Consider the following 55,579-nt stretch of genomic DNA (forward strand, 5'->3'; position numbering starts at 1 on the left):
GGCGTGCCCCAGACCACCGGCCCGGTCTGCCACTCCACCGGGTTCCCGTCCCGGTCCACGGACTTGCCGTTGGACTCCATGTCGAGCTGCTGGAGATAGGCGGTGAACTTCGACAGGTAGTGCGAGTACGGCAGGACCGCGTGCGACTGCGCGTGAAGGAAGTCGCCGTACCAGACGCCCAGCAGACCGAGGATCAGCGGCGCGTTGGCCGGGGCCTCGGCGTTGCGGAAGTGCTCGTCGACGATGCGGAAGCCGTCGAGCATCTCCCGGAAGCGGTCCGGGCCGATGGCGATCATCAGCGAGAGCCCGATCGCCGAGTCGAAGGAGTACCGGCCGCCGACCCAGTCCCAGAACTCGAACATGTTGGCCGTGTCGATGCCGAAGTCCGCGACCTTCTCGGCGTTGGTCGACAGCGCCACGAAGTGCTTGGCGACCGCCTTCTCGTCGCCCCCGAGGCCGGCCAGCAGCCAGGAGCGCGCCGAGGTGGCGTTGGTGATCGTCTCGATGGTGGTGAAGGTCTTGGAGGCGATGACGAACAGCGTCTCGGCCGGGTCCAGGTCCCGGACCGCCTCGTGCAGGTCGGCGCCGTCCACGTTGGACACGAAGCGGACGGTGAGCGAGCGGTCGGTGAAGGCCCGCAGCGCCTCGTAGGCCATCGCCGGACCGAGGTCGGAGCCGCCGATGCCGACGTTGACGACATTGCGGATGCGCTTGCCGGTGTGACCGGTCCACTCGCCGGAGCGGACCCGGTCGGCGAAGCCGGCCATCCTGTCGAGCACCGCGTGGACCTTGGGGACCACGTTCTCGCCGTCGACCTCGACCACCGCGTCCCGCGGGGCACGCAGCGCCGTGTGCAGCACGGCCCGGTCCTCGGTGATGTTGATCCGCTCACCGCGGAACATCGCATCGCGCAGCCCGAACACGTCGGTGGCGGCGGCCAGATCGCGCAGCAGCCGCAGGGTCTCGTCGGTGACCAGGTGCTTCGAGTAGTCGATGTACAGGTCTCCCACGCGGAGCGTCCAGCCGGTGCCGCGCTCCGGGTCCGCGGCGAACAGCTCGCGCAGCCGCACCTCGCCGAGCTGCTCGCGGTGCTTGGCCAGCGCGGCCCATTCGGGCGTCTGGTGGAGCCTGGTACGACCGTCTGCGTTCATGTCGGACGTCAGCCTTCTTCCTTGGGTGTCCCAGCTGTCCCGGCTGTTCCCACCTTAATGATCAGGAGTGAAGGCGTCCGACGGAGAGGGAACTAGATCTCGCCGCGCAGTTTCGCGAGCGCCTCGGCGAGGATCGCCTCGCCGTCCGCGTCACTGCGGCGCTCGCGCACGTACGCGAGGTGGGTCTTGTAGGGCTCGGTGCGCGGCGGGTCCGGCGGATTGTCCCGGTCCTGTCCGGCGGGGAAGCCGCAGCGCGGGCAGTCCCAGGTCTCCGGGACCTGGGCGTCGCTCGCGAAGCTCGGCTGTGTCTCGTGTCCGTTGGAGCACCAGAAGGAGATGCGCAGACGCGGCGCGGACTCGCCACGCTCGGCCTCGCCCATCGGCCCCGCCCCGACCCGGCTTCCCCGGATCGCGTTGCCACTTGCCACGGTCGTAACTCCCTGCGTGATGGTGCCGCGAAGCGAGTCGGCGTTTCGCTACGCTGCGAGCGCCTCAGTCTACGTAAGGCCCAACGCGCGTCCAGTATTTGGAGTTACAAGCTCCAGTGCACAGACGCAAGCCCCATGATAGGCGGCGCGCCGAGGCGCGTACCGGACATGGGGCTTTACGTGCACAAGTGTGTGACGGGGCGACGGGACCCCTCAGTTGTTGGCCTTCATGATCAGGCCGAGCACCATGATGCACGCGAACCAGCACAGACCGACCACGACGGTGATCCGGTCGAGGTTGCGTTCGGCGACCGAGGAGCCGCCGACGGACGACTGCATGCCGCCACCGAACATGTCGGAGAGGCCGCCGCCCTTCCCCTTGTGCATCAGCACCAGCAGCATCAGCAGCAGGCTGAAGACGATCAGGGCGATCGAGAACCCCAAAACCACGGCTGGACCAACTTCCTCGGATTCGGATGAACGACGGGGGCACGGTGACAGCAGGCCACCATGCCCCCGCAAGGGTACGACGTATCGCCGCTAGCGCATACTCACTGGTCGATCTGCCTCTCGACCGGGCGCCGGCTACTGGTCGCGGAAGCGGACGATCTTGACGAACTCGTCCGAGTCCAGCGAGGCGCCGCCGACCAGGGCGCCGTCGATGTCGGGCTTCGCCATGATCTCGGCGACGTTGCCGGACTTGACGGAGCCGCCGTACTGGATGCGGACCTTGTCGGCCAGCTCCTGGGAGTACAGCCCGGCGAGCTTGCCGCGGATCGCCGCGCAGACCTCCTGGGCGTCGTCGGCGCCGCAGACCTTGCCGGTGCCGATGGCCCACACGGGCTCGTAGGCGATCACGACGGACTCGGCCTGCTCGGCCGGGAGGTCCTTCAGACCGCCCTCGACCTGGGCGAGGGTGTGCTCGACGTGGTTGTCGGCCTCGCGGACGTCCAGCTCCTCGCCGACGCACAGGATCGGGGTCAGGCCGTGCTTGTAGGCGGCCTTGACCTTGGCGTTCACGATCTCGTCGGTCTCGGCGTGGTACTGCCGGCGCTCGGAGTGGCCGACAGCCACGTACGTGCACTTCAGCTTGGCCAGCATGGGGCCGGAGATCTCGCCGGTGTAGGCGCCGCCGTCGTGCGCGGAGATGTCCTGGGCGCCGTACTTGATCTTGAGCTTGTCCCCGTCGACCAGGGTCTGCACGGAGCGCAGGTCGGTGAAGGGGGCGAGGACGGCGACCTCGACGGCGTCGTAGTCCTTGTCCGCGAGGGCGAAGGCGAGCTTCTGGACGTGGGCGATGGCCTCCAGGTGGTTGAGGTTCATCTTCCAGTTGCCCGCCATCAGCGGCGTGCGGGTGGTCATCGGGGTCAGTCCTCCAGTGCGGCGAGGCCGGGGAGCGTCTTGCCCTCGAGGTATTCGAGGGAGGCGCCGCCGCCGGTCGAGATGTGGCCGAATGCGTTCTCGTCGAAGCCGAGCGTGCGCACGGCCGCGGCGGAGTCGCCGCCGCCGACCACGGTGAAGCCCGGGGCCTCGACGAGGGCCTGGGCGACCGCTTTGGTGCCCTCGGCGTAGTCGGGGTGCTCGAAGACGCCCATGGGGCCGTTCCAGAAGACGGTGGCGGCGTCGGCGAGCTTCGATGCGTACAGCTTGCGGGTCTCGGGACCGATGTCCAGACCCTCCTGGTCGGCCGGGATGGCGTCCGCGGCGACGGTGGTGGGGTGGGCCGGGGCCTTCGTCTTGAGGTCGGGGAACTCGGGCGCGACCAGGACCTCGACCGGCAGGACCAGCTCGACGCCGTTCTTCTCGGCGCGCTCGATGTACTCCTGGACCGCCGGGATCTGGTCCTCCTGGAGCAGGGAGATGCCGACCTCGTACCCCTTGGCCTTGAGGAAGGTGTACGCCATGCCGCCGCCGATGAGCAGCCGGTCGGCCTTGCCGAGCAGCTGGTCGATGACGGCGAGCTTGTCGGAGACCTTGGCGCCGCCGAGGGCGACCACGTAAGGGCGCTTGACGTCGTCGGTGAGCTTCTTGAGCACGCCGACCTCGGTGGCGATGAGGTACCCGGCGTAGTGGGGGAGCCGCTTGGGCAGGTCGAAGACCGAGGCGTGCCCGCGGTGCACCGCGCCGAAGCCGTCGCCGACGTAGACGTCCGCAAGGCCGGCCAGCTTGTCGGCGAAGGCGGCGCGCTCGGCGTCGTCCTTGCTGGTCTCGCCCGCGTTGAAGCGCAGGTTCTCGATGACGGCGACCTGGCCGTCGGCGAGGCCGGAGACGACGGCCTCGGCGGAGGTGCCGACCGTGTCCTCGGCGAAGGCGACGTCGGCGCCGAGCAGTTCACCGAGGCGGGCGGCGGCCGGGGCGAGGGAGAAGGCGGGGTCCGGGGCGCCCTTGGGGCGGCCCAGGTGCGAGGCGACGATCACGCGGGCGCCCGCGTCGGCCAGCGCCTTGACGGTGGGCACTACGGCGCGGATGCGGCCGTCGTCGGTGATGGTCGTGCCGTCCAGCGGGACGTTCAGGTCGGCGCGGACGAAGACGCGCTTGCCCGCGACGCCTTCGGAGAGCAGTTCGTCGATCGTCTTCAAGAGGGCTCCTGGGTTCTCGGATCGCTCGTGATCCTACGAGGACTGGTCGCGGCGGACGCGACGCAGGGCCCGGGCAGCGCGACCTTGCGCTGTCCGAGCCCTGCTACCGCATCGAGGTGCCTTGCTGAAGTCGATCAGAGCTGGTTGCCGACGAAGACCGTGAGGTCGACGAGGCGGTTCGAGTAGCCCCACTCGTTGTCGTACCAGCCGAGGATCTTCACCGACTTGCCGTCCTGGACCATGGTCAGGGACGAGTCGAAGGTGCAGGAGGCCGGGTCGCCGACGATGTCCGAGGAGACGATCTCGTCCTCGGTGTAGAACAGGATGCCCTTGAGGTCGCCGCCGTCCGCGGCCTTCTTGAACGCGGCGTTGACCTCGTCCTTGGTGACCTCGCGCTGGAGCTCCACGACCAGGTCGGTGGCCGAGCCGGTCGGGACCGGGACGCGCATCGCGATGCCGTCGAGCTTGCCCTTGAGCTGCGGCAGGACCAGCGCGGTGGCCTTGGCGGCACCCGTGGTGGTCGGGATGATGTTCTCCGCGGCGGCACGGGCGCGGCGCAGGTCCTTGTGCGGGAAGTCCAGGATGCGCTGGTCGTTCGTGTACGCGTGCACCGTCGTCATCAGGCCCTTGACGATGCCGAAGTTCTCGTCGAGGACCTTGGCCATCGGCGCCACACAGTTGGTGGTGCAGGAGGCGTTGGAGATGACGTGGTGGTTCGCCGGGTCGTACTTGTCCTGGTTGACGCCCATCACGATGGTGATGTCCTCGTCCTTGGCCGGAGCCGAGATGAGGACCTTCTTGGCGCCGCCGGCGATGTGCTTCTCCGCGTCCGCCTTCTTCGTGAAGATGCCGGTCGACTCGATCACGATGTCGACGCCCAGCTCGCCCCACGGGATGTCGGCCGGGTTGCGCTCGGAGAGGACCTTGATGGTCTTGCCGCCGACGGTGATGGTGTCCTCGGTGTGCGTGACCTCGTGCTTGAGGCGGCCGAGGATGGTGTCGTACTTCAGCAGATGGGCGGTGGTCGCGGTGTCACCCAGGTCGTTGACAGCCACGATCTCGATGTCCGCACCCTGCTCCAGCAGCGCGCGGAAGTAGTTGCGACCGATGCGGCCAAAGCCGTTGATGCCTACGCGGATCGTCACGAACCGATCTCCTCGTTGGTACGCCGGCCCGATGTGCCGGCGAGCTGTATTTGGGATGTCCCCGACCACCTCCGACCCTACCTCCCTACGGCGTCGGGGGTGACATCGAGACGGCCCATACCCGGCAGGGCGGTCCGTACCCGCCAGTAGGGGTACGGACCGCCCTTGGCGACGGGGACCGATCACCCGATTTGGCTACACCGGGCCAGTCCCCCGCTCACCGGAATTCACTCGTCCAGGGCATGCAGCGCCTGCCGGACCAGTGCCGCGCGGGCGGCCGGTTCGGCGAGGTGCTCCAGTCCGAAGCCGAGCAGCACGGTGTCGTCCGTGGTGATCGCGCCGTAGGTCTGGAACAGCGTCCCGGTGCGGGCCCAGTCCTTCAGGACGGCGGGGCTGCCGGTGGGCGGTCCGGAGACCTGCCAGGCGCCCAGCGAGGTCTCGAAGCCCTCGGTCTGGGTCGCCGTGCCCCCGACGACCAGGGAGGCCTCGTCGGCGAGGACGCCGCGGCCGCCGCTGCCGGGGTCGGTGACGTAGGCGACCGACAGCTCGACGGACTTCCCGGCGTAGGCGCTCAGGTCGAACTCGACCTGCTTCCAGCCGCCGGAGGAGCCGGTGAGGCTGTTCCACTGCCCGGTGGTGCCGGTGGCGGTGCAGCCGTCGTCGGAGAGGGTCAGGTAGTGCCCGAGCCAGGGGTGCTCGCCCATGTAGAACCCGGCCGCGCACTCCGCGGGCACGGCCGTGCCGGTGGCGCCGTTCGCCTCGGGCAGGGTCGTCCAGTCGTCGCCGCCGGTGGTGTGGGCCTCGACCAGGGCGTGGTCGTAGCCGCGCTCGGTGTCCCACAGCAGCTGGGTGCGGAGCGTGGGGCGGTCGGCGGCGGTGACACCGGTGAGGTCGACGGTGCGGGTCAGGCGCTTGTAGGAGTCGTCGGTGTGGACGGCGGCGGCCATCCACTCCCCCGCGTACGGCCCGTACGGGTTGACCGTCCCGGCGAACTTCCCGGCGCCCTCGCTCGCGAACTGCGGGTAGGTGCCGGGGTCCAGCTCGTCGGAGGTCACGCTGTAGGTCCCGGCGGCGTCCAGCGGGTTGCCGGGCGCGTCGCCGAGGGTGCCGCCGGTCTTGTCGAGCTTGCCGGAGCCGGTGAAGCCGGTGGCGCCGGAGGTGGAGGTGCGGGTGTAGGCGCCGAGGTAGTACTGGCTGAAGTCGTCGGAGAGGGTGCCGCCGCCGAGGTCGACGTCGCCGCCGGCCTGCTCGCCGGCCTCGATCAGCTTGCCGCCCTCGTTGAGGAAGGCGCGCAGCTGGAGCTGGGTGGCGTTGCCGGGCACCGCGGCGCCCGTGTAGTGGACGACGGTGCCGAAGTGTCCGAGGACGCCGAGCGCGTCGGGAGCGCCCTGCGTGGCGACGTCCCAGACGGCCGCGCGGTGGCCGTTGGCCCTCAGCGCGTCCACGTATGTCTGTGTCCGGGTGGCCTTCGCGCCCTCCTCGGCGACGACGAGGACGTCGGCGCGGGGCCGGTCGGCGACCGTGTACGTGAAGTGCTCGCTCTCGGTGCGCTTGCCGTGCCGGTCGTGCCCTCCCCGCGGCGTCTCGCCGGTGAACCAGACCTCGACGCGGTCGCCGGGGTCGGCGCCCCGGACCTCGGCCCGGTACTCGTCGAAGTAGAGGTTGTCCTCACCGCCGTACGTCTCGCCGCCCCGCCAGGGCCGCAGCGCCACGTCGTGGGTGCGTCCGCCGTTGACGCGGTACTTCAGCTCCTTGTCGCGCACGGACTTGCGGACGACGACGGAGACCTCCTGGCCGGCGCCGCGCGCGTAGGAGGTGGTGAAGGGGGCGGGGGTGAAGTCGGCGGCGTCCAGGCCGACCGAGGAGGACGGCCGGTCGGGGTGGGCGGCGGTCTCGGCGACGGAGAGCGCGAAGGGGACGTTCTTGGCGAACTCCTGCTGGATCAGCTTCTCGTCGTCGGGGAAGTTGAAGCCCGACTGGCAGTCGCGCGCGTTCCACTGGTCGTCGGGGTCCACGTCGGAGGCCGTCTGGCAGGTCGACATTTCGGGGGTGAACATCGCCATGCCGTTGACGTTGGCCGCGTGTCCGTCGGCCTCGCCGTTGGTGGTGTACAGCTCCGAGGAGACCTGCGGGTGGTAGCCGGGGATCGCGGAGTTGTCGGGGGTGCCGGCCAGCGCCTTGTAGAGGACGTCGTCCGGAGTGTCGGTGGCCACCTGCCAGCCGACGCCGTAGAGGAGGAGTTCGGCGGCGGAGTGGTAGTTGATGCCGTACGTGAAGCCGATCCGCTTCTGGAAGGCGTCCAGCGCCTTGGTCTCGGGCTCGGAGCCGGGACTCGCGCCGCGGTAGGTCTCGCTGGTGGGGTTGGGGGACGAGCCCTCGTCGTCGTAGCCCCACTTGTAGGCGAAGTTGCGGTTGAGGTCGACGCCGTCGCCGGTGCTGATGGTGCCGTCGCCGTTGACGTCGCGCAGATTCTTGCGCCAGAGGCGGTGGTCGGTGTCCTCGAAGGTGTAGTCGTAGCCGTCGGGGTTGGCCGACAGGACGAACCACAGTTCGGTGGAGTCGACGATCTCCCTGATCCGCCGGTCCTTCTTGTAGTTGTCCAGGTAGTGGTGCATCAGCCGCCGGGTCATCTCCGGGGTGATCCACTCGCGCGCGTGCTGGTTGGACATGTAGAGGACGGAGGGCTTGGAGCCGTCCTTCGACTTCTTCGCGTGCTGGGTGAGCTTGAGCGCCAGGATGTCCTGGCCGTTGACCGTCTTGCCGATGGAGACGACCTTGGTGAGGCCGGGGTTCTCCTGGGCGGTCCGCAGGATCTCCTCGCGCAGACCGCCGCTGCCGCTGTAGGGACGGAAGACGCCGTCGGCGGCGCTCTCGACGCGCTCGGCGGCCTTGGCGGACAGGGTGTGCTCGACGAGGTCGACGCCTTGTCTCTCCAGCGTGCCGGCCTGCTTCTCGGTGAGGTACAGCTCGACGGCGGCGGTTCCCCGGTCGGGTACCTGCTCGCCGAGTTCGTGGCCGTCCTGTCCGGCGGCCAGCAGCAGGGGTACCTGCTCCTTGGTGACGTCGGCGCGGAAGACCTTCACTTCGTTCGCGTCCGGGGTCCCCGGGTCCGCGGGTTGTGCCTGGGCAATGGGCGCGAAGCTCGCTCCGCCGATCAGGAGCGCGCCGACGGCGAGGATCGATCTCGCTCTTCGTCTCATGAACCCCCCTAGATGGGGCCTGTCCGACAGGCCTGCGTTCGCCACAGCGGCGAACAGATGCCAGGCTCATGACAGCTCATGATCGAGTCAAGAGCACGGCAAGGACACGCGAAAGCCGGTGCCGGTCACCCAAGCGGGCTCCGGCACCGGCTCGTTGGCGGACCTGCCGGCCCGGTCAGCCGACCAGGTTGTCGGCCAGTTCCTCGCCGAGGTTGGCGTCCGTACCGGCGATGCCGAGGTCCGAGGCCCGCTTGTCGGCCATGGCCAGCAGGCGGCGGATGCGTCCGGCGACGGCGTCCTTGGTCAGCGGCGGGTCGGCGAGCGCGCCCAGCTCCTCCAGGGAGGCCTGCTTGTGCTCCATGCGCAGGCGCCCCGCCGCGGCGAGGTGCTCGGGCACGTCGTCGGCGAGGATCTCCAGGGCGCGCTGCACCCGGGCGCCGGCGGCGACGGCCGCGCGGGCCGAACGGCGAAGGTTGGCGTCGTCGAAGTTGGCGAGCCGGTTGGCGGTGGCGCGGACCTCGCGCCGCAGCCTGCGCTCCTCCCAGGCCAGCACGGAGTCGTGGGCGCCGAGCCGGGTGAGCAGGGCGCCGATCGCGTCCCCGTCGCGGACCACGACCCGGTCCACGCCGCGCACCTCGCGGGCCTTGGCCGGGATCGACAGCCGGCGGGCGGCGCCGACCAGGGCGAGGGCCGCCTCGGGGCCCGGGCAGGTCACCTCCAGGGAGGAGGAGCGGCCGGGCTCGGTGAGCGAGCCGTGCGCCAGGAAGGCCCCGCGCCAGGCGGCCTCGGCATCGCAGGTGGCCCCCGAGACCACCTGCGGGGGCAGGCCCCGGATCGGGCGGCCCCGGCCGTCCACCAGACCGGTCTGCCGGGCCAGCTGGTCACCGCCCGCGACCACCCGGACCACGAAACGCGAACCGCGGCGCAGCCCGCCCGGAGCCATCACGATCAGCTCCGAGCTGTGCCCGAAGATCTCCAGGATGTCCCGCTTGAGCCGACGGGCCGCGTTCCCGGTGTCCAGCTCCGCCTCGATCACGATGCGTCCGCTCACCAGGTGGAGGCCGCCGGCGAACCGCAGGACGGCGGAGACCTCCGCCTTTCTGCAGCAGGTCCGGGTGACGGGGAGCTGGGAGATCTCGCTCTTCACCGCTGCCGTCATCGCCATGGGCCGATCCTTCCATGCATCCGAAAAATACGGTCGTACGCGGCGGCCAGCAGCTCCGGGTCGTGCCTCGGGGTCCCGTCGGTCCGGGCGACCGGAGCCAGCTCGACCGCGGCGCCGAACCGTTTCGCGGCGTCGGTGAGCGAGTCACGGTCGGGCACGGCGGCCTCGTCGGCCAGCACCACGTCCAGGGCGAGTTTAGGGGCGTGTCGTCCCAAAACCTCCAAATGACGCTGCGGGGAGAAGCCCTCAGTTTCTCCGGGTTGCGGGGCGAGGTTCAGCGAGAGCACCCGGCGCGCCTTCGTCTCGACCAGCGCGTCCAGCAGATCCGGCACGAGCAGGTGCGGAATCACCGAGGAGAACCAGGAGCCGGGGCCCAGTACCACCCAGTCGGCGTCCAGGACGGCGTCGACCGCCTCGTGGACGGCCGGCGGGTCGCTGGGCACCAGGTGCACGGACTGCACCTCGCCGGGCGTGAGCGCCACGGTCGCCTGTCCCCGTACGGTGTCCACCTCGTCGGGCCGCTCCGGGTCGTGGCCCCTGACCAGCGCCTGGAGCTCCAGCGGGACGGCGGACATGGGCAGCACCCGCCCGTGCGCGCCGAGCAGCTTGCCCACCAGGTCCAGCGCCTGGACGTGGTCGCCGAGCTGCTCCCACAGGGCGACGATCAGCAGATTGCCGACCGCGTGTTCGTGCAGGTCGCCCTGGGACTGGAAGCGGTGCTGGATGACGCGGGCCCAGGTCTGGCCCCAGTCGTCGTCGCCGCACAGCGCGGCCAGCGCCTTGCGCAGGTCGCCGGGCGGCAGGACGCCCAGCTCGTCGCGCAGGCGCCCGCTGGAGCCGCCGTCGTCGGCGACGGTGACGACGGCGGTGAGGTCGCCGGTGATCCGGCGCAGCGCGGCGAGCGAGGCGGACAGGCCCATGCCGCCGCCCAGCGCGACGACCTTGGGCTGGGCGCCCCGGCGGCGCGGCTTGCCGCCGCGCGCCTGTTCGGGCCGGGCGGCACGGGCGTCGGCCGGTCTGCCGCCGCGTCCCTCGGGCACCACCCGGCGCAGCCTGCTCAGCCGCGGAGTACGTCCTGTCATTCCCGTGTCATTCCCGTCCCATGTCCCGGTGGACGACCACCGTCTCCACGCCCTCGGCGGCGAGCCGGGCGGCGAGCTTCTCCGACATGGCCACGGACCGGTGCTTGCCGCCGGTGCAGCCGACGGCGACGGTCACATAGCGCTTGCCCTCCCGACGGTAGCCCGCGGCGATCAGCTGGAGCAGCTCGGCGTAGCGGTCCAGGAACTCCTTGGCCCCGGGCTGGTTGAGGACGTAGCTCGACACCTCCTCGTTGAGGCCGGTGAAGGGGCGCAGCTCCGGGACCCAGTGCGGGTTGGGCAGGAAGCGCATGTCGACGACGAGGTCGGCGTCGACCGGGAGGCCGTACTTGAAGCCGAAGGACATCACCGTGGCCCGCAGTTCGGGCTCCTCCTCGCCGGCGAACTGGGCGTCCATCTTGGCCCGCAGCTCGTGGACGTTGAGGCTGGAGGTGTCGATCACCAGGTCGGCGTCGCCTCGCAGCTCGCGCAGGAGGGCGCGCTCGGCGGCGATGCCGTCGACGATCCGGCCGTCGCCCTGGAGGGGGTGCGGGCGGCGCACCGACTCGAAGCGGCGCACCAGGGCGTCGTCGGAGGACTCCAGGAAGACGATCCGGCGGGTGACGCCGCGGGCGTCGAGGTCCGCGAGGGACTCGCGCAGATTGTCGAAGAAGCGCCGGCCGCGGACGTCGACGACCACCGCGATGCGGGCCACGTTGCCCTGGGAACGGGCGCCGAGCTCCACCATGGTGGGGATCAGCGCGGGCGGGAGGTTGTCGACGACGAACCAGCCCAGGTCCTCCAGACACTTGGCGGCGGTCGAGCGGCCGGCTCCGGACATGCCGGAGATGATCACCAGCTCGGGGATGGCCGCCTCGTGCGCCCCGGCTGTTTCCTTGCCCGTACTCACCTGTGCTCCGTCGTCGCGGGTCTGTTCCCGTCCGGCTGTGCGCTGTGCCTGTTCCCGTCCGGCCGCGGACTGTGCCTGTTCCCGTCCGGCTGCGGGCTGTGCCTCGTGCTCGGTCATCTCTCCTGCCCCCGTCGTTCGTCCGGGGTGCCCGCGGTCACGGGCTCCCCCGGGGCATCCGCCGTCGTCTCGGGTGCCCCGTCGTCGTCATCCATGATCTCTCCGGTCGCCGTGTTCACGGCGGGCGCGGCCGGGGTGGCCTTGGCGAGGGCCACGGCGACGGTCTCGGCCGTCTTGCGGCCTATGCCGGGCACCTCGCAGATCTGGTCGATCGTCGCCGACCGCAGCTTCTTCACTGAACCGAAGTGCTTGATCAGCGCCTGTTTGCGGGTCTCCCCCAGGCCGGGCACGTCGTCCAGCGGACTGGAGCGGAAGCGCTTGGCGCGCTTGGCGCGCTGGTAGGTGATCGCGAAGCGGTGGGCCTCGTCGCGGACCCGCTGCAGCAGGTAGAGGCCCTCGCTGGTGCGGGGCAGGACGACCGGGTCGTCGTCGCGGGGCAGCCAGACCTCCTCCAGGCGCTTGGCGAGACCGCACACGGCGATGTCGTCGATGCCCAGCTCGTCCAGCGCCCGCTGGGCGGCCGCGACCTGCGGCTGTCCGCCGTCGACGACGACGAGCTGGGGCGGGTAGGCGAAGCGCTTGGGCCGGCCGTCGTCGTCCTTGAGCGCGGGGCCGTCCGTGAGCTCCTGCCCGTCGGTGAGTGCCGCGCCGTCGTCCGCGGCGCCCCCGCCGGTCGCCTGCCGGTCGCCGTCGGTCGGTGCCTCGCCGTCCGCCCATTCACCGGTCCTCTCCTTCTCGGCGAGGTAGCGGCGGAAGCGGCGGGTGATGACCTCGTGCATGGAACGGACGTCGTCCTGTCCCTCGAAGCCCTTGATCTGGAACCGGCGGTATTCGCTCTTCCGGGCCAGCCCGTCCTCGAAGACGACCATGGAGGCCACGACGTCGTCGCCCTGGAGGTGTGAGATGTCGTAGCACTCGATCCGCAGCGGGGCGCTGTCCAGGTCGAGGGCCTCGGCGATCTCCTCCAGCGCGCGCGAGCGCGTCGTCAGGTCGGAGGCGCGCTTGGTCTTGTGCAGGACGAGGGCCTGCTGGGCGTTGCGCTGGACGGTCTCCATCAGCGCCTTCTTGTCGCCCCGCTGCGGGATGCGCAGCGACACTCCCGACCCGCGGCGCTCGGTCAGCCACTGCTGGACGGGCTCCACCGGGTCGGGCAGCGCGGGGACCAGGACCTCCTTGGGGACGGCGTCGCCGCTCTCCTCGCCGTACAGCTGCTGGAGGGCGTGCTCGACGAGGGCGCCGGTGGTGATCTCCTCGACCTTGTCGGTGACCCAGCCGCGCTGACCGCGCACGCGTCCGCCGCGTACGTGGAAGATCTGGACGGCGGCCTCCAGCTCGTCCTCGGCGACCGCGATCAGGTCGGCGTCGGTGGCGTCGGCGAGGACGACCGCGCTCTTCTCCATGGCCTTCTTGAGGGCCCCGATGTCGTCCCGCAGGCGCGCCGCCCGCTCGTACTCCATGTCCTCCGCCGCCTCGGCCATCTGCCGCTCCAGGCGGCGCAGGTAGGTACCGGTGCGGCCGGCCATGAAGTCGCAGAACTCGTCGGCCAGGTCCCAGTGGTCGTCGGGGGTGATGCGGCCGACGCAGGGCGCCGAGCACTTGCCGATGTAGCCGAGCAGGCAGGGGCGGCCGGTGCGGGCGGCGTTCTTGAAGACGCCCGCGGAGCAGGTGCGCACCGGGAAGACGCGCAGCAGGAGGTCGACCGTGTCGCGGATCGCCCAGGCGTGCCCGTACGGCCCGAAGTAACGCACGCCCTTCTTCTTCTGGCCGCGCATCACCTGGACGCGCGGGAATTCCTCGTTCATCGTGACCGCGAGGTACGGGTAGCTCTTGTCGTCGCGGTACTTGACGTTGAACCGGGGGTCGTACTCCTTGATCCAGGAGTACTCCAGCTGCAGCGCCTCGACCTCCGTGGACACCACCGTCCATTCCACGGACGCGGCCGTCGTGACCATGGTGCGGGTGCGCGGGTGCAGGTGCGCCAGGTCCTGGAAGTAGTTCGCCAGGCGCTGGCGCAGGCTCTTCGCCTTTCCGACGTAGATCACCCGGCGGTGCTCGTCACGGAACCTGTACACCCCCGGGGAGTCCGGGATCTCTCCCGGCCTGGGGCGGTAGCTGGAGGGGTCGGCCATGACTCACACCCTACTGGCGCGGACCGACACTTCGGCGGGGCTGTGGACGACGGACCGGGCCCCTGTGGACAGCCCGCGGAGAAGGCCGGGGAGAACGGTACGGGGCCGTCCGGTCACGCCGGGTGGCCTCCGGGACGGCGGGCCCGTGCGTTCTCGGCCAGGAGCGTACGACGGTCGGGCGCCAGGTGTTGTCCGGACTAGGTCAACACGCTTCAATGCGGGGGGACTCGGGGTCCTGAAGCACGGCGTACGGATGTGAAGACCTCTGCGCCGCGACCGGGGGACGGGCGGCCCCGGCCGATCCGTGTCGACGGCCTGACCAGCCGCCGTGAACTTCACAGAAGGGCCCCTGCATGCCGCACGCCACACAGCACGCGGACGTCGCCACCGCGCAACTCGACTCGGCCCTGCGCGGTGGCCCCTTCCACGTCGCCCTGCGCGCAGCGATCGCCGCTCGCGGACTGCCGCTGCAGCGTGTGCAGCACCACCTGTCGCGCCACGGGGTGAAGGTGGGCGTCACGAGTCTGAGCTACTGGCAGCAGGGCGCCCGGCGTCCGCAGCGTCCGGAGTCCCTGCGGGCCGTGCGGGCGCTGGAGGAGATACTCCAGCTGCCCGAGGAGTCGCTGATCCGCCTGCTCTCCGAGGCCGACGCGGAGACCTCGGAGCGACGTCCCGCGGGCCGCTCCTACCGCGCCCACCTGGCGGCCTCGGGCGTCCTGGACCGGCTGCTGGCCGAACTGGGATGCCCGGCACCTGACGGCGGGGTGCACACCCTCGGGCACCACGAGCGGATCCGGATCGGGGCCGGCCGGGAGCTGGCCGGACGCGAGTCGCACCTCATCGTCCGCGCCCACCGCGACGGCGTCGACCGCTTCCTGGCCGTCCATCACGGCGATCCGGGATGCGTCCCCGCGCGGATGAGCGTCCACGCGCTGGAGAACTGCCGTACGGGGCGGGTCCGCACCCACGACGAGACCGGTGTCCTGGTGACGGAGCTGCTCTTCGACACGCGGTTGCGGGCGGGTGACACCCACCTCTTCCGCTACGGCGTCGAGGACGGCACCGCCGGTGTCTCGCGCGAGTACGTCCGCGGGTTCGGTACGGCGGGCGGGCAGTACGCGCTCCAGGTGCGGTTCGACGTCGCGGCGCTTCCGGTGCGGTGCCACCGGTTCACGCAGCACTCTCCGGCGGCACCGCGCGGCGGCCGGCAGGAGCTGGCGCTCAGCGGACGGCACCACTCGGTGCACCTCGTGGAGCCGCGGGTCAGGTCGGGGATGCTCGGGATCGGCTGGGACTGGGAGTAGGACGCCCGCCGCGCCCGCACCGTCGGCCCCTTGCCGGTCAGGTCCCCGGGCTCGCGACGATCCGGCCCTGCTTCACCTCGACCGGCAGTTCGATGAGCGGCGCGGTGGCCGGGGCGTGCAGCACCTCGCCGGTACGGGCGTCGAACTCGCTGCCGTGGCAGTTGCAGACCAGCTTGGTCCCCTCCAGCTTCTTGATGGGGCACCCCGCGTGCGTGCAGACCGTGCTGAACGCCTTCAGGGAGCCGTCCGCCGCCCGGCTGACCACCACGTTCCCGTCCGGGAAGAGCTTGGTCGCGCCCTTGGCGACCTCCCCGTCCGCGCCGAGGTCCACGGGCGCGGTCGGCCTGGCGGGAGCCGCGCCGTCGTCGCCCGGGGAGCAGGCGGCCAGTCCGAGGCCGACGACGGGAGTGGCGGCCGCCGAACGCAGGACGGTACGGCGGCTCGGGGCGGGACGGCCGGGCATGGGATCTCCACTGGTCGGGACGGGCGGGGGTGGGGGTGTGCGGGTGCAGGGCGACGATATCCGGCGGTCCGGGCGGTACCGCGGGCCGGGTGGCCCGGACTAGGGGGTCCTGAGCGAGGTCTCCAGGTGGATCTTCGCCATGCCCCGCGGGGCGCGTAAACGCTTGCGCAAGCGTTTACGCGCCCCGGGGGCATGGGGTACGGTCCGGCCACAGCGCGACCGCACACGAAGGGGTTGAGGGGGGTACGCCGGTGGCGACCATGGCCGACGTCGCACGGAGCGCGGGGGTGTCTGTGGCGACCGTCTCGCACGTGCTCAACGACACCCGCCCGGTGCTGCCGCACACCCGCCAGGCGGTGCTGGACGCCGTCGAGGAGCTGGGCTACACGCCGAACACCCTGGCCCGTTCCCTGGTGACCTCCCGGACCCGCTCCATCGGCCTCGCGGTGTCGGCGGTCAGCAACCCGTACTTCACGGAAATCCTCCAGGGCGTCGAGGCCAGTGCCCTGGAGCACGGGTACAGCCTGCTCATCGCCGATCCGCACGACGACCCCGGGCACGAGCGCAAGGTGGTCCAGCTGCTGCACGAGCGGCGGGTGGACGGCATGATCGTCGCCCCCTCCGCCGAGCCCCGGGATCTCGTCGCCTACCTCACCCGCCACCGGGTGCCGGCCGTGTTCCTCGACCGGATCGTCGACGTGCCGGAGGGCGAGGACACCCCGCGCTTCGACCAGGTCTGCGCCGAGAGCGCCGAGCCGACGACCCTGCTGGTGGGCCATCTCGCCGGACTGGGCCACCGCCGGATCGGCCTGGTCGCGGGCCGGCCGGGGCTCAGCACGACCCGGGAGCGGATCACCGGGTACCGGCACGGCCTCGCCGCCGCCGGGCTGCCGTTCGACGAGCGGCTGCTGGTCCACGGCGACTCCGAGGCGGCCGGCGGCGAGCGGGCCACGGCGGAGTTGCTGTCGCTGGCGGTGCCGCCCACCGCGCTGGTCACCGCCAACAACGCGATGACCATCGGCGCCCTGCGCGCCCTCCGGAGCCGGGGCCTGTCGGTACCCGGTGACCTCGCGCTGTGCTGCTTCGACGACTTCGCCTGGGCGGACCTCTTCTCGCCCCGGCTCACCGCCGTCGCCCAGCCCAGCAAGGACATCGGGGCGCGGGCCGTCCGGCTGCTCCTCGAACGACTCGCCGCACCGGACCGGCCCGCGCGGACCCGGCGGCTGCCCTGCGCCTTCGTCCACCGCGACTCCTGCGGCTGCGCCGAGCGGCCCGGGCCGCTCTCCGGACAGTCCGAACAAGACCACACCAAGGCCCACGAAAGGACCCTCCCGTGATCGTCGTCGCCGGTGAGGCACTGATCGACCTGGTACCGCAGGGCACGGGCGCCCTCGCGGAGCTGCGGCCCGCACTCGGCGGCGGTCCGTACAACACGGCCGTAGCGCTGGGCCGCCTCGGCTCGCCCGTCGCGTTCTGTTCACGGGTGTCGTACGACCCCTTCGGCGAGGCCTTGCTGGACCGGCTGCGCGAGACCGGCGTGGACGTCTCGACGGTGCAGCGCGGGGCCGAGCCGACGACGCTCGCCGTGGCCTCGCTCGACGCGGACGGTTCGGCCGCGTACTCCTTCTACGTGGACGGGACGGCCGACCGGCTGTTCACACTGCCCGCCGGTCTGCCGCCCGGCACCCGCGCGGTCTCCTTCGGGACCTGTTCGCTGGTGCTGGAGCCGGGCGCGAGCGCGTACGAGGAACTGCTGCGCGAGACGGCCGCGCGAGGCGTGTTCACGGCGCTGGACCCGAACATCCGGGCCGGGCTGATCCCGGACGCGGACGCCTACCGGGCCCGGTTCAAGAGCTGGCTGCCGTCGGTGTCGCTGCTGAAGCTGTCCGCCGAGGACGCCGAGTGGCTCGGCGGCACGCCCCGTGAGTGGCTCGCGGCGGGGCCGGCCGCGGTCGTGGTCACCCGGGGCGGTGCCGGTCTGACGGCCTTCACCCGTGACGGGGGCGAGTACACGGTGCCGGGCGAGCGCGTCGAGGTGGTGGACACGATCGGCGCGGGCGACACGGTGAACGCGGCACTCCTGCACGGCCTCGCGGCACGGGACGCCCTCGGCGACGCGGCCGTGGCCGCACTGGGACCGGACGGCTGGGCGGAGCTGCTGGGCTTCGCCGCCCGCGCGGCGGCGGTCACCTGCTCCCGCGCGGGCGCGGAACCGCCGTACGCCCACGAAGTCGCCGTCTGACGGAGCGGGAGCGGGAGCCGATGCCCGCCACCGCCCCGGCTCCGGCTCCGGCTCCGGCTCCGGCTCCGGCTCCGGCTCCGGCTCCGGCTCCGGCTCCGGCTCCGGTGCGACGCTCTCAGACCGCCGGGCGTACGGCCCGCAGAGCGCCGGGGCGGCGGCCGTTCAGCGGTCCAGGGCGGCGGCCGTGGCGTCGTCCGCGGGCAGGTGCACGACGATCCGCCTGCCCTCCTCGGGCAGCGACAGCGTCTCGTGCAGCAGCCGCAGCGGCCCGGCCTCGGGGTGCTCCATGAGCTGGGAGCCGCCCCGCAGGGCTGCCACGCCGAGGTCGGAGAACCGGTCGGTGAAGTCCGCCCCGGCGGTCAGCGTCAGCTCGTCGGCCAGGTCGTTCACGTGCGGGTCCCGCAGCGGAGCCCCGTGCCGGAGCTGGGCGACCAGGTCGTCGGCCACTCGGTCCCAGTCGGGGTAGGCGACGCGCGCCCGCGCGTCGGTGAACACGTACCGCAGCAGGTTGGGCCGCTCGCCGTCCAGCAGTCCGATCGGACCGGTCAGCCTGGCGTAGCCGCCGGTGTGGGCGAGGACGTCACCGATCCAGTCGAGCACCACGGCGGGGCGGGCTCCATCCGGTCCAGCACGGCCCGCACGGTGGGGCGCACGCCATCGCTGCGCGACGGGGCCGCGGCGCAGAGCAGCGGGTCGCCGCCGTCGGCCTCCTTGGTCAGGCGGCGCAGCAGCATCCGCTCCCGCAGGGACAGCTCCAGCGCGTCGGCGAGGGCTCCGAGCACCTGGACGGACGGATTCCGGTCGCGCCCCTGTTCCAGCCGGGTGAGGTACTCGACGCTGACACCGGCGAGCGTGGCCAGTTCGGCGCGGCGCAGACCCGGGGTCCGGCGGCGGGAGCCGGCGGGCAGCCCCACCTCGGCGGGGGTGACGGACTCCCGCATCCTGCGCAGGAACGTGCCCGACTCGTTGTCGCTCACGTCATGGAACGTACCCATGCGCACGGGCGAAAGGGTGCCCCTGTCACTACCACGCTCGGGCCGGTCTCCCACGCGGAGCGCTCGGCCCGCACGGTGGACGGCATGACGAACAACACCCGCACCCCCGCCGCTCCCCTGCCCATCGCTCCCGGGGCGTGGGCCCTGGACCCGTTCCACTCCTCGGTGAACTTCACCGTCCGCCACCTCGGCATCGCCAAGGTCCGGGGCCGTTTCACGGGTTTCGACACCGAGCTTCACGTCGGTCGGACGGCCGAGGAGACCCGGGTGTCCGCGACGGTCGACCTTGCCTCCATCGACACCGGGAACGCCGATCGGGACGCCCATGTACGCGCCTCGGACCTGCTCGACGTGGAGAAGCGGCCGACGATGACCTTCCGCTCGACCCGGGTTTCGGGCGCGGGCGAGGACTGGGCCATGGAGGGCGAGCTGACGATCGGCGACGTGACCCGCCCGGTGACGCTGGCCGTGGAGTTCGGCGGGCTGGTGGACGTCCCGATGGAGGGCGGCGGCCGGCACGCCGGGTTCGAGGCGACCGGTGAGATCCGGCGCAGCGAGTACGGCCTGGACTTCGCGCCGGGGCTGCTGGGAGAGGTCGTGAAGATCCAGCTCGACATGCAGTTCGTGGAGCCGACCGCGGCTGATCGCCCGGCCGCGCGGAGGGCGCCGGGCCCCACGGATGCTCCCGTGGGGCCCGGCGCCGTCCGGACTCATGCCTTGCTCGTCCGCGTGGTCTTCTTCGCGGCGGGCTTGGCGGCCTTCTTCGCCGCCGTCTTGGCCGTCTTGCTGGCGGTCGCCTTCTTGGCGGCCGGGCCGGCGACGGCCTTGGTGGCGGTCTTCTTGGCGGTGGTCTTGGTCGCCACCGTCTTCGCCGCCTTGCGCGGCCTGGTCACCGCGGTCGCGTCGCTGACCCGGTCGGCGCCCAGGACGTCCCGCAGGAACTTGCCGGTGTGGCTGGCGGGTACGCCCGCGACCTGCTCAGGCGTGCCCTCGGCGACCACCAGGCCACCGCCGGCGCCGCCCTCGGGTCCCATGTCGACCACCCAGTCCGCGGTCTTGATCACGTCGAGGTTGTGCTCGATGACGATGACCGTGTTGCCCTTGTCGACCAGTCCGCCGAGGACCGTCAGCAGCTTGCTGATGTCCTCGAAGTGCAGACCGGTGGTCGGCTCGTCCAGGACGTAGACCGTGCGCCCGGTGGAGCGGCGCTGCAGCTCACTGGCGAGCTTGACGCGCTGGGCCTCGCCACCGGACAGGGTGGTCGCGGACTGGCCGAGCCGGACGTAGCCGAGGCCGACGTCCTTCAGGGTCTTCATGTGCCGGGAGATGGCGGGCACCGCCTCGAAGAAGTCGGTCGCCTCCTCGATCGGCATGTTCAGGACGTCGGCGATGGACTTGCCCTTGTAGTGGACCTCCAGGGTCTCCCGGTTGTACCGGGCGCCGTGGCAGACCTCGCACGGGACGTAGACGTCCGGGAGGAAGTTCATCTCGATCTTGATCGTGCCGTCGCCCGCGCAGTTCTCGCAGCGGCCGCCCTTGACGTTGAAGGAGAACCGGCCGGGCAGGTAGCCCCGCACCTTCGCCTCCGTCGTCTCCGCGAACAGCTTGCGGATGTGGTCGAAGACGCCGGTGTACGTCGCCGGGTTCGACCGCGGGGTGCGGCCGATGGGCGACTGGTCGACGTGGACGACCTTGTCGACGAGGTCGTCGCCGTCCACGCGCGTGTGCCTGCCCGGGACGTTCCGCGCGCCGTTCAGTTCGCGGGCGAGGTGGGTGTACAGGATGTCGTTGACCAGCGTCGACTTGCCGGAGCCCGAGACGCCGGTGACGGCCGTGAACACGCCCAGCGGGAAGGACACGTCGATGTCCTGGAGGTTGTTCTCCCGGGCGCCGTGCACGGTCAGCCGCCGGGAGGGATCGAGCGGGCGCCTGATGTCGGGCAGCGGGATGGCCTTCCGACCGGACAGGTACAGGCCGGTCTGCGACTCGGCGTTGTCGAGCAGCTCCTTGACGGAACCGCTGTGCACCACCTTGCCGCCGTGCTCGCCCGCGCCGGGGCCGATGTCGACGATCCAGTCGGCGACCTTGATGGTGTCCTCGTCGTGCTCGACGACGATGAGCGTGTTGCCCATGTCCCGGAGCCGGACGAGGGTCTCGATCAGCCGGTGGTTGTCGCGCTGGTGCAGGCCGATGGACGGCTCGTCGAGGACGTACAGCACGCCGACGAGTCCGGATCCGATCTGGGTGGCCAGCCGGATGCGCTGGGCCTCGCCGCCGGAGAGGGTGCCCGCCGCGCGGTTCAGCGAGAGGTAGTCCAGGCCGACGTCGACCAGGAACCGCAGTCGTTCGTTGACCTCCTTCAGCACGCGCTCGGCGATCTTCTTGTCCCGGGCGTTGAGCGTCAGCTCGCCGAGGAAGTCCGCGCAGTCGCTGATGGACATCGCCGAGACCTCGGCGATCGACTTGCCCATGACGGTGACCGCGAGGACGAGCGGCTTGAGGCGCGTGCCCTCACAGGTGGGGCAGGGCACCTCGCGCATGTAGCCCTCGAAGCGCTCGCGGCTGGCGTCGCTCTCCGCCTCGCTGTGCCGGCGCTTGACGAAGGGGATGGCGCCCTCGAAGGCCGTGGTGTACCGGCGCTCGCGGCCGTACCGGTTGCGGTAGCGGACCTCGACCTGGGTCTTGTGGCCGTACAGCAGGGCCTTGCGGGCACGCTGCGGCAGACCCGCGAAGGGGATGTCGGTACGGAAGCCGAGCGCGTCCGCGAGGGCGCCGATCAGGCGGGCGAAGTAGTCCTTGGTGTGCCCGTGGGACCAGGGGTGGATGGCGCCCTCGTCGAGGGACTTGTCCTCGTCGGGGACGATCAGCTCAGGGTCGACCTCCATGCGCGTGCCGATGCCGGAGCAGTCGGGGCAGGCGCCGAAGGGCGAGTTGAAGGAGAAGGAGCGGGGCTCCAGCTCCTCGAAGGACAGGTCGTCGTACGGGCAGTACAGGTGCTCCGAGTACATGCGCTCGCGCTCGGGGTCGTCCTCGGGGAGGTCGACGAAGTCGAGCACGACCATACCGCCGGACAGGCCGAGCGCGGTCTCCACGGAGTCGGTGAGGCGCCGCTTGGCGGAGTCCTTCACCGTGAGGCGGTCGACGACCACCTCGATGGTGTGCTTCTCCTGCTTCTTCAGCGTGGGCGGGTTGGACAGCTGGACGGTCTCGCCGTCCACCCGCGCGCGGGAGTAGCCCTTGGTCTGGAGGTCGGCGAAGAGGTCGACGAACTCGCCCTTGCGCTCGCGCACCAGCGGCGACAGCACCTGGAAGCGGCTGCCCTCCGGCAGCTCCAGGACCTTGTCCACGATGGCCTGCGGCGACTGGCGCGAGATCGGGCGGCCGCACTCGGGGCAGTGCGGCTTGCCGATGCGGGCGAAGAGCAGGCGCAGGTAGTCGTAGACCTCGGTGATGGTGCCGACCGTCGAGCGCGGGTTGCGCGAGGTCGACTTCTGGTCGATGGAGACCGCCGGGGAGAGGCCCTCGATGAAGTCGACGTCGGGCTTGTCCATCTGGCCGAGGAACTGCCGGGCGTAGGACGAGAGCGACTCCACGTAGCGCCGCTGGCCCTCGGCGAAGATCGTGTCGAAGGCCAGGGAGGACTTGCCCGACCCGGACAGGCCCGTGAAGACGATGAGCGAGTCACGAGGCAGGTCGAGCGAGACGTTCTTCAGGTTGTGCTCGCGCGCGCCACGGACGATGAGACGGTCGGCCACGCCGGTCCGCACCTTTCTTGAGAGAAGTGACAGGGGCGGGGCCCCCGTCTTTCTCAGACTAGGGGGAGCCACTGACAACGCCGGTCGGATTCACCGGTTGTCAACAAACCCCGACTTCCCAGCATGCCCGACGCCGCAGTCGACCTTATAGCACGTGCATTCGAATTGCGGGGGTCGCCCACTACCTTCACCCGAAGGTGTGGTGCGGTCTAGGGTCGGCGGCATGATTGATCACGCGCATGACCTGGCGTCTGTACGTGACGCGACCGAGCGGCTGCTCACCGCGGTCGGGAAACTGGACAACGCGTCCGTGACGAAGTCGTCACGGCTTCCCGGCTGGAGTCGCGGCCACGTCCTCGCCCACCTCGCCCGCAACGCCGACGCCCTCGTGAACGTCCTCGAAGGACGCCCCATGTACGTCTCCGGCGAGGCCCGGGACGCCGACATCGAGCGGGACGCCCCGCGACCCCTGGACGCGCAGCTCGCGGACGTGCGCGAGAGCGCGGCCCGGTTCCAGGACGCCTCGGCCGCCCCCGCGGACTGGTCGCGCACCGTGGAGTTGCGCAACGGGGTCACGGACTCGGCCTCCAGGGTGCCGTTCCGGCGGTGGGCCGAGGTGGAGCTGCACCACGTGGACCTGGGCATCGGCTACGCGCTGGAGGATCTTCCGGCGGAGTTCACCGAGCGGGAGACCGACTTCCTCGCCGCCCGGTTCGCCGGTCACCCCGAGGTGCCGCCGACCAGGCTCACGGACGGCACGCGCGCGTGGCGCACGGGACGGGAGGCGGACACCGCCGAGGTGACCGTCACCGGTCCCCCCGCCGATCTGCTCGGCTGGCTCGCCGGTCGCCGTGAGGGCTCGGCGCTCAGGGTGGAGGGCGGCCCGCTGCCGGTGCTGCCTCCCCTGTAGGCGGGCGGGACGCGGTCTCCGGACGGCCTCACGCCGCTAGGCTGGCCGTCATGACGTACAGCGGAGAGGTGGCGGTCGGCGGACCCGCCGACGTGCACGAGCTCAAGGACCTGATGATCACCAAGGTCGCGGTCGGCCCGATGGACAACAACGCCTATCTGCTGCGCTGCCGGGCCACCGACGAGCAACTGCTGATCGACGCCGCCAACGACGCGCACGCCCTGCTCGGCACGATCGGTGACGACGGCATCGCGTCCGTCGTCACCACGCACCGGCACGGCGACCACTGGCAGGCGCTCGCCGAGGTCGTCGCGGCCACCGGCGCCCGCACCCACGCCGGGCGGTTCGACGCCGAGGGCATCCCGGTGCCCACCGACGTCCTGGTCGACGACGGCGACACGATCCGGGTGGGTCAGGTCCAGCTCACCGCACGCCACCTCGTCGGACACACACCGGGCTCCATCGTCCTCGTCTACGACGACCCGCACGGGCATCCCCACCTGTTCACCGGGGACTGCCTGTTCCCGGGCGGCGTGGGGAACACCTTCAAGGACCCAGAGGCCTTCGCCAGCCTCATCCACGACGTGGAGACCAAGGTCTTCGACGCGCTCCCGGACGAGACGTGGGTCTACCCCGGGCACGGCAACGACACGACGCTCGGCGCGGAGCGGCCGCACCTGCCGGAATGGCGGGCGCGCGGCTGGTGACGGGCGGGCTCCTCGGCCGCGGGCCCGCGCCGTCGCCCCTGTGTACGCGCCCCGTGTGAAGCGTTCGCACACACCCGCGGCCCGCGCACGCTCCCCGCGCACCGGTGCGGCGCGGTCGACTGGGTGGCAGCCCCGCACAGGAACGACGGCTCCTGGGCGGCACGGGCCGCCGGCCTCCCGATCCCCGCCCCCCGGCCGGCGGCCCCGGCGCCTCAGGCCCTGGCCGAGCCCGCTCCGGCCAGGGCCGCGATCCGCTCCACACCGAACACGTACCCCTGCACACCGCACCCCGCGACGACTCCGTCGGCGCGCTGCGAGACGTAGGAGTGGTGCCGGAACGGCTCGCGCTGGTGGATGTTGGAGATGTGGACCTCCACCACCGGCAGCCCGTCGCACGTGTTGAGCGCGTCCAGGATGGCGACGGAGGTGTGCGAGTAGGCGGCGGGGTTGATCACGATCCCGCAGTGGTTCAGCCGGGCCTCGTGGATCCAGTCCACCAGTTCGCCCTCGTGGTTGGACTGCCGGAAGTCCACCGTGCCGCCGTGCGCGGCCGCCGCCTTCACGCACAGCGCCTCGACGTCGGCGAGGGTGTCGGAGCCGTAGATCTCCGGCTGGCGCTGGCCGAGCAGGTTCAGGTTGGGCCCGTTGAGGATCATGATCGGGGCGTTGGCCAGGGTGCGGGGCACGGTTCCTCCGGTCCGTGAGGGGGTGCGGCGGCCCATGCGCGGCCACTGCTCGGTCCCCGGTCTATCACGGTGCGCCGATGTCCCGGCCACGGCCTACGGGTTGACGGCCAGTTCCAGGTACGCCGCGAACAGCACCAGGTGGACGCCTCCCTGCAAGGGCGTGGCCCGGCCCGGCACGACCGTCAGAGAGGCCACCACCACGGTCAGGGCGAGCAGCACCATGTGGATGGAGCTGAGGCCGAGGACCAGCGGCCCGGAGAGCCACACGGACGCCAGGGCGACGGCCGGGATGGTCAGGCCGATGCTGGCCATGGCCGAGCCGAGCGCCAGGTTCAGGCTGGTCTGCACCCGGTCGCGGCGCGCGGAGCGCACCGCGGCGATCGTCTCGGGGAGCAGGACCAGCAAGGCGATGATGACGCCGACGACGGCGTGGTGGAGTCCGGCGGCGGCCACTCCGTCCTCGATGGTCGGCGACACGCCCTTGGCGAGGCCGACGACCCCGATCAGGGCCAGGCCCAGCATCCCGAGGCTGATCAGGGCCGTGCGCGAGGAGGGTGCATGCGCGTGTTCCTCGGCGGTGATCACTTCGCCCTGCCGGGTGATCGGCAGGAAGTAGTCGCGGTGCCGCACCGTCAGGGTCGCGATGAACAGGCCGTAGAGGACGAGCGAGGACAGCGCGGCGAAGGTCAGCTGCACGGTGGAGAACTCCGGGCCGGGCGCGCTGGTGGTGAAGGTCGGCAGGACGAGGCTGAGGGTGGCCAGGGTCGCCACCGTCGCGAGGGCGGCGCCGGTGCCCTCCGGGTTGAACACCGCGATCCCGTGTCGCAGGGAGGCGACCAGGAGGCTGAGGCCGACGACCCCGTTGCAGGTGATCATGACGGCCGCGAAGACCGTGTCCCGGGCCAGGGTCGCGCTCTTGTCGCCGCCGTCCGCCATCAGGGTCACGATGAGCGCGACCTCGATGACCGTGACGGCGATGGCGAGGACCAGGGAGCCGAAGGGCTCGCCGACCCGGTGGGCGACCACCTCGGCGTGGTGCACCGCGGCCAGGACGGACGCCGCCAGGACGATCGTGAGCAGCGCGACGACCGCGCCGGGCAGCGAGCGGCCCCAGGTGAAGGCCAGCAGTACGACCGCGATCAGGGGCGTGACGGTCGTCCACCGTGCGAGGAGCGCCCTGGGACCGGTGACCATGCGGTGATCGTCGCAGAGGGCGGCGGGCGCCGCATTCCGGATCTCGGGGCCCCTCCCCCGCCGAGCCCACGGGCTGAATCGGCTCAACGAGCAAGCGGGGAGCGGCGAACGGCTCCAGCCGTTCGCCGCTCCGGGCCGGGGTTGATCAGGCCTCGATGCTGTCCTTCGACGCTTCGCCGTCGCCGACGGCCGCCGCTTCCGCCGCGGCCTGCTTCTTCGAGGCGCGGAGGCTGGTGATCGTGGTGACGATCAGGACGGAACAGATCACGCCGAGCGAGACCGGAATGCTGATCTCGGGAACGTGGACGCCGGACTCGTGCAGGGCGTGCAGCACCAGCTTGACACCGATGAAGCCCAGGATCACGGACAGCCCGTAGGACAGGTGGACCAGCTTCTTCAGCAGACCCCCGATGAGGAAGTACAGCTGACGCAGACCCATCAGGGCGAACGCGTTGGCCGTGAACACGATGTACGGGTCCTGCGTCAGACCGAAGATCGCCGGGATGGAGTCGAGCGCGAAGAGCACATCGGTGGTGCCGATGGCGAGCATCACGACCAGCATCGGGGTCATGATCCGCTTGCCGTTCTCCTCGATCCACAGCTTGGTGCCGTGGTACCGGTCGGCGACACCGAAGCGTCGCTCGGCGGCCTTGAGGAGCTTGTTCTCCTCGAACTCCTCGTCGTCCTCGTCGGCCCGCGCCTCCTGGATGAGCTTCCAGGCGGTGTAGATGAGGAAGGCACCGAAGATGTAGAAGACCCAGGCGAAGCTGGCGAGGATCGCGGCGCCCGCGGCGATGAAGATGGCCCTGAGGACCAGGGCTATCAGGACACCGATGAGCAGAACCCGCTGCTGGTACTGCGAGGGCACCGCGAACTTCGCCATGATCAGGACGAAGACGAAGAGGTTGTCCACGCTCAGCGACTTCTCGGTGATGAAGCCCGCGAAGAACTCGCCGGCGGGTTCACCGCCGCCGAAGAAGAGCAGGCCGAGCCCGAAGAGGCCCGCCAAGGCGATCCAGACGCCGGTCCAGATACCGGCTTCCTTGATCGATACGTCGTGCGGTTTGCGGCCGATGAAGAAATCGACCGCGATGAGGGCGGCAAGGCCCACGATGGTCAGGACCCACAGGGTCACCGAAACTTCCACTACGCCTCCGGCAGTACGTCACACGGCAGATGTCAGCGTCGTCGCTGCCGGAGGTCTCTTCCACCCAGGAGTCCGGGACGCGCGATGCGCCCGGAACCACGGGCCGACGCCCCGGGATCTGGCCTGATCCGTATTGACGGGTACGCCGCACAGACAGGGAGTACTCCCCTCCGTACGGACGACAGTACCCCAATCCCCAAGGGAAGGTAAAGAGATTTGCAAATTAAGCTCAAAAGCCCAGCTCGGAACCGGTCACCGGCCCCATGAACGGCGGGCGGCGGCGACCTGGTCGAGCACCTGCTGGAGCACCTGGCTGCCGGGCGGTACGAGCGAGGGCTCGTACGTCCAGGCATGTCCGACCCACGGGTCGGCGAGGTGGTCGTCGGCCACCGGCGTCAGCCGGAGCAGCGAGCGCCACAGCGGGTCCAGCAGTGGCCCGAACCCGGCGGACTCCTCGCGGTCGGCGACCATCATCAGGTGGACACCCACGGCCGGCCCCTCGTCGGCGAGGTAGCGCAGCTGGTTGACGGCCCGGTCGTCGAATCCGTGCGGGAAGTCGTTGACGACCAGCAACTGCTGCGAGGTGTCCAGGCCGGGCGGGAGCGCGTCCGGAGCCCCTGCGCGCAACGCCATCTGGACCAGGTCGACGCGCTGGGTGAGACGGGCCAGTACGTCCGCCGCCCCCGCGGCGCCCTGGGCCGGCGGAGCGGCGAGCACCCCGCTGCGCACCAGCGGCGCCAGGGCCTGCGCCCCGGATCCGGCCGGGTCGATGACGTGCACGGTGAACTCGCCCGCCGGGTAGATGGCGAGCAGCCGGGCCGCGTGGGCGACGGCCGTCTCCAGGCCCAGGCGCCGCATCTCGTGGGAGTCGGCGAACGACCCGTCGAGCGAGGCGGAACGCCCGCTGTCGATCCACAGACCGCGCTCCAGCGGCAGCCGGATCAGCATCGGGATGCGTATGCGGTCGGCCTCCGGCAGATGGAGATCACCCAGCCGCAGGGCCATCGGGATCTCCATGGGGACGCGGTAGGCGTGCCAGACCGGGTTGTCCCAGCGTGCGAAGGCCGCCGGCAGGGCGGGCTCGACGACCTCGGCCTCGGCGACGAGCTGGGCGACGTCCCGGTCCAGGACCTCCCTGGCCTGGGACACCAGCTCGCCGTACCGGGAGCGTGCCGCCTCGCGGGCGGCGTCGCCCTGTCCGCCGATCCGGCTGCGGGGATCGGACAGGACCTGGTCGAGCTCCTTCTCCATGCGGGATTCGGCGAAGTCGACGGCGCTGCGGTAGGCGGCCGTGGTGCGGGCCAGGTCCTCGAACATGCCCCACACCTGGTTGTAGAGCCGCTCCTCCATGGACCAGCCGGTGGCGTCACCCGCGACGGGCCGGGCCGGCTGACCGGGTTCGGCCGGGGGCGCGGCCGGCGGGGGCGGGGGCGGTGCCGCGTTCTGCCGGCGCGGGTGGCTGTAGTCGATCGGGCCGCCTGCGGCGGGCGCGGACGGCTGGCCGGGGTTGGCGGGCTCCCCCGGCCCTTCCGGGTACGGCTGCTGTGCCCCGGTCAGTCCCGGCGCCCCGGGCGGCTGCGGGCCGGGAGCGGAAGCCCCCTGGGTGTCGTACGGAGACGCCGGCGGTACGGGCGCACCGGGGCCGGTCCGGGGCGCGGTGCCATGGTCCGGACCGTGCGCCGGGGCGGCGGCCGGAGGGGCCGGTATCGAACGGGCCAGCCCGCTCGCCACCGCCTCGTGGATGCTCGCCGCGAGCTGGTGGGCCTGGGACAGCTTCTGGTCGGCGAGGAGCTCGGCGAGCCCGCCCGCGTAGCCCTGACCGACGGCGCGGACCTTCCAGGCGCCCTGGCGCCGGTAGAGCTCCAGGGCGACGACGGCGGACTCGGCCTCCAGACCGGTGATGGTGTAGGTGGCGACCTCGTCGCCGTCGAGGTCGGTGACGGCGACGAACGGGGCGGCGACGGCCCCGAACCGGGCCGGACCTCTCCCGCCGGCCGGCAGGGCGAGCAGCACACTGACGCGGTGCACCGCGTCGGGCACGGCGTCCAGGTCCACCGCGAGGCGGTGGTCGGCGGCGGCCTGCCGGGAGACCTCCAGGCCCGGCAGGGTGGGCGCGCCCGGATGGACCACCCGCTCGACGCCGTGGACGGTGCCGTTCTCGTCGCCGAGCGTGGCCCCGGCCACGACCGGCGTGCCGGCCGAGACCCGGATCTCGAGACGAGCCCGGGGAAGCGGGTGGTTCTGTCCCCGCGTCAGCTCGGCCGTCATCGCCTTTCCCCCTGTGTCAATCGTGTGTCACCCGCGGGACGTCATGCGGGCCTGGCCGGTCCCGCACACGGGACCGGCCGGTTCATGTCGGACTGCCCCGGCCTGACTGGCGCGTACCGGCGGCTACAGGACCGGCAGGATCGCCGGCATCAGGTCCTGGAAGGTGCGGCCGTTGGCCGGGGTGCCGATGGCGGTCATCGCCCAGCCCTGGCCCGCGCGGTGCACCTTGGCCATGATCTGGGCCGTGAAGGCTCCGCCGCCGGCCAGCGTGTAGCGGGCGAGTTCCTGGCCGTTGGTCTCGTCGACCAGGCGGCAGAAGGCGTTCTGCACTTCCTGGAAGGTCTGGCCGGTGAAGGAGTTCACCGTGAAGACGATCTGGTCGATGTGGACCGGAACGCGCTGCAGGTCGACGAGGATCGCCTCGTCGTCGCCGCCCTGGCCGACACCGCCGACGAGGTTGTCACCGGTGTGGCGCACCGAGCCGTCGTCGCTCACCAGGTGGCGGAAGAAGACGACGTCGACCGGCTGCTTGTCCGCGAAGAGGACCGCGGAGGCGTCCAGGTCGATCTCCCGGGTGCGCGAACCGAACAGGCCGCGCCGGGGAGCCGCCTGCCAGCCGAGACCCATGCGCACCGACGTCAGGCTGCCCCCGTCGCTCTTCTGCAGACTGATGGCCTGACCCTTGGTCATGTTGACGGTCACGCGCTGATCCCCTCTCGAACGTCCCCTGTTGCCGCGGTCTGCGCGGTTGACCAGAACCCTACGCAGGGGCACTGACAGCGCCCCACCCCGGCCCGTGCTTTGTGTCGGTCTTGCAACACAGCGCGTGCCCCGGACGGGCCGTCAGGCCAGGCCCGCCTCCTTCATCTGGCGCAGTTCCTTCTTCATCTCCGAGACCTCGTCGCGCAGCCGGGCCGCGATCTCGAACTGGAGGTCGGCCGCGGCCGCCCGCATGCGGGTGGTGAGGTCCTCGATCTGCTCGGCCAGCTCCGCCGCGGGGCGGTCGGTCACCGCCGTCTCCTTGGCCCTGCCCTTGGCCGCCTTGGCTCCGCCCGTCGCCTGGCCGCCCAGCGCGGGCACGGGAGCCTTGGCGCCCTTGCCCTCCTTCATCTGGCGGTAGCCCGAGCCGAGGAGCTGTTCGGTGTCGACGTCCTCGCGGGCGATCTGCGCGACGATATCGTTGATCTTCTTGCGCAGCGGCTGCGGGTCGATGCCGTTCGCCTTGTTGAACGCGACCTGCTTCTCGCGCCGGCGGTTGGTCTCGTCGATGGCCTTCTCCATCGCCGGCGTGATCTTGTCCGCGTACATGTGGACCTGGCCGGAGACGTTGCGCGCCGCGCGGCCGATGGTCTGGATCAGGGAGGTTCCGGAGCGCAGGAAGCCCTCCTTGTCGGCGTCGAGGATCGCCACCAGGGACACCTCGGGCAGGTCGAGGCCCTCGCGCAGCAGGTTGATGCCGACCAGGACGTCGTACTCGCCGGCGCGCAGCTCGCGCAGCAGCTCGACGCGGCGCAGCGTGTCGACGTCGCTGTGGAGGTAGCGGACCTGGATGCCGAGCTCCAGGAAGTAGTCGGTGAGGTCCTCGGCCATCTTCTTGGTGAGGGTGGTGACCAGGACGCGCTCGTCCTTCTCGGTCCGCTTGCGGATCTCGTGCACCAGGTCGTCGATCTGGCCCTCGGTGGGCTTGACGACGACCTCCGGGTCGACCAGGCCGGTGGGCCGGATGATCTGCTCGACGGCGCCGTCCGAGCGGGACAGCTCGTAGGCGCCCGGGGTGGCCGACAGGTACACGGTCTGACCGATGCGCTCCTGGAACTCCTCCCACTTCAGCGGGCGGTTGTCGAGCGCGGAGGGCAGCCGGAAGCCGTGGTCGACCAGGGTCCGCTTGCGGGACGCGTCGCCCTCGTACATGGCGCCGATCTGCGGAACGGTGACGTGCGACTCGTCGATGACGAGCAGGAAGTCGTCCGGGAAGTAGTCCAGCAGTGTGTTCGGCGGCGAGCCGGGCGAGCGGCCGTCGAAGTGCATCGAGTAGTTCTCCACGCCGGAGCAGGAGCCGATCTGGCGGAGCATCTCGATGTCGTACGTGGTGCGCATCCGCAGCCGCTGGGCCTCCAGGAGCTTGCCCTGCTTCTCCAGCTCGGTCAGGCGCTCGGCCAGTTCCTTCTCGATGTCGTTGACCGCCCGCTCCAGGCGCTCGGGGCCGGCGACGTAGTGGGAGGCCGGGAAGACGTACAGCTGCTGGTCGTCGCTGATGATCTCGCCGGTGACCGGGTGGAGCGTCGACAGGGCCTCGATCTCGTCGCCGAACATCTCGATGCGGACGGCCAGCTCCTCGTAGACCGGGAAGATCTCGATGGTGTCGCCGCGCACCCGGAAGGTGCCGCGGGCGAAAGCCATGTCGTTGCGCGTGTACTGGATGTCGACGAAGCGCCGCAGCAGCTCGTCCCGGTCGTGCTCCTCACCGACCCGCAGCGGGACCATGCGGTCGACGTACTCCTGCGGGGTGCCCAGGCCGTAGATGCAGGACACGGAGGCGACCACGACGACGTCACGGCGGGTGAGCAGCGAGTTGGTGGCGGAGTGGCGCAGCCGCTCCACCTCCTCGTTGATCGAGGAGTCCTTCTCGATGTAGGTGTCCGACTGGGGGACGTAGGCCTCGGGCTGGTAGTAGTCGTAGTACGAGACGAAGTACTCGACGGCGTTGTGGGGAAGCAGCTCGCGGAACTCGTTCGCCAGCTGGGCGGCCAGGGTCTTGTTCGGCGCCATCACCAGGGTGGGGCGCTGGAGCTTCTCGATCATCCACGCGGTGGTGGCGGACTTGCCGGTACCGGTCGCGCCGAGCAGGACGACGTCCTTCTCGCCTGCCTGGACGCGCCGGGCCAGCTCGGCGATGGCCGCCGGCTGGTCGCCGTTGGGCTGGTAGGAACTGACGACCTCGAAGGGCGCCACCGTGCGTTCGATCTGGGAAACGGGCCGCATGGGTTCCACCGTACGACCCCGCACTGACAACGGGTCCCGTCAGCGGTTCTGCGGGGTCCGGGAGCGCCGGTGGACGAGGGGGCGGCTGGTGCGGCGCGCGGGGTGGTGTGCCGGGTGACGGATCGTGCGGGTGCCATCGGTGTGGGCGGGGATGCCCGGCTTCCGCTCGACGGGGGCCGCGGTGGGCTTGCCCATGACCATGAACGGGTCGAGCACGACGACGACGCCGGCGAGGAGGAGGAAGGCGAGGGGGCCGATGAGCATGGGGGCCAGCAGTTCGGCGGGCGAGCCGCCGGTGGAGGGCTCGGCCGTGCCGCTGACATGGACCTCGACGGCGGCCATCCCCGTGTAGTGCATGCCGGTGACGGCCAGTCCCATGATCAGGGCCGCGCCCAGGCTCCACAGGAAGCCCCGGACCTGTCCGGCCGCCCACAGGGCGGCGGTGGCGGCGGCCATGGCTATGACGACGGACACGGCGACGGTGAGCGTGTTGTACGTCAGCTGCCCGTCCAGGTGCATCCCGGCCATTCCCAGGTAGTGCATGGAGGCGATGCCCAGGCCGGTGATGGTACCGCCGGTGAACAGGGCCGTCCCGCTCGCGCCCCGGTAGCCGACGATGAAGATCCCGACCCCCACCATGACGACGGCGACCGCCAGGCTGGCGAAGGTCATCAGCCAGTCGTAGCGGATCGGCGTGTGTTCGATCGTGAAGCCCATCATCGCGACGAAGTGCATGGTCCAGATGCCGGAGCCGATCGCCGCCGAGCCGAGGGCGAGCCATCCGGGACGCCAGGAACGGGTGACCAGCATGGCCCTGGCGGTGCAGCGCAGACCGAGGGCGCCGCCGAGGAACGCCATCAGGTAGGCGGCCAGGGGTGTGACTAGTCCGTAGCCGAATCCGTGGACCGTGGTGTGCATGTGCGGCTGCCCTTCCGCCTTCTTACGCCCCGGTGGTGTCCCGGATTCTCCTGATGTGCGCCCCCTCCCAGGACCGCGCGAACGATCAGGGTCGACGCAGAGAGTATGACTTCCACCGGAATGGTCGAACGATTCTCCGGCAAAGAATCACGGTCTCGCCGCAGTTGTGCCGCCCCCGTGAGCGTAGTTGAGCAACTCCATTCAGCCTGTGGCCACTCCGCACCCCTTTCTTGTTGACTCACTGGTGTCACAGTGGTGCTGTCCGTGATCGTTCGACGCGAGGAGTACGCATGCACGTGCGCGCAGTAGCCGTCACGACCACCGCCCTTCTTGGAGTCGCCCTCACGGCTCCCCTCTCGCACGCCCGGGCCGACGGGGCGGGCGACGACGGGCCCACGGTCGTCGCCCACCGGGGCGCTTCCGGGTACGCGCCGGAGAACACGCTGGCCGCCGTCGACCGGGCGGCCGAGCTGGGCATCCGCTGGGTGGAGAACGACGTCCAGCGCACCCGGGACGGCGAACTCGTCGTCCTGCACGACGAGACCCTGAACCGCACGACCGACGTGGAGGAGGTCTTCCCGGACCGGGCGCCCTGGAAGGTGAAGGACTTCACGGCCGCCGAGATCGCGCGGCTGGACGCGGGGAGCTGGTTCGGGCCCGAGTACGCGGGCGCGCGCGTGCCGACGCTGGAGCAGTACGTGGACCGTGTGGAGCACAACCACCAGAAGCTGCTGCTGGAGCTGAAGAGCCCCGGGCTGTACCCGGGCATCGAGCAGCAGACCCTCAAGATCCTCGCCAACGAGGGCTGGCTCGACCGGCGGCACGTGGCCGGGCGGCTGGTGGTGCAGAGCTTCGACGCCGACAGCATCCGGACGGTCCACGCCCTCAAGCCCGCCGTGAAGACCGGCTTCCTCGGCACCCCGGCCGTCTCGGACCTGCCCGCGTACGCGGAGTTCGCCGACCAGATCAACCCGTCGTACGGCTCGCTCTCCATGAGCTACGTGTCCGCGGTCCACGCGTTCACCGGGCCGCACGGCAGGCCGCTGGAGGTCCTCACCTGGACGGTGAACGACGCGGACACCGCGCGCCGGGTCGCCGGGTACGACGTCGACGGCATCATCACCAACAAGCCCGACGTGGTGCGGGACGCCGTGGACTGACCCGGCGTTGTCAGTGGCGGACCGTACCGTAGGCGCATGGACAGCCCTGGGCAGTACGAACAGCAGGTCGTGTGGACCGTCGTCGGGACCGACATCGGTCCGCTGCTGCTGGCCGCCACCCGCGACGGTCTGGTCAACGTCGTCTTCCACGCCACCGACGCCACGCGCGACCGGGCGCTCGAGAGGCTCGCGGCCCGGCTGGGCACGGAGCCCGTCGAGGCGCCCGGTTCACCGCTGCTGGCCGAGGCGATACGCCAGATGGAGGCGTACCTCGCGGGCGGGAGGCGCGACTTCGACGTGCCGTTGGACTGGTCGCTGATCTCGGGTTTCAACCGGCAGGTGCTCCGCGAGCTGGCCTCCGGCGTCCCCTACGGCCAGGTCGTCGGCTACGGCGACCTGGCCGGCCGGGTGGGGCAGCCGGGCGCCGCGCAGGCGGTGGGCATGGCCATGGGGGCCAATCCGCTGCCGGTCGTCGTGCCGTGCCACCGGGTCGTGGAGAGCGACGGCGGCATCGGCGGGTTCGGCGGCGGTGTGGACACCAAGCGGCGGCTTCTCGCGCTGGAGGGCGTGCTGCCCGAGCCGTTGTTCTGAGGGGCGGACAGCCGCCGGGTGGGCTACTCGTAGTGCCGGGCCTCGATGATGTTGCCGTCCGGGTCGCCGAAGTAAAAACTTCGCCTGGCCATGCCGCGGGCGCCGTAGGAGTCGTAGGAGAGTTCCGAGACCGGGACGGACTGCTCCGCGAGGCGGCTGCGCAGGGCGTCGAAGTCGTGCGGAGACAGGGACACGCAGATGTGGTTGACGGGATGCCCGGCACTGGCGTCGGCGCCGGGGACCACGCGCATGCGGTCCGCCATGGCGTGCGGCGCGAGGTCGAGGATGGTCTCGTCGTTGAGACGTACGGAGGGGAAGCTCACGGTCCCCGCGGCGTACTCGGTGACGCGCAGTGGCTCCAGGCCCAGGTTCTTCTCGTAGAAGCCTGCCGAGGCGACCGGGTCGCGCACCCAGAGGACGACGTGGTCGAGACGTGCCGTGTTGTCCGTCATGCCTCCCAGGCTCCTGGCCGGTTCCAGGGGCCGCAAGGGGTCCGTTCCGGCACCGGCCGGGGTTTGGCCCGCTCCCCCACCCGCCAGGGATGAGGGAGACCGGAGCTGAGGGAGTGCCGTCGACGGGAGGCAGGCGCGTGATGCTGGTGGTGTCGGAAGAGGTACGGGAGGCGATGGACGCCCGTCGCCCCGTGGTGGCCCTGGAGTCCACGATCATCGCGCACGGCTTGCCGCGCCCGCGCAATCTGCTGGTGGCGCGGGAGCTGGAGGAGGCGGTGCGGCAGGAGGGCGCCGTACCGGCGACGATCGCCGTGCTGGACGGACGGCCCCATGTCGGCCTGGACAAGGAGCAGCTGGAGCGGGTCGCCAACGAGGACGCCGTCCGCAAGCTGGGCCACCGTGATCTGCCGCTCGCGGTGGCCTGCGGCGCGAGCGGGGCGACCACCGTGTCGGCGACCGCCCTGCTGGCGGCCCTGGCGGGCGTCAGGGTGTTCGCGACCGGAGGGCTGGGCGGCGTCCACCGGGAGTGGACCGTGACGCAGGACGAGTCGGCCGACCTGGGCCTGCTGGCCCGCACCCGGATCACGGTTGTCTGCGCAGGCGTGAAGTCCATCCTGGACGTACCGGCGACCCTTCAGCGGCTGGAGACGCTGGGGGTCTCCGTGGCCGGGTACCGGACAGACCGCTTCCCCGGCTTTTATCTGTCCGACTCGGGACATCCCGTGGACTGGACGCTGGACGACCCGGAGCAGGTGGCGGCGGTCATGCGGGCGCAGGACGCGCTGGACGGGCCGCCGTCCGCGCTCGTGGTCGCCAACCCGGTGCCCGAGGAGGAGCAGCTCGATCCGGCGCTCCACGCGCGCGTGCTCGCTGACGCGCTGCACGCGTGCGAGGCGGAGGGGGTCACGGGCCAGGCGGTCACGCCGTTCCTCCTCGAGCGCCTGGTACGGCTCACCGACGGCGCCTCGCTCAGCGCCAACCTGGCGGCCGTGCGGGGGAACGTGCGGCTGGCGGCCCGGGTCGCCGCGGCCTGGGCCGGGGCGTGAGCGGGGCGCCGGGCGGTGCGCTGCTGGTCGTCGGGGACGTGGTCACGGACGTCGTCGCCCGGCACCGGGGACCCCTGGCCGCCGGCACGGACACCGCCGCCTCGGTCCGGCGGCTGCCCGGCGGGGCGGGTGCCAACGTGGCCTGCTGGGCCGCGCACGAAGGGTGCGGGGAGGTGCGGCTGCTGGGCCGGGTGGGCACCGACGCCTGTGCATGGCACGAACGGGAGCTGGCGGCGTGCGGGGTGCGGCCGCTCCTCGTCGTCGATCCGGCGGCGCCCACGGGGACGGTCATCTGTCTGGTCGACACCGCCGACTCGGCCGAGCGGACGTTCCTCACCGACAGCGGGGCGTCGCTGCGGATCGGGCCGGACGACTGGTCGGACGCGCTGCTCGACGGCGTGGGCCGGCTGCACCTCTCGGGCTACCTCCTGTTCGCGGAGCCGAGCCGCGCCCTGGTGTCGGTCGCCCTGTCGGCGGCCCGCGCGCGCGGGGTGCCGGTCAGCCTGGACCCGGCGTCGGCCGGGTTCCTCACCGCGCTGGGTGTCGACCGTTTCCTCGGCCTCGTCGAGGGCGTGGACGTGCTGCTGCCCAGCAGGGACGAGGCGTGTCTGCTCACCGGCCTGCCCGATCCGGCGGACGCGGCGGCGAAGCTCAGCCGGCACGTTCCGCTGGTGATCGTCAAGCAGGGGGCGGAAGGGGCCCTGGTGGCCCGGTCCGGCAGCGTGAGCGCACGGATCGCCGCGGTCACGGCGTCGCCCCGGGACAGTACGGGGGCCGGTGACGCCTTCACCGGCGCGTTCCTCGCCGCGCTGCTCGCGGGCGCGGAGCCCGGGGAGGCGGCGGCCGCCGGATGCCGGGCAGGAGCACGGGCGGTCGAACGGGTGGGCGGGAGACCGCCGAGAACGGCCGACCGGCGGCCGGCCGACGGATAGCCGGGTGCCGGGCAGCCGGGGTCATGCCTTGCGCCCCCACGCCGAGATCATCGGCGCGGTCGCGAGGTCCATGCCGCCGGAGGCGACGTTCGCGAGGTGGCGGTCGATGTCGTCGTGGGTGGCGACCCCGGCGGTGACCAGCTGGTCGCGGATCTGGCGTACCGTCGCGGACTCCAGCGCGGCGCACGCGGGCGAGGTGACCGGGAAGTAGGCGTCGGCCTCCACTCGGCGCAGCCCCGCCTCCCGGAGCAGCCGGGGCAGCCGGCGGCCGTAGGAGAGGTCGGCGCCGCGGTGGGACAGCAGTTGGCGGAAGCCGTGCCGGAGCCTGTTCGCCAGCTGCTGCTCGGGACCGTGCTCGTCGGGGCAGAGCAGGGGCTGGAGCGCCGGGTCGGCGTCCTCCACCAGGAGGCGGCCACCGGGACGCAAGGCCCTGATCATCGACCGCAACGCCCTGTCCCGGTCGGGGACATGGACAAGGACCAGCCGTGCGTGCACCAGGTCGAAGCCCTCGCCCGGCGGTTCCTCCGCGCCCACGTCGTGCACGCGCACCTCGACCGGCGGCCGGCCGGCCGGGGCGACCCGTGAGGTGTCGATGTCCGTCGCGAGGACCTTGCCGGTCGGTCCGACCCGTTTGGCGAGCCACGACACGACGGAGGTGCCTCCGGCTCCGGCTTCCCAGCAGCGCCAGCCGGGGCCGACGCCGAGTGCCTCCAGATGCCGGAACGTCGTGGGGTCGAAGAGCGTGGCGAAGGCGTCGAAGCGCTCCGCCGCCTCGGACTGGCCGTTGTCGAGGAGGTATGCGTCGGTTCGCGTCATGCTGGGATCATCCCAGTTGTCCCGCTTGTGCGAAGGGGGCGACGCTCCGGCACGAGGGGCCCCCTCCGGGCGGCAGGGGCCCTCGGGGCGGGGGCGTGCGCGGCCCCCGGGTGTTCTGTCCACAGGCGGGAACGAAGCGGAACCTGCTGTTTCCACAGGCACGTTCGCCCTTCCCGCCGGGCTGGCAAACTGGCGTGCCAAGGCGCGGGAAGCACCCCGCGAGGGGATCCACGCGGGGAGATTCGGATGACCATGGCGGGGAATCTGCGGAAGGTCACGGGGCTGGGAAGGGCCGGCGGCCTCCGGAAGGTGGCTCGGCTGGCCCGTCGACGGCCGCGGGTGGACCTGAGCCACCACGCCCGTTCCCCGCTGGGTTCCTCGGTGGTGAACTGCGTGACCTACCGGGAGGGTGTCCGCACGCCCGAGGGTGGCGATCCGGTCGAGGCCGTGGCGCGGATGCGCAGGCGCGGAGCGGGCTTCGTCTGGCTCGGCCTGCACGAGCCGACGGACCAGGAGTTCGCGGGTGTCGCGGAGCTCTTCGAGCTGCATCCCCTGGCCGTCGAGGACGCGATCGAGGCCCACCAGCGCCCCAAGGTCGAGCGCTACGGCGAGACGCTCTTCGCCGTGTTCAAGACGGTCTGCTACGTGGAGCACGAGGAACTGACGGCCACGAGCGAGGTGGTGAGCACCGGCGAGATCATGGTGTTCGCCGGGCAGGACTTCGTCATCACCGTGCGGCACGGACGGCACGGCTCGCTCGGGCCGTTGCGGGAAGGGCTGGAGTCCGATCCGGCGCAGCTCGCCAAGGGACCGTCGGCGGTGCTGCACGCGATCGCGGACCATGTGGTGGACGACTTCCTGAGCGTCATCGAGTCGGTCCAGGAGGACATCGACCACGTCGAGACGGAGGTGTTCGCGGAGAACGGCGCGCGGGTCGACCCCGGGCGCATCTACCAGCTCAAGCGCGAACTGCTCGAGCTGCGGCGGGCCGTGGTGCCGCTCGGCCGGCCGCTGGAGGAGCTGGCCACCCGGTCGTTCCGGGTGATCGGGCCGGAGATACAGGCCTACTTCCGCGACGTCGCCGACCACCTGCTGCGGGCCACCGAGCAGATCGCGGCGTTCGACGAACTCCTCAACTCGATCCTCCAGGCACACCTCGCCCGGGTGACGGTCGCGCAGAACGAGGACATGCGGAAGATCACGGCGTGGGCCGCCATCGTCGCGGTGCCCACGATGGTCTGCGGGGTGTACGGCATGAACTTCGACCACATGCCGGAGCTGGGCTGGCGGTACGGCTACGGCCTGGTCATAGGCGTGATAGCCGTCGGCTGCCTGGCGCTGCACCGGGGCTTCCGACGCAACGGCTGGCTCTGAGAGGCCGGCCGCTCCGGATCGGCCGTTCCGGGTCAGCCGCTCCAGGCGGGATGCCGCGGGTCGTCGGCACGCACCAGGACGTCGGCGGCGCCCGCCGGGTCGGTCTCCTCGTCGTAGCGCTCGAAGGCGGGCAGGGTCCACTGCTCGGTCCCGGGGGTGCGGCGACGCAGGGCGCCCGGGGTGAGGACGAGATGGACGCTCAGATCGAGGGGGAACCAGTGACGGAGCAGAAAGGGCCCGTGGAGCAGCAGCGCGCCGCCGGGCGGGAGTCGGACGTAGGGGCTGCGGGTGGCTCGGTCGGTGACCGGGTCCCACAGGTCGGGCAGGACCCGCCCGTCGCCGCCGGGGCCGAGGGGATCGAAAACCTCGCGCCACAGGGCGCCGGTGTCGTACCAGCCGTTGTAGTAGGACTCGACGTCCTGGTGTCCGTACTCCAGACGGAGCGAGGCGGGCCGCAGGAAGCCCTCCGTCCCGACGACGAGGGAGGGGCGGCCGCGGACGCGCAGCGCCTCACCGATCCGTTCGGCGAGGTCGCCCGGGCGGGCGGCCGGGGCGCCGTCGAGGGCGACGCGCGTCCAGGCACTGCCGTCGGTGGGCTCCAGGTCGAGCAGTCGCTCGGCGAGCCGGTCGCCGAGCCGGTCCCAGGTGATCGCTTCCAGTCGCACCCGCCCATGATGCGTCAGTTTCCGCGTCGGCCGACACGACGGTCGCCGTCGTCCGCCGTCCGCCGCCTCGCACGCGACCCCCAGCCCCGCCCGCTGGACGCTCACGCATGGACCCGCGGCGCTCGGCCATGGTCACCGTGCCGGTGCCGAGGTTGACTTGGGGCGATCGACGGGTGGGAGCCGAGACGGGTGGGAGTTGACAGGACATGATCGACGGACCGTATTTCGTGCTGGCGGTGCTGGGCGTGCTCGGGACCGGGGTGACGGCCGGTGTCTTCTGCGCGTTCTCCACCTTCGTCATGCGGGGGCTGGCCTCGCTGCCGCCCGCCCAGGGCATCGCCGCGATGAACGCGATCAACAAGGCCGCGGTTCGGCCGGCCTTCATGTCGGTGTTCCTCGGGACGGCGGTGCTGGCCGTGGTGATCGCCGTGGTCACCTTGGCGCAGTGGCCGAAGGACGCGGCGGTGGAGCTGCTGCTGGGCAGCGGGCTGTATCTGGTCGGGTCGTTCGGAGTCACCGCGGCGGCCAACGTGCCACGGAACGACGCGCTGCTCCGGCTGGAGCCGGGTTCCGCGGAGGCGGCCGGCCGCTGGACCGCGTACATACGCGAGTGGACGGCCTGGAACCACGTTCGCGCGGGAGCCTCAACCGCCTCGGCGGTGGCGTATGTGCTGGCCCTCGCCTGAGGGGGGCGAGGAGCCGTCCGGTGTTCTGCGCGTGGGGCGGCCCGGTCGTATCGTGGAGCGCGAGAGTGCAGCCCCACGGCGCACGGCGAGCCACCGCGCACGCAAGGAAGACGGCCATGGCCGATCCCAAGGGTTTCCTGACGACGCCCCGCGAGGAGTGGCCCCGCAGGCCGGCCGGGGAGCGGGTCCGGGACTGGGACGAGGTGTACGTCCCGGGGGCGCTGCTGCCGATCGTGGGCCGCCAGGCCGACCGGTGCATGGACTGCGGTGTTCCGTTCTGCCACGAGGCCTGTCCCCTGGGCAATCTGATCCCGGAGTGGAACGACCTGGTCGCCCGTTCGGACTGGCGGGCGGCGAGCGAGCGGCTGCACGCCACGAACAACTTCCCGGAGTTCACCGGCCGGTTGTGCCCGGCGCCGTGCGAGGCGGGCTGTGTGCTCGCCATCAACCAGCCCGCCGTCACCATCAAGAACGTCGAGTGTGCGATCGCCGACATGGCCTGGGAGCAGGGCTTCACCCCGCCGCGGCCACCGGAGCGGCTGTCCGGGCGGACGGTGGCGGTGATCGGCTCGGGGCCCACGGGCCTCGCGGCGGCGCAGCAGCTGACCCGGGCGGGGCACACGGTCGCCGTGTACGAGCGGGACGACCGGATCGGCGGGCTGCTGCGCTACGGGATCCCCGAGTTCAAGATGGAGAAGCGGCATCTGGAGCGGCGCATCGGCCAGATGCGGGCGGAGGGGACGCGGTTTTGTACGTCCACGGCGGTCGGACGGGACGTGGACGCCGCCGCGCTGCGGGCCCGCTACGACGCGGTGGTGATCGCCGCCGGGGCGACCGCCTGGCGCGAGCTGACCGTGCCCGGCCGGGAGCTGGCGGGGGTGCACCAGGCGATGGAGTACCTGCCACTGGCCAACCGGGTGTGCGCGGGCGACCTCGAGTGCTCCCCGCTGTCCGCCGCCGGGCGGCACGTCGTCATCGTCGGCGGTGGCGACACGGGCGCGGACTGTCTCGGTACGGCGGTGCGGGAGCGGGCGGCGTCCGTGACGCAGCTGGACATCTACGCCCAGCCGGGCGCCGAACGCGACGAGGAGGCCGAGCCCTGGCCGACGTATCCGCGCCTGTACCGGCTGTCGGCGGCGCATGAGGAGGCGGGCGAGCTGCGGACCGCGCCGGCGGCGGACGCGGACGCCCGGCTGTTCGCGGCGTCCACGCTCCGCTTCACCGGCGACGAGCGGGGCCATGTGCGTGCACTGCACCTGGTCGGGGTGGACGCCGGGCGCCGGCCGCTGCCCGGCACCGAGCGGTCGCTCCCCGCGGACCTGGTCCTGCTCGCCCTGGGCTTCTCGGGACCGGACCGGCAAGACGGACTCGTCGACGGGCTGGGACTGGAGATGGAACCACGGGGCACGATCGCCCGGGACCGGGAGTTCGCGACCAACGTCCCGGGGGTGTTCGCCGCCGGGGACGCGGCACGCGGACAGTCGCTCGTCGTCTGGGCGATCGCGGAGGGGCGGGCGGTGGCGGCGGCCGTGGACCGCCACCTGTCCGGCGGCACCAGCCGGCTGCCCGCACCGATCGGCCCGTACGACCGGCCGATGACGGTCTGAGCGGCGTCACCGGCGGGCCCGCCCTGTCACGGCTTGCGTGCCACCGCCCCGTACCCGGGGATGATGCCGTCGTCCTGGCCGGCGACCGGATCGCCCAGTTCGGGGTGCCACAGGTGCGGCACCTCGACCCCGGGCTCCACCAGTTCGAGGCCGGTGAAGAAGCGGGCGAACTCCTCGCGTGAGCGCAGGGCCAGGGTGACCCCGGCGGCGCGGAGCTTCTCGGTGGCCGCCCGCGACTCCTCGGGGGTGAAGTCGGCCGTCGCGTGGGTCATCACCAGGTGGCTGCCGGAGGGCAGCGCGTCCAGCAGCCGGCGGACCAGGTCGTGCGCCCCGTCCTCGTCCGGGACGAAGTGCAGCAGCGCGACCAGCGACAGCGCGACGGGCCGGTCGAAGTCGAGGATCTTCCCGGCCCCCTCCAGGACGGCGTCCGGGTCCCGGACGTCGGCCTGGAGGTACTCGGTCTCCCCCTCGGGCGTGCCGCGCAGCAGGGCCGCCGCGTGGGCCAGCACGACGGGGTCGTTGTCGCAGTAGACGACGCGGGCGTCGGGCGCGATCTCCTGGGCGACCTGATGCAGGTTGGGCTCGGTCGGTATACCGGTGCCGACGTCCAGGAACTGCCGGGTGCCGTGGCCCGCCAGCCATCGGGTGGCACGATGCATGAAGGCGCGGTTGACCCGCGCCATCACCGGCACCCTCGGGTCGAGGGTGAGCATCTGCCGGCCCATCGCCTCGTCGACCGGGTAGTTGTCCTTTCCGCCGAGATACCAGTCGTACATCCGCGCGGGGTGCGGCTTGCTCGTGTCGATCCCGGCGGGGTTGTGCTGCCCGGTCATGACGCACTCCCAGGTGGTGAGTCCTCGTCGCGATGGGTGATCAACTCAGTGCCAAACAGCTTAAAAAGAAAAAGCCAAAGGGATGACCTGTTTCAGGACAGAAGGAAGTCCGCCTCTCCCGCCTTCGCGCCCTCGATGAACGCCGTCATCTCGGCCGAGGTGTAGATGAGCGCCGGTCCGTCCGGGTCGGTGGACTGCCGTACCGCGATCCGGCCGTCGGCGAGCTTCATGGCCTCCAGGCAGTTGCCTCCGTTGCCGCCGCTCCACGGCTTGTGCCAGCCCTCGCTGCCCAGCTCACGGGCGGGCATGCCGTTGTAGATCCGCGCACCGCGGGTCAGTGGCGTGCGCTGGGCTTTGATGCGGTTCATTCACAGCTCCTTGCGGAGACCCCGGAGGATCTCCTTCGTGCGATGTGCCGTGGCGGCCTGCGCCGCCATGCGGTCCATGACCTCGAGGTGGGTCGCCACCTCGGCGCGCGCGTCGAGGTAGACGGCGCCGGTCAGGTACTCGCTGTAGACCATGTCCGGCAGTTCCGGCATGGCGAATCGGAACAGCACGAAGGGCCCGTACGTGCCGGGGTGCGGCCCGCTGGAGAACGGCGCGATCTGCAGCGTCACGTTGGGCAGCTTCGTGGCTTCGAGCAGCCGGTCGATCTGGGCACGCATCACCTCCGGCCCCCCGACGGGGCGGCGCAGCGCGGTTTCGTCCATCACGACCCACAGCCGGGGTGCGTCCTCGCGGGTGAGCAGTTCCTGGCGTTGCATGCGCAGGTCGACGTGGCGCTCGATGTCGTCGGGGCGGGTCTGTCCGATGGCGCCCGAGCGCAGCACGCCGCGCGCGTAGTCCTCGGTCTGCAGCACTCCGGGGACGAAGTGGGGTTCGTAGGCGCGGATCAGGGAGGCCGCGCCCTCCAGGCTGACGTACAGCGAGAACCAGCCGGGGAGGATGTCGTGGAAGCGCTGCCACCACCCCGGCTTGTTGGCGTCCTCGGCCAGCCGGACGAACGCGTCGGCCTCCTCGTCGCCGACGCCGTAGGCCTTCAGCAGGAGCTGGAGGTACGGGATCTTGAGGGCGACCTCGGCCATCTCCATGCGGCGGACCGTGGCCGGGGCGACGCGCAGGATGCGGGCGGCTTCCTCGCGCTTGAGACCGGCACGTTCCCGCAGGTCCAGCAGGCGCCGGCCGAGTACGACCTGGCCGACCGTCGGCGCGGACCGCGGCTCGCTCACCGCCCACCTCCTGAAGAGTCCCGAAAGAGTCCTTGCGTCCCTGTTCCCCTGTACGGACAGCCTCGGCGAACCCCGGCGTGTCCTGGTGCGGACAGCCCGGCGGCGCCATTCGAAGATCTGTTCGAAAACCGGGAGAGGTCTTCGACGACCTGAAGTGGCGCCGCTCGACGTGCTGTTGCGAGCAGTGTGCCACGGCCGTCCAGAACGTCACACAGCACTCTGCATTTTTCAGAGTGACACTTGCCAAGTGTTCACGGCGGGGCGATAGTGGCAAGCGTGATTCCGTCCGCGCCCTTAGGAACAGACGCCACCGCGGGCTCCCTGGGCCTCGGTGCCGCCATGGGAGCCGGCTCCTCGGGAGCCGCCGCCGCCGAGCGCCGGTTCCGTTTCGAGCTGGCCGCTCATCCGGGCTCTCCCTCGCAGGCCAGACGCCTGACACGGGCCCGGCTGAGCGGCTGGGCGGTGTGCGAGGACACCTGTGACACCGCGGCCCTGGTGGTCTCCGAGCTGGTGACCAACGCGATCGTGCACACGGCGAGCAGACACATAGTGTGCGAGCTGCACGACGCCGACGACCTGGTCCGCATAGCGGTGCGCGACGAGGGCTGCGCACCGGGCCAGCCCCACCCCTCGGCCGATCAGCAGCCCGAGGACGAGCACGGCAGGGGCCTGCTCCTCGTCGACGCCCTGTGCGACGCCTGGGGGGCCCACGAACACGGTCCCGGACTGCTGGTCTGGGCCGAGCTGCCGCGCAAGGCCGACGAACCGCGCGACCCCTTGGAGCCCCACAACGACCTGGGCTGGGGCGCCCGGCCGAAGCCCGCACCCGCGGACGACACGGGGGACGAGGGCGAGGTCGAGTCGCGCCGCGGGGAGGGCCGGGAGGCACGGCAAGCCCGGGAGACCAGTGAGAGCCGGAAGGACCGGGAAACACTCCGCGGAACGGGGACCGAATGGCTATGAGGGCTGCGTCCGGCGTCCGACCGCTCGGTCTGGACACGATGGTCCGCCTCCAGCGCGGACGGCACACCACCGGGACACCTCAGAGACTGCCCGTGCCGGACGGCATGACGGCGCCGCTGGGTTGCGACGCGGTGGCGGTGCCCGCCATCCTCGGCCAGCAGGTGCTGCCCCGGCTGCCGCGTGTGGGGTGCGTCTACGCCGATGAGACGCACTGGTGGTGGATCGTTCCGTCGGACTCCGACTACGCCCTGGAGTGGCCCGCGCCCGCACGCTACGCCACCGGTGCGGTCGTGCCCGGCGGTGCGGATCTGCCCGCCCTCCTCCACCGCTCGGACGGCACGGTGCCCTACACGCCGCCCATCCCGCTGTATCTGGCGCTGTGCCGGCTGACCAACACGACGCCCACCTGGTCGCGGACGGTCAGCGCGTAGCCGCCGGGCGGCGGCGCGTCAGGCCGCCGCGCCACCCGCGGCGTCGCCGCCGCGCACGACGACCAGGAACATGTCCGTGGCGAGGTCCATCACGACCTCGGCGGGCAGACCCTCCAGGCGCCGCGCCTGGGCGAACTCCTCCGCCGGCCAGGATCCCCGTGGCCCACCGGCGGGAAAGCGTTCGAGCACCGTTCGCCCGTTCACTCCGCACCTCCATGTAGCGCTGTACTCGTAGAGTTAAACGCCAACCATGGAGCGAACGCCTCGCCCGGTGATGCTACTGAGACATAGTTGACACCCGTTCACCGCAAAGTGTGAGCGGCGCCTCGGCCGTTCGGCCGTTTCCGCTACCGAGCGTCTCAGTCCTCGTACTCGTCGTGATAGCGCACTCTCCCACTGCCCGCAGGGGCACCGAGAGCCGACGCCCGCCCTTCGGGCTTCTCCCAAGGCTCCCGCCGGCCGAGCGCGGTCAGGTCGAGCAGGCTGGTGGTCGAGCCGAGACCGTCCAGGCCGCGCTCGTACGTCGAGTAGGTGTGGAAGACCCGCTCGCGGTCCCGCAGGAAGCAGCTGAGCCCCGGCCGCTCGACCAGCTCGCCCTCGTGCTCCAGGGTCACCTCGAAGTCGGTGTTGAAGTCGCTGACGTACGACGAGTACCAGGGCAGCGTCCAGCCCATCCGCGCCTTGAACGGCAGGATCCTCGGATACGGCGCCCGGGAGACGGCCGCGAACGACGTGCCGCGGGCCCTGAGGTGCGCGAGGTGCCCGATCTGGTCCAGGAACGCCGAGCAGCTGCGGCAGCCGGTGTCCCACTCGGGCGCGAACATGAAGTGGTAGACGACGAGCTGCTCGCGGCCCTCGAAGAGGTCGAGCAGGGTGGCCTTGCCGTCGCCGCCCTCGAACACGTACTCCTTGTCGACCTCCACCATGGGCAGTCCGCGCCGCTCGGCGTTGAGGGCGTCACGCGCGCGGGTGGCCGCCTTCTCCTTGGCCAGTAAGGCCTCGCGCGCCGCGCGCCAGTCCGCGCGGGTGACGATCTCGGGCAGCGACATGGCTCCAGCCTCCTGTGCGACGTGCGTCGTGCTTCGGTCCGACGGCCGACGGTCCGAGGCGGTCGGGCCGTCCGGGTGGTGACCGAAGGGCGGAGCGGAACTCATCGCTGCCCGGCAAGATTCTTTTCGACAGGTCCCTGAACAGCCTCTGAACAGGCGTGGGGGTGCGGCGGGCGGCGGGCTCGGGGGTAGCAGGCGTCCTCACGCCAACGTACGGTGCCCGCCCACGCGCCCGCGCCGCTCGGCGAGTTCGTCCCGCAGGGCGGCGAGCCGTTCGGTGTGGCGGGAGGTGAGCCGCCCCGTGTCGTCGAGGTGCACGGCGCACGCGGTGGTGGTGTCGACGAGCCGTTCGAGGACGGCTGCGACCTCGTCGGTGCCCTCGGAATGCCGGGCGAGGGCGGGCAGTTCGGCGGCGGCGCGGGCACTGGCGGCACGGGCCTCGGCGAGGGTGCGGTAGGCCTCCCGGCGCAGCGTCCACCGGGTGGCGCGGTCGTCGGACTCGCCCAGTACGTGCGTGAGGTAGGCCTGTGCGGCGGCGTCGGCGGCGTCGATGCCCGCCCGGATGCCGGCGCCCCGCTGCCCCGGCATCGGCAGGTGCCCGGCCACCAGCACGATCGCGCAGGCCAGCAGCGTCTCCCCGATGCGGCCCGCGGAGGCCTGCGGTTCGCCGCCGACCATGACCAGGGCGAGGACGAGGACGGTGACGACGGTGGTCTGGGCGGCGAAGTGCCGCGCGGCCACCGGCACCAGGGCCCCGCAGACGGCGACGAGGACGACGAGCCCCTCCGGCCGGGGCAGCACGGCCGCGAACCCGGCGAACAGCAGCGCTCCGAGCACCGTCCCGGCCGCCCGGCACAGCACCCGGGACACGAGCGGGCCGAGGTCGGGCTTGACGAGGAAGACGGCGGTGGCGGGCAGCCAGTACCAGTGCTGGTGGGAGCCGTACCAGTGGCCGTGGTGCAGGGCCTGGGCGACGGCGGCACTGGCACCGAAGCACAGCCCGACCCGCAGCCCGTACTCCCGCCCGCCGGGGCCGAGCACGGCGCGCGCCACGGAGCGGGGCGAGCGCCTGCGGACGTGCAGGTCGGGGCCCCTGCCCCGGTCGAAGGCCTCCGCCGCGTGCAGCAGGGCGTCGTCCAGGGCGCGCAGGGCGGGCTCGGTCCGGCTGGGCGCGGGCAGCGGCCCGGCGTGGGTGTTGCCGCGGACGGCCGCCGCGAGCCGCCGAGGCCCTTCGACGGCCCGCGCGGGCACCGCCTGCTCCGCCCACGCGAGCGCGGTCGCGGCCTCACCGAGGGGCAGTGCCGCGGCGTACTGGGCGTGCAGCCGGCGTTCGGCCGCGGTCGAGGCACGGCGGCGCAACCGGGGTCCGGCGAGCGCGTCCTGCGCGTGGTCGAGGGCGGCGGTGAGCGCGGCCCGGCGGGCCACGGCGTGCTCCGTGCCGACGGCGTCGAGCAGCGCGGCGACGGCTTCGTAGACGTCGGCGACGGCCGCCCGTTCCCCGTCGAAGCGGAAGTCGAGACGGAGGTCGCCGGTGAGGGAGGTGGGCGTGGGCAGGACCAGCCGCAGCAGGAGCAGCCAGCCGGCCCCGGCGAGGAAGGCGAGCGCGCGCTGCCACCCGGGGTCGGGCAGCGGCATGCCGGCGCCCACGGCCGCGGTGACCAGCAGCTGCGTCCCCGTTCCGGACGCCACGGGGCCGACGGCGCTGACGCACCCGGCGAGCAGTCCGAGCCCGGTCAGCACCAGGGTCAGGGCCACGGCTGACAGGTGCTGTCCGGTGTACGTCCCGACGAGCAGCCCGGCCGCCCCCGCGAGCGCGGGCACGCCGATCCGGCGCACGGAGGTGCGGCGGCTGCCCGGCCGGTCGTTGATGCCGGCCAGCATGGCGGCGATCGCGGCGACGACTCCGAGGGAGGTCCGCCCGGCGACCAGGGCCACGGTCAGCAGCGGCCCGCCCGCCAGCGCGCCGCGGACCACGGCGTTCCAGGGCACGGGACCGCGCTGGGCGTTCAGGGCGTGGCCGAGCCAGGGCGGGAGTGCGTGGACTGCGGTGCGGAACACGGGGTGCGGGGCTCCTGTCGTCCGGTCGAGGGCGGTGACGAGCCTTCGGGCGACGGTGGCCGGGCTGGGTGGTGCGGTGCGGTGCAGCCGCGCTGTCAAGCGTACGACGGGTTTTCGAAGGCGCGGAAACGGGCCTGTTTCGGCGGGGTGACGGCCGTCGAGCGCCGGGGCGCACTGTGATGCCGTGCGCTCAGCGGCGGGCGGCCTCCAGGGCCTCGCGCAGCAGGGTCCCGGCCCGCGTCACCGCGTCGGCCAGGGACCGCGGCTGCGGCGTCAGACCGGCGAGCAGCGCGTCGATCCCGCCCAGCCCGGCCCGCTCGACCATTCCCTTCTCGTTGGTGACCCACTCCCCGCGCGCCGCCAGCACCGCGTGTGCCGTCTGGGTCGTGGCGAGGGCGAGGGCGCCGGCGACCTGGGTGAGGGCGCCCTTGGGGGCGTGGCCGGCCTTGGCGTAGGCGAGGGTGGCGGTGGCGGCTCCGTACCAGCGTTCGGGCGCGGTGGTGCGCAGGGCCTCCGGGTAGCGGGCGGGGCGGGGCAGGTCGCCGCGCAGCACCTTGTTGATCGCCAGCTCGGCGATCAGGAGGTAGGTCGGGATGCCGGCCAGGTGGAACATCAGCGGCTCGACGCCGAAGCGGCCCGCCTGAGCCTCCGTCATCTCGTGCTCGACGGCGTCGAGGTCCCGGTAGTGCAGGTCGACGCGGCGCTCGTCGATCGTCAGCCAAGCGCCCCCGTTGAAGACGCCGCCGCCCCAGGCGCCGAGTTCCGAGACCTCGCCCGCCCAGCCGATCGCGCGCAGGTCCTCGGGGTCGAAGGCACCCCGGTAGTAGACCGCCAGGTCCCAGTCGCTGTCCGGTCCGTGCGTGCCCCGGGCCCGGGAGCCGCCGAGGGTGACCGCGTGGACCGCGGGCAGGGCGGCGAGCCGGTCGGCCGTGGCGTCGAGGAAGGCCTGGTCCGTGAGGGTGGGCGTGGGCACTGGTGCGGACTCCTGACCGTGGGGCGGGCGGGGTGTGGCCGACGCCGGAGAGCCTAGGCGGCCGGGGTGCGGGCCGCGAGCGAAAATCGGGTGCGCGGCGCGGGCGGAGAACGGACGATCGGGAGGTTGCCCGCCCGTCTTCCAGGAGTCCCCGTGATCCAGCGCGTCACCGTGCCCGGTCTCTTCCCGCCGCCCGTCTACTCCCACGCCTCCGTCGTCGAGGCCGGGACCAGGCTCGCGTTCCTCGCCGGTTCCGTCCCGCTCGACGCGGAGGGGAAGCTGGTCGGCGAGGGCGATCCGGTCCGTCAGGCCGAGCAGGTGATCGCGAACCTCACCGAGCAGCTGCGTGCCGTCGGCAGCGGACTGGAGCACGTGCTGTCGAGCGATGTGTACGTCGTGAGCACCGAGACCGCCGCGCTGTCCGCCGTCTGGGACGTCGTCGAGGCCTCCGGGCTCAGCACCGGTCCGCACTCCTCGACGCTCCTCGGGGTGAGCTGCCTCGGCTACCCGGGGCAGCTGGTGGAGATCACCGCGACCGCGGTCGTGCCGGAGACCGGCCGCCCGTGAACCAGGAGGCGGAAGCCGGGGCGGGGGCCGGGATGGGAGCCGGACGGGGTGAGGCGGATGCCGAGGCGTTCGTCCTGCGACGCGCCGGCGCCGCCGACGCGCCGGCGGCGGCCGACGTCTGGCTGCGTTCCTTCGCGGCCGCGCTGCCGACTGTGGTCCGGCCCCGCTCCGACACCGAGGTCCGTGCGTACTTCCGGCACGTGGTCGTGGAGCGGTACGAGACCTGGGTGGCGGAGGGGGCCGGCGGCGCGGTGGCGGGTGTGATGGTGCTGGAGGGCGAGGAGCTGTCTCAGCTGTACCTCGCCCCCGAGCGGCGCGGGCGCGGGCTCGGGGACCGGTTCGTCGCCCTGGCCAAGGAGCGCCGGGCGGGCGGGCTGTCGCTGTGGACCTTCCAGGTCAACGCGCCCGCGCGGCGCTTCTACGAGCGGCACGGTTTCACGCCCGTGCAGTGGACGGACGGCGAACGGAACGAGGAGCGGGAGCCGGACGTGCGCTACGTGTGGCAGCCCTCGCGGCCCTAGTTCGCCGTTCGCCGGTCTCACCGCGCGCGTACCCGTCCGTCGCCGCCGGGGGCGGCGTTGAGCAGCCGGTCCCGGGGCCTCGTCGCCGGTCCCCCCGGCGTCGTCCCCGAGGGCCACGCCCTCGTCGTCGCCGTGTCCCAGTCGCGCCAGGCCCGCGCGGCCCGCTCGCGCACCGCCGCGCCCGGCGACTCCAGAGGGCGCGGGCGCGCCTCACCCGGCGGGCAGCCCCGCCGTGTCGGCCGCCGTGCGCAGCACGTCGCGCAGCATCTCGGGGGTGAGCCGGCCGGTGAAGGTGTTGCGCTGGCTGACGTGGAAGCAGCCGAAGAGGTGCAGGCCCGGCCCGTCCGCGGCGTCCAGCCCGACGTGCGCGCCGTGCGCGAAGGCCGGACGGGGACGGGGCACGGTCCAGCCCGCACCGGCGAAGGCGGGCAGCGCCGCCTGCCAGCCGAAGGCACCGAGGACGACCACCGCCCGCAGCGTGGGCCGCAGCAGTCCCAGCTCCTGGACGAGCCAGGAGCGGCAGGTGTCCCGTTCGGCAGGGGTGGGCTTGTTCGCGGGCGGGGCGCAGTGCACCGGCGAGGTGACGCGCACGCCGTACAGCTCCAGGCCGTCGTCGGCACGGACCGCGGTGGGCTGCGAGGCGAGGCCCACGTCGTACAGCGCCTGGTACAGGACGTCTCCGGAGCGGTCACCAGTGAACATCCGGCCGGTGCGGTTGCCGCCGTGGGCGGCGGGGGCCAGCCCGACGATCAGCAGCCGGGCGTCGGCTGGGCCGAAGCCGGGCACCGGCCTGCCCCAGTACGTCCAGTCGGCGAAGGCGGCCCGCTTCGTACGGGCGACCTCCTCGCGCCACTCGACCAGCCTCGGGCAGGCCCGGCACCCCGCGATGCGCTGGTCGAGTACGCAGAGGCCGCCGGTGTCCATGCGTCCACCGTAAGACCCCCGCTGCGGCGTGCCTCTCGCGCGGGGGCCGGGTCGGTCGGCCGGCGCCGATATTGCGGCCCTTTCCACCGGGCCGGGCGGTTAGGGTCGGAGCATGGCTTCCGAGCATGACGAAGGCGGGAGCGGCCCGGTGGCCGCCCCGCAGGACGACGCTGCCGCGGCCGGGGCACCGGACCCGAAGACGGCGGCGGCGATCGCCGCCGCCGAGGCGGCCGGGCCGAAGAACGGCGAGAGCGTCCGCGTGGACAGCTGGATCTGGGCCGTCCGCCTGATCAAGACCCGCTCCCTGGGCGCGACCGCCTGCCGCGGCGGCCATGTCCGGGTGAACGGCGAACGGGTGAAGCCCGCCCACTCGCTCCGCGTCGGCGACGAGGTGCGCCTGCGTCAGGAGGGCCGGGAGCGGGTCGTCGTCGTGAAGCGGCTGATCCGCAAGCGCGTCGGTGCCCCGGTCGCCGTCCAGTGCTACGTCGACAACTCCCCGCCGCCCCCGCCCCGCGAGGCCGTCGCCCCGGCCGGCATCCGCGACCGCGGCGCCGGACGTCCGACCAAGCGGGACCGACGCGAGATGGACCGGCTGCGCGGGCTGGAGGGCCTGAGCAGCTCCCGGAGGGACGCCGGGACCAGGCCCTGAGCGGTCCGTGAGCGGGCCACGCCCGGTCAGCCGCGCCGGACCCGGTCTCGCACCAGCCGGCGCAGCTCCTCGTTGTGCCCGCGGCGGGCCCGGGCGATGACCAGGAGCGGCACCATCAGGACGAGCGGCGTCGCCGCGTTCGCACCGTCCAAGTAGGTGAGCTGGACGACGAACGCGCCCACCATCAGCGCGCTCAGCGCCGTCGCCGCCACCGACTGGAGCACCGGGACGACCAGGGCGATCGCCCCGGCCAGCTCCAGGACACCGATCGCGTACATGCCCGCGTCGCCCCAGCCCATCTCGGCGAAGCTGTCGGCCGCCGAGGAGTGCCCGATCAGCTTGGGCAGGGCGCTCGCGAAGGCGAAGAACAGTGCGAGGAGCGCCTGCACCACGCGCAGGGCGACACGGAGGCCACGCCCGCGGGCCGGCAGGGTGGGAGCGGGGGAAGCGGTGGTTTCGGACATGGCGGTCTCCTGGGCTGGGCGGTCCGTGCTGCTGTCGGGATACAGACCGCTCGCTCTGGCGGAACTCATCGCCCCACGGGGCCCTGCCGCTACTAAGGCGCCCGCGCCGGTGGCCCCACCGCGCCAGGTCTGCCGCTACTCCCGCCGCACGGGCACGGCCCTCACCCAGATCCCGTCGTCGGTGAGATACCGGTCCACCGCCAGTCCCGCCTCCCCCAGCGCCTCCTCGAACTGCTCCCTGGTCAGCGGGCGGGCCCTGAAGGTCTGGGTCCAGACGGCATCCGGGAACTCGTACTCCGCCCGGACCGAGTTGACGCCGTCACCCACCGGGTCCGCCGACAGGATCCGGACGGTGAAGCCGCTGGGGTCCACCCGCTCCCGCGGCAGATTCGTGTGGTAGTCCGCCCCCTCCCGCTGGATCAGCACACAGCCGTCGTCCTCGACGTGCCTGGCACATGTGCGCAGCAGCGCACGCCGCACCTCGACCTCCCCGGTGTGCACGAGGAACGACGCCAGCATCACCACGTCGAAGCGCTCACCGAGATCGAGATCCTCGATCGGGCTGCATATGGTGCGGGCCCCACGCACGCGTTCCAGCATCTCGGCGGACTCGTCCACCGCGGTGACGGTGAACCCGCGCTCCAGCAGGGGATGGGTCATGCGCCCCACCCCGCTGCCCAGCTCCAGTATCCGCGCGCCCTCGGGCACGGCGGCGGCGACGATGTCCGGCTCGTCTCCGGCGGGCAGCCGTGAATAGAGCTCGACCGCACAGCCGTCGGGGGTGATGGCTCCGGGTCCCGTCCCCTGATGTCCCTCTCGCATTCTCAGCTCCATGTCCATCCAACGGCCCGCGCCCGCACGCACGTTCCCCCTCGACATGGGTTCACCCGACCGAGTGAACGCGCCCGCTCCTGCCGCCAGGGACGGGCGGTCGCCGGTCCTGTGGTACGCCTCGCTTCCCCCTCCCGGCCTGCCGCAGTACGTTCGATACGAGGAGTGGTGAACCGATGCGTACGGGCAGTGAACCGGCGACCGCGCGCAGTGCCCTGCGGGCGCGGTTCTGGCTGAGCCTGTGGGGGCTGGTCTGGGCCGTCTTCGGCACGGCCGTCTTCGCGCTCACGGGACGGTTCGGCTGGGCGCTCGCCTGCGGCGTGCTGTGGCTCGTCATCACGGTCGACCTGACCGTGATCCTCCGGCACATCCGCCAGGGCCCGCACTACCAACCGGGTCGCGACATCCCTCCGTACCCGCCCCCGAGGCGCTGACCCCGAGGAGCCGGCCGTCAGAGGTCGAAGCGCGCCTGCTGCAGGTACTCCGGGTTCGGATCGAGCGCCGCCGCCAGCCGGAAGTGGCGCCGTGCCTGGTCGGGACAGCCCCGGCGCTCATAGGTGCGGGCGAGGGCGAAGTGCGCGAACGCGTTGTCCGGCTCGCGCTCCAGGACGATGGTGAACTCCAGCTCGGCCGGCCGCAGTTGCGCCGCCGCGAAGAAGGCACGCGCGCGCAGCAGGCGGGCGGCGGTGTTCTCGGGATGGGCGCCGATGACCCCGTCGAGAAGTTTCACCGCGCCGCGCGGATCCCGCGCCGCGAGCAACTGCTCGGCGGCACGGAAGTCGATGACATCCGTCTCCGGAGTACGTCCGGTCTGACCGCTTGTCTCGGGCACGGCTGAGTCCTTCCCTCGCTGGAAGGGATCAACGCACGCGCGGGAGCCGCTATTCCGTGTGCGCCCTGCGCACCAGTTCGACCCAGACCTCCTTGACGCGGCGCCTCAGTTCCTCCAGCGGTACGTCGTTGTCGACGACCACGTCCGCGATCTCCCGGCGCTGCTCGCGCGTCGCCTGGGCGGCCATGCGGGCCCGTGCGTCCTGCTCGGTCATGCCGCGCAGCCGGACCAACCGGTCGAGCTGAGTGGCCGGGTCGGCGTCCACGACGATCACGAGGTCGTACAGCGGCGCCAATCCGTTCTCCGTGAGCAGGGGGACGTCGTGGACGACGACGGCGTCCTCGGCGGCGGCCTCCTCCAGGGCGCGGGAGCGCTCACCGACCAGGGGGTGCACGATGCCGTTCAGGACGGCCAGCTTCTCCGGGTCGGCGAACACGATCGAGCCCAGTTTG

53 protein-coding genes and 2 pseudogenes (1 of these 55 cut by a window edge) are annotated in these 55,579 nt (G+C 72.0%); 19 read left to right on the forward strand and 36 right to left on the reverse strand.

Going from position 1 to position 55,579, the window contains the following annotated elements; genetic code table 11:
- The 11 genes from pgi to uvrC all read right to left on the reverse strand — a co-directional run.
- A partial coding sequence (gene pgi, locus ACZ6IM_RS25965) for a glucose-6-phosphate isomerase (protein WP_469559516.1) occupies window positions 1-1,151 on the reverse strand: 1,151 nt, incomplete at its 3' end.
- A 92-nt stretch (window positions 1,152-1,243) separates the two neighbouring features.
- Entirely contained in the window at window positions 1,244-1,579 is a 336-nt protein-coding gene (locus ACZ6IM_RS25970; protein WP_003976875.1) for an RNA polymerase-binding protein RbpA, read from the reverse strand.
- A gap of 213 nt (window positions 1,580-1,792) precedes the next feature.
- Window positions 1,793-2,029 (reverse strand): preprotein translocase subunit SecG, encoded by a 237-nt coding sequence (secG, locus tag ACZ6IM_RS25975; protein ID WP_402553452.1) that lies wholly within the window; start codon window positions 2,027-2,029, stop codon window positions 1,793-1,795.
- Window positions 2,030-2,164: 135 nt separating this feature from the next.
- Window positions 2,165-2,941, reverse strand: a complete 777-nt coding sequence (gene tpiA / locus ACZ6IM_RS25980; RefSeq protein ID WP_052841599.1) for a triose-phosphate isomerase — start codon at window positions 2,939-2,941, stop codon at window positions 2,165-2,167.
- A gap of 5 nt (window positions 2,942-2,946) precedes the next feature.
- Window positions 2,947-4,158 carry a phosphoglycerate kinase gene (locus tag ACZ6IM_RS25985; protein WP_469559520.1) on the reverse strand — a complete coding sequence of 404 codons (1,212 nt, stop codon included), beginning with the start codon at window positions 4,156-4,158 and terminating at the stop codon, window positions 2,947-2,949.
- Window positions 4,159-4,292: 134 nt separating this feature from the next.
- A complete protein-coding gene (gene gap, locus ACZ6IM_RS25990; protein ID WP_052841597.1) occupies window positions 4,293-5,303 on the reverse strand; it encodes a type I glyceraldehyde-3-phosphate dehydrogenase in 1,011 nt (336 codons plus the stop codon).
- Between the two features lie 227 nt (window positions 5,304-5,530).
- On the reverse strand, window positions 5,531-8,503 hold the full coding sequence (locus tag ACZ6IM_RS25995) for a M14 family metallopeptidase (RefSeq protein WP_469559524.1): 2,973 nt from the start codon (window positions 8,501-8,503) through the stop codon (window positions 5,531-5,533).
- Between the two features lie 175 nt (window positions 8,504-8,678).
- Window positions 8,679-9,668: a DNA-binding protein WhiA gene (gene whiA, locus ACZ6IM_RS26000; RefSeq protein WP_030185801.1), complete on the reverse strand. Its 990-nt coding sequence runs from the start codon at window positions 9,666-9,668 to the stop codon at window positions 8,679-8,681.
- Window positions 9,659-10,750: a gluconeogenesis factor YvcK family protein gene (locus ACZ6IM_RS26005; protein WP_030185802.1), complete on the reverse strand. Its 1,092-nt coding sequence runs from the start codon at window positions 10,748-10,750 to the stop codon at window positions 9,659-9,661. The genes whiA and ACZ6IM_RS26005 overlap by 10 nt, the downstream gene beginning before the upstream one ends.
- A 7-nt stretch (window positions 10,751-10,757) precedes the next feature.
- The gene (rapZ, locus tag ACZ6IM_RS26010; protein WP_469559527.1) at window positions 10,758-11,774 is read right to left on the reverse strand and encodes an RNase adapter RapZ; all 1,017 of its coding nucleotides are present in this window, start codon (window positions 11,772-11,774) and stop codon (window positions 10,758-10,760) included.
- Window positions 11,771-13,903, reverse strand: a complete 2,133-nt coding sequence (gene uvrC, locus ACZ6IM_RS26015; RefSeq protein ID WP_052841594.1) for an excinuclease ABC subunit UvrC — start codon at window positions 13,901-13,903, stop codon at window positions 11,771-11,773. Before uvrC ends, rapZ begins: the two co-directional genes overlap by 4 nt.
- Before the next feature lie 353 nt (window positions 13,904-14,256).
- Between uvrC and ACZ6IM_RS26020 the strand changes: the two genes are divergently transcribed.
- Window positions 14,257-15,207, forward strand: a complete 951-nt coding sequence (locus ACZ6IM_RS26020) for a hypothetical protein (RefSeq protein ID WP_052841593.1) — start codon at window positions 14,257-14,259, stop codon at window positions 15,205-15,207.
- A gap of 37 nt (window positions 15,208-15,244) precedes the next feature.
- Here the strand turns inward: ACZ6IM_RS26020 and ACZ6IM_RS26025 are convergent, their stop codons facing one another.
- Window positions 15,245-15,670: a Rieske (2Fe-2S) protein gene (locus ACZ6IM_RS26025; RefSeq protein WP_052841592.1), complete on the reverse strand. Its 426-nt coding sequence runs from the start codon at window positions 15,668-15,670 to the stop codon at window positions 15,245-15,247.
- Between the two features lie 251 nt (window positions 15,671-15,921).
- Here ACZ6IM_RS26025 and ACZ6IM_RS26030 point away from each other — a divergent pair, with 251 nt between their 5' ends.
- On the forward strand, window positions 15,922-17,007 hold the full coding sequence (locus tag ACZ6IM_RS26030; RefSeq protein WP_469559531.1) for a LacI family DNA-binding transcriptional regulator: 1,086 nt from the start codon (window positions 15,922-15,924) through the stop codon (window positions 17,005-17,007).
- The gene (locus ACZ6IM_RS26035; RefSeq protein ID WP_469559533.1) at window positions 17,004-17,912 is read left to right on the forward strand and encodes a carbohydrate kinase family protein; all 909 of its coding nucleotides are present in this window, start codon (window positions 17,004-17,006) and stop codon (window positions 17,910-17,912) included. Before ACZ6IM_RS26030 ends, ACZ6IM_RS26035 begins: the two co-directional genes overlap by 4 nt.
- A gap of 115 nt (window positions 17,913-18,027) precedes the next feature.
- Here the strand turns inward: ACZ6IM_RS26035 and ACZ6IM_RS26040 are convergent.
- A pseudogene (locus ACZ6IM_RS26040) lies at window positions 18,028-18,889 on the reverse strand (helix-turn-helix domain-containing protein).
- Window positions 18,890-18,991: 102 nt separating this feature from the next.
- Between ACZ6IM_RS26040 and ACZ6IM_RS26045 the strand changes: the two are divergent.
- A pseudogene (locus ACZ6IM_RS26045) lies at window positions 18,992-19,540 on the forward strand (YceI family protein); the annotation flags it as partial.
- Between the two features lie 77 nt (window positions 19,541-19,617).
- Here ACZ6IM_RS26045 and uvrA read toward each other — a convergent pair.
- The gene (gene uvrA / locus ACZ6IM_RS26050; protein ID WP_469559536.1) at window positions 19,618-22,662 is read right to left on the reverse strand and encodes an excinuclease ABC subunit UvrA; all 3,045 of its coding nucleotides are present in this window, start codon (window positions 22,660-22,662) and stop codon (window positions 19,618-19,620) included.
- Between the two features lie 223 nt (window positions 22,663-22,885).
- On the opposite strand from uvrA, the gene ACZ6IM_RS26055 reads away from it, so the two are divergent.
- Window positions 22,886-23,572 (forward strand): maleylpyruvate isomerase family mycothiol-dependent enzyme, encoded by a 687-nt coding sequence (locus ACZ6IM_RS26055; protein ID WP_052841587.1) that lies wholly within the window; start codon window positions 22,886-22,888, stop codon window positions 23,570-23,572.
- Between the two features lie 50 nt (window positions 23,573-23,622).
- Window positions 23,623-24,279 (forward strand): MBL fold metallo-hydrolase, encoded by a 657-nt coding sequence (locus ACZ6IM_RS26060; RefSeq protein ID WP_052841586.1) that lies wholly within the window; start codon window positions 23,623-23,625, stop codon window positions 24,277-24,279.
- Between the two features lie 212 nt (window positions 24,280-24,491).
- Here the strand turns inward: ACZ6IM_RS26060 and aroQ are convergent, their stop codons facing one another.
- The 7 genes from aroQ to ACZ6IM_RS26095 form a co-directional block, all read right to left on the reverse strand.
- Window positions 24,492-24,965 carry a type II 3-dehydroquinate dehydratase gene (aroQ, locus tag ACZ6IM_RS26065; protein ID WP_052841585.1) on the reverse strand — a complete coding sequence of 158 codons (474 nt, stop codon included), beginning with the start codon at window positions 24,963-24,965 and terminating at the stop codon, window positions 24,492-24,494.
- Between the two features lie 93 nt (window positions 24,966-25,058).
- The gene (locus ACZ6IM_RS26070) at window positions 25,059-26,159 is read right to left on the reverse strand and encodes a calcium:cation antiporter (protein WP_052841584.1); all 1,101 of its coding nucleotides are present in this window, start codon (window positions 26,157-26,159) and stop codon (window positions 25,059-25,061) included.
- Between the two features lie 145 nt (window positions 26,160-26,304).
- Entirely contained in the window at window positions 26,305-27,306 is a 1,002-nt protein-coding gene (locus tag ACZ6IM_RS26075; protein ID WP_469559541.1) for a TerC/Alx family metal homeostasis membrane protein, read from the reverse strand.
- 252 nt (window positions 27,307-27,558) lie between these two features.
- Complete coding sequence (locus ACZ6IM_RS26080) at window positions 27,559-29,574, reverse strand: TerD family protein (protein ID WP_052841582.1); 2,016 nt, start codon at window positions 29,572-29,574, stop codon at window positions 27,559-27,561.
- A gap of 123 nt (window positions 29,575-29,697) precedes the next feature.
- Window positions 29,698-30,276, reverse strand: coding sequence for a TerD family protein (locus ACZ6IM_RS26085; RefSeq protein WP_052841581.1), 579 nt, complete (start codon window positions 30,274-30,276; stop codon window positions 29,698-29,700).
- Window positions 30,277-30,417: 141 nt separating this feature from the next.
- Entirely contained in the window at window positions 30,418-32,556 is a 2,139-nt protein-coding gene (gene uvrB / locus ACZ6IM_RS26090) for an excinuclease ABC subunit UvrB (RefSeq protein ID WP_052841580.1), read from the reverse strand.
- 39 nt (window positions 32,557-32,595) lie between these two features.
- On the reverse strand, window positions 32,596-33,474 hold the full coding sequence (locus ACZ6IM_RS26095) for an MHYT domain-containing protein (protein ID WP_052841579.1): 879 nt from the start codon (window positions 33,472-33,474) through the stop codon (window positions 32,596-32,598).
- A 290-nt stretch (window positions 33,475-33,764) separates the two neighbouring features.
- Between ACZ6IM_RS26095 and ACZ6IM_RS26100 the strand changes: the two genes are divergently transcribed.
- Window positions 33,765-34,634 carry a glycerophosphodiester phosphodiesterase gene (locus ACZ6IM_RS26100; protein WP_469559548.1) on the forward strand — a complete coding sequence of 290 codons (870 nt, stop codon included), beginning with the start codon at window positions 33,765-33,767 and terminating at the stop codon, window positions 34,632-34,634.
- Window positions 34,635-34,670: 36 nt separating this feature from the next.
- Complete coding sequence (locus ACZ6IM_RS26105) at window positions 34,671-35,225, forward strand: methylated-DNA--[protein]-cysteine S-methyltransferase (protein ID WP_469559551.1); 555 nt, start codon at window positions 34,671-34,673, stop codon at window positions 35,223-35,225.
- Between the two features lie 23 nt (window positions 35,226-35,248).
- Here the strand turns inward: ACZ6IM_RS26105 and ACZ6IM_RS26110 are convergent, their stop codons facing one another.
- Window positions 35,249-35,677, reverse strand: coding sequence for a VOC family protein (locus ACZ6IM_RS26110; RefSeq protein WP_469559554.1), 429 nt, complete (start codon window positions 35,675-35,677; stop codon window positions 35,249-35,251).
- Window positions 35,678-35,817: 140 nt separating this feature from the next.
- Here ACZ6IM_RS26110 and ACZ6IM_RS26115 point away from each other — a divergent pair, with 140 nt between their 5' ends.
- On the forward strand, window positions 35,818-36,723 hold the full coding sequence (locus ACZ6IM_RS26115; RefSeq protein WP_469559760.1) for a pseudouridine-5'-phosphate glycosidase: 906 nt from the start codon (window positions 35,818-35,820) through the stop codon (window positions 36,721-36,723).
- Window positions 36,720-37,655, forward strand: a complete 936-nt coding sequence (locus ACZ6IM_RS26120) for a carbohydrate kinase family protein (protein WP_469559557.1) — start codon at window positions 36,720-36,722, stop codon at window positions 37,653-37,655. Before ACZ6IM_RS26115 ends, ACZ6IM_RS26120 begins: the two co-directional genes overlap by 4 nt.
- Before the next feature lie 21 nt (window positions 37,656-37,676).
- On the opposite strand, the gene ACZ6IM_RS26125 is transcribed toward ACZ6IM_RS26120, so the two are convergent.
- Window positions 37,677-38,471 (reverse strand): methyltransferase domain-containing protein, encoded by a 795-nt coding sequence (locus ACZ6IM_RS26125; protein WP_052841574.1) that lies wholly within the window; start codon window positions 38,469-38,471, stop codon window positions 37,677-37,679.
- A gap of 246 nt (window positions 38,472-38,717) precedes the next feature.
- Here ACZ6IM_RS26125 and ACZ6IM_RS26130 point away from each other — a divergent pair, with 246 nt between their 5' ends.
- On the forward strand, window positions 38,718-39,845 hold the full coding sequence (locus ACZ6IM_RS26130) for a magnesium and cobalt transport protein CorA (protein ID WP_052841573.1): 1,128 nt from the start codon (window positions 38,718-38,720) through the stop codon (window positions 39,843-39,845).
- A gap of 32 nt (window positions 39,846-39,877) precedes the next feature.
- Here ACZ6IM_RS26130 and ACZ6IM_RS26135 read toward each other — a convergent pair whose 3' ends face one another.
- Window positions 39,878-40,510 (reverse strand): nucleoside/nucleotide kinase family protein, encoded by a 633-nt coding sequence (locus ACZ6IM_RS26135; RefSeq protein ID WP_052841572.1) that lies wholly within the window; start codon window positions 40,508-40,510, stop codon window positions 39,878-39,880.
- Between the two features lie 206 nt (window positions 40,511-40,716).
- Here ACZ6IM_RS26135 and ACZ6IM_RS26140 point away from each other — a divergent pair, with 206 nt between their 5' ends.
- Together ACZ6IM_RS26140 and ACZ6IM_RS26145 are read left to right on the forward strand one after the other, a co-directional pair.
- Window positions 40,717-41,196, forward strand: a complete 480-nt coding sequence (locus ACZ6IM_RS26140) for an anthrone oxygenase family protein (protein WP_052841571.1) — start codon at window positions 40,717-40,719, stop codon at window positions 41,194-41,196.
- A 116-nt stretch (window positions 41,197-41,312) separates the two neighbouring features.
- Window positions 41,313-42,803: a glutamate synthase subunit beta gene (locus ACZ6IM_RS26145; protein WP_052841570.1), complete on the forward strand. Its 1,491-nt coding sequence runs from the start codon at window positions 41,313-41,315 to the stop codon at window positions 42,801-42,803.
- Window positions 42,804-42,829: 26 nt separating this feature from the next.
- Here the strand turns inward: ACZ6IM_RS26145 and ACZ6IM_RS26150 are convergent, their stop codons facing one another.
- The 3 genes from ACZ6IM_RS26150 to ACZ6IM_RS26160 form a co-directional block, all read right to left on the reverse strand.
- Complete coding sequence (locus tag ACZ6IM_RS26150) at window positions 42,830-43,636, reverse strand: SAM-dependent methyltransferase (protein ID WP_052841569.1); 807 nt, start codon at window positions 43,634-43,636, stop codon at window positions 42,830-42,832.
- Between the two features lie 92 nt (window positions 43,637-43,728).
- Window positions 43,729-44,004: a DUF397 domain-containing protein gene (locus tag ACZ6IM_RS26155; RefSeq protein ID WP_052841568.1), complete on the reverse strand. Its 276-nt coding sequence runs from the start codon at window positions 44,002-44,004 to the stop codon at window positions 43,729-43,731.
- Window positions 44,005-44,865, reverse strand: a complete 861-nt coding sequence (locus ACZ6IM_RS26160; protein ID WP_052841567.1) for a helix-turn-helix domain-containing protein — start codon at window positions 44,863-44,865, stop codon at window positions 44,005-44,007.
- A 267-nt stretch (window positions 44,866-45,132) separates the two neighbouring features.
- Here ACZ6IM_RS26160 and ACZ6IM_RS26165 point away from each other — a divergent pair, with 267 nt between their 5' ends.
- Window positions 45,133-45,828, forward strand: a complete 696-nt coding sequence (locus ACZ6IM_RS26165) for an ATP-binding protein (protein ID WP_052841566.1) — start codon at window positions 45,133-45,135, stop codon at window positions 45,826-45,828.
- Window positions 45,819-46,259, forward strand: coding sequence for a hypothetical protein (locus ACZ6IM_RS26170; protein ID WP_469559565.1), 441 nt, complete (start codon window positions 45,819-45,821; stop codon window positions 46,257-46,259). The genes ACZ6IM_RS26165 and ACZ6IM_RS26170 overlap by 10 nt, the downstream gene beginning before the upstream one ends.
- An 18-nt stretch (window positions 46,260-46,277) precedes the next feature.
- Here ACZ6IM_RS26170 and ACZ6IM_RS26175 read toward each other — a convergent pair whose 3' ends face one another.
- The 4 genes from ACZ6IM_RS26175 to ACZ6IM_RS26190 form a co-directional block, all read right to left on the reverse strand.
- Window positions 46,278-46,463 (reverse strand): hypothetical protein, encoded by a 186-nt coding sequence (locus tag ACZ6IM_RS26175; protein ID WP_052841564.1) that lies wholly within the window; start codon window positions 46,461-46,463, stop codon window positions 46,278-46,280.
- A 155-nt stretch (window positions 46,464-46,618) separates the two neighbouring features.
- Entirely contained in the window at window positions 46,619-47,308 is a 690-nt protein-coding gene (locus ACZ6IM_RS26180) for a DUF899 domain-containing protein (protein WP_469559568.1), read from the reverse strand.
- Window positions 47,309-47,509: 201 nt separating this feature from the next.
- A complete protein-coding gene (locus tag ACZ6IM_RS26185) occupies window positions 47,510-49,366 on the reverse strand; it encodes an FUSC family protein (protein WP_469559571.1) in 1,857 nt (618 codons plus the stop codon).
- Window positions 49,367-49,556: 190 nt separating this feature from the next.
- On the reverse strand, window positions 49,557-50,339 hold the full coding sequence (locus tag ACZ6IM_RS26190; protein ID WP_469559572.1) for a nucleotidyltransferase domain-containing protein: 783 nt from the start codon (window positions 50,337-50,339) through the stop codon (window positions 49,557-49,559).
- Between the two features lie 153 nt (window positions 50,340-50,492).
- Here ACZ6IM_RS26190 and ACZ6IM_RS26195 point away from each other — a divergent pair, with 153 nt between their 5' ends.
- A complete protein-coding gene (locus ACZ6IM_RS26195) occupies window positions 50,493-50,906 on the forward strand; it encodes a RidA family protein (RefSeq protein WP_052841561.1) in 414 nt (137 codons plus the stop codon).
- Window positions 50,903-51,427 (forward strand): GNAT family N-acetyltransferase, encoded by a 525-nt coding sequence (locus ACZ6IM_RS26200; RefSeq protein WP_469559576.1) that lies wholly within the window; start codon window positions 50,903-50,905, stop codon window positions 51,425-51,427. Before ACZ6IM_RS26195 ends, ACZ6IM_RS26200 begins: the two co-directional genes overlap by 4 nt.
- Window positions 51,428-51,637: 210 nt before the next feature.
- Here the strand turns inward: ACZ6IM_RS26200 and ACZ6IM_RS26205 are convergent, their stop codons facing one another.
- On the reverse strand, window positions 51,638-52,351 hold the full coding sequence (locus ACZ6IM_RS26205) for a uracil-DNA glycosylase (protein ID WP_469559579.1): 714 nt from the start codon (window positions 52,349-52,351) through the stop codon (window positions 51,638-51,640).
- A 112-nt stretch (window positions 52,352-52,463) separates the two neighbouring features.
- Between ACZ6IM_RS26205 and ACZ6IM_RS26210 the strand changes: the two genes are divergently transcribed.
- Window positions 52,464-53,000 carry an RNA-binding S4 domain-containing protein gene (locus ACZ6IM_RS26210; protein ID WP_052841559.1) on the forward strand — a complete coding sequence of 179 codons (537 nt, stop codon included), beginning with the start codon at window positions 52,464-52,466 and terminating at the stop codon, window positions 52,998-53,000.
- Between the two features lie 26 nt (window positions 53,001-53,026).
- Here the strand turns inward: ACZ6IM_RS26210 and ACZ6IM_RS26215 are convergent, their stop codons facing one another.
- Together ACZ6IM_RS26215 and ACZ6IM_RS26220 are read right to left on the reverse strand one after the other, a co-directional pair.
- Window positions 53,027-53,533 (reverse strand): DoxX family protein, encoded by a 507-nt coding sequence (locus ACZ6IM_RS26215; RefSeq protein WP_469559581.1) that lies wholly within the window; start codon window positions 53,531-53,533, stop codon window positions 53,027-53,029.
- Window positions 53,534-53,599: 66 nt separating this feature from the next.
- Window positions 53,600-54,286, reverse strand: a complete 687-nt coding sequence (locus ACZ6IM_RS26220; RefSeq protein WP_469559584.1) for a class I SAM-dependent methyltransferase — start codon at window positions 54,284-54,286, stop codon at window positions 53,600-53,602.
- A gap of 185 nt (window positions 54,287-54,471) precedes the next feature.
- Between ACZ6IM_RS26220 and ACZ6IM_RS26225 the strand changes: the two genes are divergently transcribed.
- The gene (locus ACZ6IM_RS26225; protein WP_052841557.1) at window positions 54,472-54,729 is read left to right on the forward strand and encodes a DUF6343 family protein; all 258 of its coding nucleotides are present in this window, start codon (window positions 54,472-54,474) and stop codon (window positions 54,727-54,729) included.
- Window positions 54,730-54,746: 17 nt separating this feature from the next.
- Here ACZ6IM_RS26225 and ACZ6IM_RS26230 read toward each other — a convergent pair whose 3' ends face one another.
- Window positions 54,747-55,127, reverse strand: a complete 381-nt coding sequence (locus ACZ6IM_RS26230) for a tetratricopeptide repeat protein (RefSeq protein ID WP_052841556.1) — start codon at window positions 55,125-55,127, stop codon at window positions 54,747-54,749.
- A 49-nt stretch (window positions 55,128-55,176) separates the two neighbouring features.
- Window positions 55,177-55,579, reverse strand: the 3' portion of a protein-coding gene (gene coaE, locus ACZ6IM_RS26235; protein ID WP_052841555.1) for a dephospho-CoA kinase. 200 nt of this gene lie beyond the right edge of the window; the window shows 403 of its 603 coding nt (coding positions 201-603); the start codon falls outside the window, past its right edge; it ends in the stop codon at window positions 55,177-55,179.

The sequence above is a fragment of the Streptomyces sp. NPDC042336 genome (assembly GCF_055581985.1).

Bases quoted from the DNA above. Each gene is read 5' to 3' on its own strand.
- tpiA (WP_052841599.1), bottom strand. From the start codon at position 2,941: ATGACCACCCGCACGCCGCTGATGGCGGGCAACTGGAAGATGAACCTC.
- ACZ6IM_RS25995 (WP_469559524.1), bottom strand. From the start codon at position 8,503: ATGAGACGAAGAGCGAGATCGATCCTCGCCGTCGGCGCGCTCCTGATC.
- whiA (WP_030185801.1), bottom strand. From the start codon at position 9,668: ATGGCGATGACGGCAGCGGTGAAGAGCGAGATCTCCCAGCTCCCCGTC.
- ACZ6IM_RS26005 (WP_030185802.1), bottom strand. From the start codon at position 10,750: ATGACAGGACGTACTCCGCGGCTGAGCAGGCTGCGCCGGGTGGTGCCC.
- rapZ (WP_469559527.1), bottom strand. From the start codon at position 11,774: ATGACCGAGCACGAGGCACAGCCCGCAGCCGGACGGGAACAGGCACAG.
- uvrC (WP_052841594.1), bottom strand. From the start codon at position 13,903: ATGGCCGACCCCTCCAGCTACCGCCCCAGGCCGGGAGAGATCCCGGAC.
- ACZ6IM_RS26020 (WP_052841593.1), top strand. From the start codon at position 14,257: ATGCCGCACGCCACACAGCACGCGGACGTCGCCACCGCGCAACTCGAC.
- ACZ6IM_RS26025 (WP_052841592.1), bottom strand. From the start codon at position 15,670: ATGCCCGGCCGTCCCGCCCCGAGCCGCCGTACCGTCCTGCGTTCGGCG.
- ACZ6IM_RS26055 (WP_052841587.1), top strand. From the start codon at position 22,886: ATGATTGATCACGCGCATGACCTGGCGTCTGTACGTGACGCGACCGAG.
- ACZ6IM_RS26060 (WP_052841586.1), top strand. From the start codon at position 23,623: ATGACGTACAGCGGAGAGGTGGCGGTCGGCGGACCCGCCGACGTGCAC.
- ACZ6IM_RS26070 (WP_052841584.1), bottom strand. From the start codon at position 26,159: ATGGTCACCGGTCCCAGGGCGCTCCTCGCACGGTGGACGACCGTCACG.
- ACZ6IM_RS26080 (WP_052841582.1), bottom strand. From the start codon at position 29,574: ATGACGGCCGAGCTGACGCGGGGACAGAACCACCCGCTTCCCCGGGCT.
- uvrB (WP_052841580.1), bottom strand. From the start codon at position 32,556: ATGCGGCCCGTTTCCCAGATCGAACGCACGGTGGCGCCCTTCGAGGTC.
- ACZ6IM_RS26095 (WP_052841579.1), bottom strand. From the start codon at position 33,474: ATGCACACCACGGTCCACGGATTCGGCTACGGACTAGTCACACCCCTG.
- ACZ6IM_RS26100 (WP_469559548.1), top strand. From the start codon at position 33,765: ATGCACGTGCGCGCAGTAGCCGTCACGACCACCGCCCTTCTTGGAGTC.
- ACZ6IM_RS26105 (WP_469559551.1), top strand. From the start codon at position 34,671: ATGGACAGCCCTGGGCAGTACGAACAGCAGGTCGTGTGGACCGTCGTC.
- ACZ6IM_RS26110 (WP_469559554.1), bottom strand. From the start codon at position 35,677: ATGACGGACAACACGGCACGTCTCGACCACGTCGTCCTCTGGGTGCGC.
- ACZ6IM_RS26115 (WP_469559760.1), top strand. From the start codon at position 35,818: ATGCTGGTGGTGTCGGAAGAGGTACGGGAGGCGATGGACGCCCGTCGC.
- ACZ6IM_RS26125 (WP_052841574.1), bottom strand. From the start codon at position 38,471: ATGACGCGAACCGACGCATACCTCCTCGACAACGGCCAGTCCGAGGCG.
- ACZ6IM_RS26130 (WP_052841573.1), top strand. From the start codon at position 38,718: ATGACCATGGCGGGGAATCTGCGGAAGGTCACGGGGCTGGGAAGGGCC.
- ACZ6IM_RS26140 (WP_052841571.1), top strand. From the start codon at position 40,717: ATGATCGACGGACCGTATTTCGTGCTGGCGGTGCTGGGCGTGCTCGGG.
- ACZ6IM_RS26145 (WP_052841570.1), top strand. From the start codon at position 41,313: ATGGCCGATCCCAAGGGTTTCCTGACGACGCCCCGCGAGGAGTGGCCC.
- ACZ6IM_RS26150 (WP_052841569.1), bottom strand. From the start codon at position 43,636: ATGACCGGGCAGCACAACCCCGCCGGGATCGACACGAGCAAGCCGCAC.
- ACZ6IM_RS26155 (WP_052841568.1), bottom strand. From the start codon at position 44,004: ATGAACCGCATCAAAGCCCAGCGCACGCCACTGACCCGCGGTGCGCGG.
- ACZ6IM_RS26170 (WP_469559565.1), top strand. From the start codon at position 45,819: ATGGCTATGAGGGCTGCGTCCGGCGTCCGACCGCTCGGTCTGGACACG.
- ACZ6IM_RS26180 (WP_469559568.1), bottom strand. From the start codon at position 47,308: ATGTCGCTGCCCGAGATCGTCACCCGCGCGGACTGGCGCGCGGCGCGC.
- ACZ6IM_RS26205 (WP_469559579.1), bottom strand. From the start codon at position 52,351: ATGGACACCGGCGGCCTCTGCGTACTCGACCAGCGCATCGCGGGGTGC.
- ACZ6IM_RS26210 (WP_052841559.1), top strand. From the start codon at position 52,464: ATGGCTTCCGAGCATGACGAAGGCGGGAGCGGCCCGGTGGCCGCCCCG.
- ACZ6IM_RS26215 (WP_469559581.1), bottom strand. From the start codon at position 53,533: ATGAGTTCCGCCAGAGCGAGCGGTCTGTATCCCGACAGCAGCACGGAC.
- ACZ6IM_RS26220 (WP_469559584.1), bottom strand. From the start codon at position 54,286: ATGCGAGAGGGACATCAGGGGACGGGACCCGGAGCCATCACCCCCGAC.
- ACZ6IM_RS26225 (WP_052841557.1), top strand. From the start codon at position 54,472: ATGCGTACGGGCAGTGAACCGGCGACCGCGCGCAGTGCCCTGCGGGCG.